General features: G+C 37.9%; 55 protein-coding genes (2 of these 55 only partly in view). 3 read left to right on the forward strand and 52 right to left on the reverse strand.

Annotated elements, in window-relative coordinates; all coding sequences use genetic code 11:
• The 7 genes from BR73_RS0116185 to spoIVA all read right to left on the reverse strand — a co-directional run.
• Positions 1 to 833, reverse strand: the 5' portion of a protein-coding gene (locus BR73_RS0116185; protein WP_033166382.1) for a nitrogenase component 1. 706 nt of this gene lie to the left of the window's left edge; the window shows 833 of its 1,539 coding nt (coding positions 1-833); the start codon lies at positions 831 to 833; its stop codon lies off the left edge, out of view.
• A 155-nt stretch (positions 834 to 988) separates the two neighbouring features.
• The gene (locus BR73_RS0116190) at positions 989 to 2,323 is read right to left on the reverse strand and encodes a nitrogenase component 1 (protein ID WP_033166383.1); all 1,335 of its coding nucleotides are present in this window, start codon (positions 2,321 to 2,323) and stop codon (positions 989 to 991) included.
• A 140-nt stretch (positions 2,324 to 2,463) separates the two neighbouring features.
• A complete protein-coding gene (locus BR73_RS0116195) occupies positions 2,464 to 2,904 on the reverse strand; it encodes a pyridoxamine 5'-phosphate oxidase family protein (RefSeq protein WP_033166384.1) in 441 nt (146 codons plus the stop codon).
• Between the two features lie 173 nt (positions 2,905 to 3,077).
• Positions 3,078 to 3,242 carry a YezD family protein gene (locus tag BR73_RS28385; protein WP_081848689.1) on the reverse strand — a complete coding sequence of 55 codons (165 nt, stop codon included), beginning with the start codon at positions 3,240 to 3,242 and terminating at the stop codon, positions 3,078 to 3,080.
• Positions 3,243 to 3,546: 304 nt separating this feature from the next.
• Entirely contained in the window at positions 3,547 to 5,217 is a 1,671-nt protein-coding gene (locus tag BR73_RS0116205) for a hypothetical protein (RefSeq protein WP_033166386.1), read from the reverse strand.
• 120 nt (positions 5,218 to 5,337) lie between these two features.
• A complete protein-coding gene (locus tag BR73_RS0116210) occupies positions 5,338 to 6,390 on the reverse strand; it encodes a C40 family peptidase (RefSeq protein ID WP_051685251.1) in 1,053 nt (350 codons plus the stop codon).
• A gap of 438 nt (positions 6,391 to 6,828) precedes the next feature.
• On the reverse strand, positions 6,829 to 8,340 hold the full coding sequence (spoIVA, locus tag BR73_RS0116215; protein ID WP_051685252.1) for a stage IV sporulation protein A: 1,512 nt from the start codon (positions 8,338 to 8,340) through the stop codon (positions 6,829 to 6,831).
• Positions 8,341 to 8,657: 317 nt separating this feature from the next.
• Here spoIVA and BR73_RS0116220 point away from each other — a divergent pair, with 317 nt between their 5' ends.
• Positions 8,658 to 9,539, forward strand: coding sequence for a DegV family protein (locus BR73_RS0116220; RefSeq protein WP_033166387.1), 882 nt, complete (start codon positions 8,658 to 8,660; stop codon positions 9,537 to 9,539).
• 84 nt (positions 9,540 to 9,623) lie between these two features.
• Here BR73_RS0116220 and BR73_RS0116225 read toward each other — a convergent pair whose 3' ends face one another.
• From BR73_RS0116225 to der, 3 genes are read right to left on the reverse strand one after another with little or no spacing between them, the layout of a single operon-like run.
• Complete coding sequence (locus BR73_RS0116225) at positions 9,624 to 10,637, reverse strand: NAD(P)H-dependent glycerol-3-phosphate dehydrogenase (protein ID WP_033166388.1); 1,014 nt, start codon at positions 10,635 to 10,637, stop codon at positions 9,624 to 9,626.
• Between the two features lie 12 nt (positions 10,638 to 10,649).
• Complete coding sequence (gene plsY, locus BR73_RS0116230; protein ID WP_033166389.1) at positions 10,650 to 11,276, reverse strand: glycerol-3-phosphate 1-O-acyltransferase PlsY; 627 nt, start codon at positions 11,274 to 11,276, stop codon at positions 10,650 to 10,652.
• 1 nt (position 11,277) lies between these two features.
• The gene (gene der, locus BR73_RS0116235; protein WP_033166390.1) at positions 11,278 to 12,603 is read right to left on the reverse strand and encodes a ribosome biogenesis GTPase Der; all 1,326 of its coding nucleotides are present in this window, start codon (positions 12,601 to 12,603) and stop codon (positions 11,278 to 11,280) included.
• An 811-nt stretch (positions 12,604 to 13,414) separates the two neighbouring features.
• Here der and BR73_RS0116240 point away from each other — a divergent pair.
• Together BR73_RS0116240 and BR73_RS0116245 are read left to right on the forward strand one after the other, a co-directional pair.
• Positions 13,415 to 13,834, forward strand: coding sequence for a GNAT family N-acetyltransferase (locus BR73_RS0116240; RefSeq protein WP_033166391.1), 420 nt, complete (start codon positions 13,415 to 13,417; stop codon positions 13,832 to 13,834).
• A 313-nt stretch (positions 13,835 to 14,147) separates the two neighbouring features.
• Positions 14,148 to 15,326 carry a ribose-phosphate pyrophosphokinase gene (locus BR73_RS0116245; protein ID WP_033166392.1) on the forward strand — a complete coding sequence of 393 codons (1,179 nt, stop codon included), beginning with the start codon at positions 14,148 to 14,150 and terminating at the stop codon, positions 15,324 to 15,326.
• Between the two features lies 1 nt (position 15,327).
• Here BR73_RS0116245 and pgeF read toward each other — a convergent pair whose 3' ends face one another.
• The 42 genes from pgeF to rimO form a co-directional block, all read right to left on the reverse strand.
• The gene (pgeF, locus tag BR73_RS0116250; RefSeq protein WP_197032674.1) at positions 15,328 to 16,170 is read right to left on the reverse strand and encodes a peptidoglycan editing factor PgeF; all 843 of its coding nucleotides are present in this window, start codon (positions 16,168 to 16,170) and stop codon (positions 15,328 to 15,330) included.
• A gap of 64 nt (positions 16,171 to 16,234) precedes the next feature.
• The gene (locus BR73_RS0116255; RefSeq protein ID WP_347463470.1) at positions 16,235 to 16,594 is read right to left on the reverse strand and encodes a YraN family protein; all 360 of its coding nucleotides are present in this window, start codon (positions 16,592 to 16,594) and stop codon (positions 16,235 to 16,237) included.
• Between the two features lie 61 nt (positions 16,595 to 16,655).
• Positions 16,656 to 17,009 carry an EscU/YscU/HrcU family type III secretion system export apparatus switch protein gene (locus BR73_RS0116260; RefSeq protein WP_347463449.1) on the reverse strand — a complete coding sequence of 118 codons (354 nt, stop codon included), beginning with the start codon at positions 17,007 to 17,009 and terminating at the stop codon, positions 16,656 to 16,658.
• A gap of 35 nt (positions 17,010 to 17,044) precedes the next feature.
• Complete coding sequence (locus BR73_RS0116265) at positions 17,045 to 17,803, reverse strand: ribonuclease HII (RefSeq protein ID WP_033166395.1); 759 nt, start codon at positions 17,801 to 17,803, stop codon at positions 17,045 to 17,047.
• Positions 17,804 to 18,131: 328 nt separating this feature from the next.
• Positions 18,132 to 19,025 (reverse strand): ribosome biogenesis GTPase YlqF, encoded by an 894-nt coding sequence (gene ylqF / locus BR73_RS0116270; protein WP_033166396.1) that lies wholly within the window; start codon positions 19,023 to 19,025, stop codon positions 18,132 to 18,134.
• A complete protein-coding gene (lepB, locus tag BR73_RS0116275; protein WP_051685253.1) occupies positions 19,025 to 19,615 on the reverse strand; it encodes a signal peptidase I in 591 nt (196 codons plus the stop codon). The genes ylqF and lepB overlap by 1 nt, the downstream gene beginning before the upstream one ends.
• A gap of 116 nt (positions 19,616 to 19,731) precedes the next feature.
• On the reverse strand, positions 19,732 to 20,079 hold the full coding sequence (rplS, locus tag BR73_RS0116280; protein ID WP_033166397.1) for a 50S ribosomal protein L19: 348 nt from the start codon (positions 20,077 to 20,079) through the stop codon (positions 19,732 to 19,734).
• 426 nt (positions 20,080 to 20,505) lie between these two features.
• Positions 20,506 to 21,267 (reverse strand): tRNA (guanosine(37)-N1)-methyltransferase TrmD, encoded by a 762-nt coding sequence (gene trmD / locus BR73_RS0116285; protein WP_033166398.1) that lies wholly within the window; start codon positions 21,265 to 21,267, stop codon positions 20,506 to 20,508.
• 66 nt (positions 21,268 to 21,333) lie between these two features.
• Positions 21,334 to 21,840: a ribosome maturation factor RimM gene (gene rimM, locus BR73_RS0116290; RefSeq protein WP_033166399.1), complete on the reverse strand. Its 507-nt coding sequence runs from the start codon at positions 21,838 to 21,840 to the stop codon at positions 21,334 to 21,336.
• A gap of 251 nt (positions 21,841 to 22,091) precedes the next feature.
• Positions 22,092 to 22,322 (reverse strand): KH domain-containing protein, encoded by a 231-nt coding sequence (locus BR73_RS0116295; protein WP_033166400.1) that lies wholly within the window; start codon positions 22,320 to 22,322, stop codon positions 22,092 to 22,094.
• A gap of 95 nt (positions 22,323 to 22,417) precedes the next feature.
• Positions 22,418 to 22,663 (reverse strand): 30S ribosomal protein S16, encoded by a 246-nt coding sequence (rpsP, locus tag BR73_RS0116300; RefSeq protein ID WP_033166401.1) that lies wholly within the window; start codon positions 22,661 to 22,663, stop codon positions 22,418 to 22,420.
• 67 nt (positions 22,664 to 22,730) lie between these two features.
• Entirely contained in the window at positions 22,731 to 24,080 is a 1,350-nt protein-coding gene (gene ffh / locus BR73_RS0116305) for a signal recognition particle protein (protein ID WP_033166402.1), read from the reverse strand.
• A 66-nt stretch (positions 24,081 to 24,146) separates the two neighbouring features.
• Entirely contained in the window at positions 24,147 to 24,518 is a 372-nt protein-coding gene (ylxM, locus tag BR73_RS0116310; RefSeq protein WP_033166403.1) for a YlxM family DNA-binding protein, read from the reverse strand.
• Positions 24,519 to 24,582: 64 nt separating this feature from the next.
• Positions 24,583 to 25,296, reverse strand: coding sequence for an alpha/beta hydrolase (locus BR73_RS0116315; RefSeq protein ID WP_033166404.1), 714 nt, complete (start codon positions 25,294 to 25,296; stop codon positions 24,583 to 24,585).
• Positions 25,297 to 25,509: 213 nt separating this feature from the next.
• Positions 25,510 to 26,109: a GNAT family N-acetyltransferase gene (locus BR73_RS0116320; protein WP_033166405.1), complete on the reverse strand. Its 600-nt coding sequence runs from the start codon at positions 26,107 to 26,109 to the stop codon at positions 25,510 to 25,512.
• Between the two features lie 86 nt (positions 26,110 to 26,195).
• On the reverse strand, positions 26,196 to 26,909 hold the full coding sequence (locus BR73_RS0116325; RefSeq protein WP_033166406.1) for a TrmH family RNA methyltransferase: 714 nt from the start codon (positions 26,907 to 26,909) through the stop codon (positions 26,196 to 26,198).
• Between the two features lie 427 nt (positions 26,910 to 27,336).
• Positions 27,337 to 28,767 (reverse strand): oxaloacetate decarboxylase subunit alpha, encoded by a 1,431-nt coding sequence (locus BR73_RS0116330; RefSeq protein ID WP_033166407.1) that lies wholly within the window; start codon positions 28,765 to 28,767, stop codon positions 27,337 to 27,339.
• A 27-nt stretch (positions 28,768 to 28,794) separates the two neighbouring features.
• A complete protein-coding gene (locus BR73_RS0116335; RefSeq protein ID WP_033166408.1) occupies positions 28,795 to 29,220 on the reverse strand; it encodes an acetyl-CoA carboxylase biotin carboxyl carrier protein subunit in 426 nt (141 codons plus the stop codon).
• Positions 29,221 to 29,253: 33 nt separating this feature from the next.
• Positions 29,254 to 29,643, reverse strand: a complete 390-nt coding sequence (locus tag BR73_RS0116340) for an OadG family protein (RefSeq protein WP_033166409.1) — start codon at positions 29,641 to 29,643, stop codon at positions 29,254 to 29,256.
• Positions 29,644 to 29,784: 141 nt separating this feature from the next.
• A complete protein-coding gene (locus tag BR73_RS0116345; protein ID WP_033166410.1) occupies positions 29,785 to 31,218 on the reverse strand; it encodes a carboxyl transferase domain-containing protein in 1,434 nt (477 codons plus the stop codon).
• A 217-nt stretch (positions 31,219 to 31,435) separates the two neighbouring features.
• Complete coding sequence (locus tag BR73_RS26815; protein WP_242860689.1) at positions 31,436 to 32,377, reverse strand: HD domain-containing phosphohydrolase; 942 nt, start codon at positions 32,375 to 32,377, stop codon at positions 31,436 to 31,438.
• Between the two features lie 31 nt (positions 32,378 to 32,408).
• The gene (locus tag BR73_RS27530; RefSeq protein WP_051685255.1) at positions 32,409 to 33,155 is read right to left on the reverse strand and encodes a PAS domain S-box protein; all 747 of its coding nucleotides are present in this window, start codon (positions 33,153 to 33,155) and stop codon (positions 32,409 to 32,411) included.
• Positions 33,156 to 33,207: 52 nt separating this feature from the next.
• Entirely contained in the window at positions 33,208 to 34,164 is a 957-nt protein-coding gene (locus BR73_RS0116355) for an aminoglycoside phosphotransferase family protein (RefSeq protein ID WP_033167536.1), read from the reverse strand.
• Between the two features lie 61 nt (positions 34,165 to 34,225).
• Entirely contained in the window at positions 34,226 to 35,554 is a 1,329-nt protein-coding gene (locus tag BR73_RS0116360) for an MFS transporter (protein ID WP_033166411.1), read from the reverse strand.
• Between the two features lie 922 nt (positions 35,555 to 36,476).
• Positions 36,477 to 37,445 (reverse strand): glycosyl hydrolase family 53, encoded by a 969-nt coding sequence (locus tag BR73_RS0116365; RefSeq protein WP_197032675.1) that lies wholly within the window; start codon positions 37,443 to 37,445, stop codon positions 36,477 to 36,479.
• Positions 37,446 to 37,906: 461 nt separating this feature from the next.
• Positions 37,907 to 38,500: a regulatory protein RecX gene (locus tag BR73_RS0116370; RefSeq protein WP_033166413.1), complete on the reverse strand. Its 594-nt coding sequence runs from the start codon at positions 38,498 to 38,500 to the stop codon at positions 37,907 to 37,909.
• A 2-nt stretch (positions 38,501 to 38,502) separates the two neighbouring features.
• Positions 38,503 to 39,552, reverse strand: coding sequence for a recombinase RecA (gene recA, locus BR73_RS0116375; RefSeq protein WP_051685257.1), 1,050 nt, complete (start codon positions 39,550 to 39,552; stop codon positions 38,503 to 38,505).
• Positions 39,553 to 40,429: 877 nt separating this feature from the next.
• Complete coding sequence (ilvA, locus tag BR73_RS0116380) at positions 40,430 to 41,650, reverse strand: threonine ammonia-lyase (RefSeq protein WP_033166414.1); 1,221 nt, start codon at positions 41,648 to 41,650, stop codon at positions 40,430 to 40,432.
• A gap of 14 nt (positions 41,651 to 41,664) precedes the next feature.
• Positions 41,665 to 42,585, reverse strand: a complete 921-nt coding sequence (gene ftsY, locus BR73_RS0116385) for a signal recognition particle-docking protein FtsY (protein ID WP_033166415.1) — start codon at positions 42,583 to 42,585, stop codon at positions 41,665 to 41,667.
• Between the two features lie 90 nt (positions 42,586 to 42,675).
• Positions 42,676 to 46,242, reverse strand: coding sequence for a chromosome segregation protein SMC (gene smc, locus BR73_RS0116390; protein WP_033166416.1), 3,567 nt, complete (start codon positions 46,240 to 46,242; stop codon positions 42,676 to 42,678).
• A 15-nt stretch (positions 46,243 to 46,257) separates the two neighbouring features.
• Positions 46,258 to 46,995: a ribonuclease III gene (gene rnc, locus BR73_RS0116395; RefSeq protein ID WP_242860690.1), complete on the reverse strand. Its 738-nt coding sequence runs from the start codon at positions 46,993 to 46,995 to the stop codon at positions 46,258 to 46,260.
• 349 nt (positions 46,996 to 47,344) lie between these two features.
• A complete protein-coding gene (gene acpP, locus BR73_RS0116400; protein WP_033166417.1) occupies positions 47,345 to 47,578 on the reverse strand; it encodes an acyl carrier protein in 234 nt (77 codons plus the stop codon).
• Positions 47,579 to 47,596: 18 nt separating this feature from the next.
• Positions 47,597 to 48,604 (reverse strand): phosphate acyltransferase PlsX, encoded by a 1,008-nt coding sequence (gene plsX, locus BR73_RS0116405; protein WP_033166418.1) that lies wholly within the window; start codon positions 48,602 to 48,604, stop codon positions 47,597 to 47,599.
• Between the two features lie 286 nt (positions 48,605 to 48,890).
• Positions 48,891 to 49,670, reverse strand: coding sequence for a protein-glutamate O-methyltransferase CheR (locus BR73_RS0116410; protein ID WP_033166419.1), 780 nt, complete (start codon positions 49,668 to 49,670; stop codon positions 48,891 to 48,893).
• Positions 49,671 to 49,718: 48 nt separating this feature from the next.
• A complete protein-coding gene (gene rpsA, locus BR73_RS0116415) occupies positions 49,719 to 50,816 on the reverse strand; it encodes a 30S ribosomal protein S1 (RefSeq protein ID WP_033166420.1) in 1,098 nt (365 codons plus the stop codon).
• Positions 50,804 to 51,649 (reverse strand): 4-hydroxy-3-methylbut-2-enyl diphosphate reductase, encoded by an 846-nt coding sequence (ispH, locus tag BR73_RS0116420; RefSeq protein ID WP_033166421.1) that lies wholly within the window; start codon positions 51,647 to 51,649, stop codon positions 50,804 to 50,806. The genes rpsA and ispH overlap by 13 nt, the downstream gene beginning before the upstream one ends.
• 26 nt (positions 51,650 to 51,675) lie before the next feature.
• Positions 51,676 to 52,362 (reverse strand): (d)CMP kinase, encoded by a 687-nt coding sequence (cmk, locus tag BR73_RS0116425; protein WP_033166422.1) that lies wholly within the window; start codon positions 52,360 to 52,362, stop codon positions 51,676 to 51,678.
• Between the two features lie 66 nt (positions 52,363 to 52,428).
• Entirely contained in the window at positions 52,429 to 53,673 is a 1,245-nt protein-coding gene (locus BR73_RS0116430) for an NAD(P)/FAD-dependent oxidoreductase (protein ID WP_033166423.1), read from the reverse strand.
• Between the two features lie 207 nt (positions 53,674 to 53,880).
• Positions 53,881 to 54,450: a GerMN domain-containing protein gene (locus tag BR73_RS0116440; protein WP_033166425.1), complete on the reverse strand. Its 570-nt coding sequence runs from the start codon at positions 54,448 to 54,450 to the stop codon at positions 53,881 to 53,883.
• A 187-nt stretch (positions 54,451 to 54,637) separates the two neighbouring features.
• The gene (locus BR73_RS0116445) at positions 54,638 to 55,900 is read right to left on the reverse strand and encodes a competence/damage-inducible protein A (protein ID WP_033166426.1); all 1,263 of its coding nucleotides are present in this window, start codon (positions 55,898 to 55,900) and stop codon (positions 54,638 to 54,640) included.
• 119 nt (positions 55,901 to 56,019) lie between these two features.
• Positions 56,020 to 56,559: a CDP-diacylglycerol--glycerol-3-phosphate 3-phosphatidyltransferase gene (gene pgsA / locus BR73_RS0116450; protein ID WP_033166427.1), complete on the reverse strand. Its 540-nt coding sequence runs from the start codon at positions 56,557 to 56,559 to the stop codon at positions 56,020 to 56,022.
• Positions 56,560 to 56,755: 196 nt separating this feature from the next.
• Positions 56,756 to 57,671: the 3' portion of a 30S ribosomal protein S12 methylthiotransferase RimO gene (gene rimO / locus BR73_RS0116455; RefSeq protein ID WP_033166428.1), read on the reverse strand. The gene runs 446 nt beyond the window's last position; 916 of the gene's 1,362 nt are visible here — the last part of the coding sequence; its start codon lies beyond the right edge, outside the window — the gene reads right to left on this strand; it ends in the stop codon at positions 56,756 to 56,758.

Here is a 57,671-nt window from a genome sequence, read left to right on the forward strand (position 1 = left end):
TCACCAATATGTGCAAGATCATCTATGGATGCGTGAAGAGGCAGAACCTTGGGTATCAGCCCGATTGCACTTAATAATCTTGACAATTCAACCTCATCCCCATTGGAATTGGAGCCAACATTAAAGATATTGACGGTTCGGCTGATACGGTATTTGTCCTTAATATCTCTTATTTCATCTGCTCCTGGGATTGCACTGTTTTCTTTGGCAGGAGGATCTATCAGATGTTTTAGGACTCCGTGATAAGCGGAATCATAACCGGAAGCTACATATTTACTCTTAAAGCCCTCACAATGAACTGGAACAATTTTAGCTGCTACACGGTCCTTTAGTTCTGTTACGAGAGAATCGATATTGTCGCCGATAATTCCAGGTACACATCCGTTGGCTATAACAATCGCATCGGGATGATATTCACTTTCTGCATAAAGCACTGCTTTTCTTAATTTATCGATACCGCCCTGGACAACATCCAACTCATCCATATTGGTATGGAGCCATATAAAATCTTCATTTGGTTTACCCTTAGAAGCTCTCATGGTTTTCCTAAGTCCGCCGCTGCCAACAAAACCGGAGCAGCATCCCAGAGGAGAATGAACTATCATAACTACATTGGTGAAGCTGCTGACAATTCCAACGGCAAGGGTTAATTGACATCCTCCGCTCTGAGAGAATTTTCTGTTCTGCAGCTGTGCACAGCCAGATTTTATACCTCCGGATAATTGTCCGCAGGAACCACAGAAAGCATGACAGGCACCAATTCGTTCTTCTCTGGTCGGTGGAGCATCGGCTCCTAGATAATTATAGGTTAAACTGTCCGCATAATTTCCCATCGATATTCTTCCTTTCTCATAATCCATTTATATAATTTAAAGATAACTTATTTATCAGTTTCATATTAAGGTATAAATAAACCTGCTCAAAATAGTCGGACAATGCCGCTCTCATATAGATACTTGATATATTTGCCGACTGTAACAGATGTTGATTATCTGGCAGCTACCAGTTCACTGATCAGATCTTCAACCAGAGTCAACCCGCCTTTAAAACCTGTATATCCTTTACTTAATACGACTCTGTTACTGACGGGAAATGCCACAGCTAAGAAACCCGCACCAAGTTTTTCTGCTAATCCTCTTTCGATTCCGCTTCCTACTACAAAAGCTGGACCAAAAGCGTCATAATATTTCTGATTGTGGTTATAGGGCCAGCTGTTACGAACTTCCTTTATCAATTCACCGGCATTTCGTTCAAAGACTACTTTCGGTCTGGTTTCAGAAGTCAGATTATCAAACTTTTTCTCATATTCTTTCTGTACCTCTTCTTCATTTATATCATTAATGGAGGTTATAAAAGGAATCCAGCCCAAATCATTGGCTAAAAATCTGCTTAAAGGATAAGCATAATAGCTGTCTGCTGCTATGACTACATACCGTTGGAAATCAATATCAGAATATATATCAACAATTCTCTCTAAAAAGGAATAATAATGCTTCTTTTCTGTTTCAATTACAGCTTCTATATGTTCCTTCTCAACTCCCAGTGCCTCACCTATCTGATAAAGGAAAGTTTCCGTACCGGAAGGACCAACAGGTAAATCTGCTTTTATATAAGGGGTTCCATGGAGTTCTTCAAACAACCCGGCAGACTCTTCACCTGCCTGGCCGGTAAATAATATATTAAGGCTTGCTTTGCCATAAGTTCTGATATCTGCAATGGTATCCCCGGTTCCAAAGAAGGTATTTGCCTTTATTCCAAGCAACCCTAAGAGCCGTTTAATTTCATCCAGGTTTCCACGGTAAAATACATCATGGCCAGGAACCGTGCCCAGCAGATTAACAGTTGCCGCTTCTTTAATTACAGAGGGTTCAATAATATCCTTAATCAGGGTCTTAACAACAGCATCATAACCTTTGAAGGTATTCCCTAAAAATCCTGGTGTGCTTGCACCTATAACGTTTCTCTCTTTAAAACGTTTCGCCACACTTACAGCATCATCCCCTATTATTTCCACCTGACATCCCGTTACTACTATAAAAAGATCCGCATCGAGAATTTCCAGTGAGTTCTCTATCTGTTCCTCCAACCGGTCTTCTCCGCCAAAGACAATATTATTCTCAGAGATATTGGTAGTAGGTATCATAGTGCCGCCGCAATATCCGGTTCCCCTATAACCTGACGCCAGATTATAAGTTCCTGATAGTGCTGCCGCACATCCTCCTGCCGCATGGACTATAGGAATTACCCTGTTAAGACCTGCAATTGTTGTTAATGCTCCTCCCAGAGCACACGAAAATTTTGCGCGTTCAATAAAATCTGCCAAAATGCATCCTTCCTTTCTATGTCTGTTCAATTTAATTTTTGTATAAAAAAAGAGACACATGAACAGTATTATACTGATACATGGTCTCCGGTTTTCCGGTCAACCTGCGTAAGAATTATTATTCTTAACAAATCACTGAATTATAGCTGTATAACGGTAATTCTATCCTGAATATCTGATTCACCAAAGTCTAAAACCTTTAGCTTTTTAGGAACTATTTTATAAATATTATGAGTATCCTCTGTTATTTTGATATTCGGATTTTTATTCAGAATCACTTCTCTTCCCTTCTCAAATTCTGTGTTGCTGTCTAATAGCTGTGCATCACCATAAATTGTTACATTAAAATATTTTGAAATGAACTGGTTATCATGTTGAAACAGAGCCGCAATATTGTTATTACTGTCAATCTGTGTATTCTTATTACTGGACTTAGAAGTTGAAAAATATATGGTATAACCAGATACTCCATAGCCCCCCAATATACGAACATCGGGACTCCCCTCTTTATCAACAGTTGCCAGTACAATTCTTTGGTTAGCTTTTAGATACTCTTTTATTTTTTCCTCTGATGCGGACATTCTTTTCTCCTTCCTTTTTGTACGGTAATCAATATTAATTGACCCTGACCTCCTTTCACTTCATATTCTCTGGAAAAACTTCAGAACAGGTCATGCTGCCTTAAATCAAAAATGGGCCTAAGAAAACATATACCTGTTTTCTTAAGCCTCCGGCTGTCCGGTCAACTTAACCCTTATTTCATTCTTACTTTCTCATTTTTCTCAATCTGTACAATTTTCCCATCCTGAATTACAACCGTAATAGATCCGTATTGTATGGATTCTATAAATTCTACAATTCTTTGAATGTCGTTTTCTCCTACGCAATTTCTCTTAGCAGGTTTCTTTCCACTATCCACTGTTTCACCCCTCAGATTGAGTATTCCTACTTATCATATATGAATTATATGTAATGTTTTTGTAAGTATAACTTTTCTGGCTAACTTTGTCAATAGTTTTTTTGAATTTATTTTAGTGATCTTTTTTAAGATTTAAAAGACAGAAATAAGCTCCGGTAATTTTCGGCATTGAAAGAAATCAAAAGATTGTTTTCTTTCTTTTATCTGCCAGAAGCTACTGGAGCTGATTTATTAGAATTCAAATTATTATGTTTTCTATGCTATTCTGTATAATACCAAATATGATAGATTATTCCACTGCTAATTATGAAACACTTGTCCATTTGCCTTCTTTCAGAAAATATGCTGCACTTCTTGTTGCTTTTTCAGTAACCTCTTCTGGATATCCCATTACTTCCAGAAGTTTAATTGCATTTTTTGAAACTGCTCTTCCTCTGATTAATTTATAATCAAACAGTACATTTCTATCTGCAATTTGTTCTTTAAAATGATAATTGGCAAAACTGCTCTCTAATATATGAGTCAGCTCAATATCATGAGTGGCGGCAAAACAGATGGTGTTGGTCTTGCTTAAATGATACAGTATCTGTGATGATGCAGCAATACGCTCAAGAGTATTGGTTCCTCTTAACACTTCATCTACAAAACATAGTACCGGTATCTTATCATTGGTCTTATCCATAATCCGTTTTAAAGACTTAATTTCAACAATGTAATAACTTTCATTTCCCTGCAGATTATCCTGCAGAGCCATAGAAGACATAGTCAGGAAAAAGCTAGCTTTATAGGAGCTGCTTAAGGAGGTATTAATTGTCTGCGCCAAGATAGCGTTAATTGCCAGGGTTTTTATGAAGGTGGATTTACCGGAAGCATTGGAGCCGGTTATTAGAACAGAGCCATTTGCATGAATGGAATTAAGGACAGGCTTCTCGATCATAGGATGATATACCTCCTCTGCTTCGATAAAAGGCTTCTTTTTCTGTTCCAGTTCAGGGATGGAATAAAAAGGCATCATCTTACGGAAAGAAGCTGCTGCAATACAGCTGTCTAAGAGTCCTACTGTTTCATATATTTCATTTAATGCCTTTCTATTTTCTTTAAAACAATCAATCATTGAATAAAATTTTATAAGATCCATGTGAAAAATTATCTTAAGGTAGTCAAGAATAAGATCACTTAAATTGCCGCTGGCACTTTTAAGCCCTACTAGAAATGAACCGCTGCGAAACTGCTTAAATGCTGCTTTCGAGCTGTTAAGTTTTGCAGTATATTCTTTGAGCTCCGGATTATCAAACTCTGCCATATCATTTATTCCATCCAGAAGACGGATGATATAAGCGCAAATTGTAAAATATACCTCGATTTTACCTTTTGTGCGGTAATACTGGTAAACATTGTGTAAAAATAAGATTACAGATAAGGTTCCTCCAACAGCTGGATTAACAGCTATAAGTCCCAGTGAAATTAAAAAGCTGGAAACCATAAATATATGGGGCCATTTGCCGGAAGACTCCACTGCTTCAAGCCGGTTGATATACTCATATACAGATATGCTGCTGATTTTACCCATTTTCCATAAAGAAAACTGCATCGACACACGGGTCTCTTGATTTTCTTCAAAGAAATTCATTAACTTCTCCCGTTCCATAAGTTTACTGTTATCGAATTGCAGCTGATGCAGCATTGCAAATAAATACTCTTCTCCGATAGCGCTTTCCGTATGATTTAAGAGCATAAATATCTCATCCATACTATTGTCATTCCAGGTAATGTGATCTACATCCTCCGGTTTCTTTAAAGTATTGTAATAAGCAGCCAGGGATCTGAACTTTTCCGAGGTATATTCCTCTTTGGGTACCTTCCCCCACTCGTTTTTAAGCTCCAGTTTGATATTTTTATACCATTTTCTCTTATCATGAACACCCTTTATAACAAATACCAATGTTATAAGGAGAATCGTAATCATAATCTCCATCCTTGCCTCCACCTATCCTGTATGTGATTGATAATAATTAACTTATCTTGCTAATTTTTCCAAGAGATCTTCTTAAAAAAAGGGCTGCAGTATGCAGCCCTTATATTATTATTGCATATTTTAATCATTTATAATTCTTACCATTCTAATTGGTGAACGATAATACATATTCGAAATCTTGATGCCAGTTCTTGGATTACTTGCATGAATAACCTGCCCGTTTCCTATATACATGGCAACATGATTAATATAACTTCCACTTCCGTAGAATACCAGATCACCCGGTTTTAAATTAGATGAGTTTACACTGGTACCTGAATATGCCTGACTTCTGGAAACTCTGGGCAAATAATAGCCGTATTTTGCATATATTCCCATGGTAAATCCTGAACAGTCAGTACCGTTTGTAAGGCTTGTGCCGCCCCATACATAAGGGTTACCTAAGAACTGCTTCGCATAAGCTACCATCTGTGCTCTTATACCTGAAACACCTGCTGCCAATTCATCTACTGATACTGCCTTCTCCAGCTGATAGGATAAATCTATATATTGTCTTGCAACATAACCTTCATCTGCATCAATCTTTACTTTTACCCAGTCAGTGGTTACAGAAGTAACTTCTAATTCCTCATCAATGGGAACGCTGGTTACTACACCGGCTAACAAGCTGGCTTCAGATCTTACATTTAAGGTTGGTGTGTTTACTGTTGCAACCAGACTTCCTACTTTCTTAGCAAGGGCAGCCGCTTTATCTCCTGTAATTAAGAATTCCTTCTTAACATATCCAGTAACTTTGCCGGATTTGATCTTAACCCATCCGTCTTTATCTTCATTAATTATAGTACAGCCTGCATTTTTAGGTAATTTAGCAATAATTTTCTGATCTTCTCCAGCATCTTTACGGATATTAAGATGATTCTCTACATCCGCTATCCCCAAATTGCTATAGTCGTATGCAGCAACACTTGATTCCCATGTAGCAATGGTAATTTCAGAGGATGCTGCCATATTGCCGGAATTATAATAATTATCCAAGGTTACCGAGATACCTGCTAATGGTTGTTCACCATAGACAGTTTCCGCACTGGTATACTTGGCATTTAAGGCAAATAAAAAAGTACCGGCGATACAAACGCATGAAATCTTTATGAATTTGGTAGTGCGATGGTTCATTTGGTTCCTCCTGTTTGCTATCCCTCTCATTTAATATGTATTTGCCATTCAACTAAAGTTGTTACAAATATATTAAATTTATTACTGAGTTATTATAGCAATAGTTCAAACTTTTGTCAACACTTTGCCTTACTTTTGTTATAAATATATAATTTAATTGTAAGTATTTCCATTATTGGGTATTAATATTCGTATAATATTCGGTATTAACAGAAAGTTCGTTCTCTATTTGTAGAATTATGACGAACTTTGAAATATAAAATTTTAGTAACATATTAACTGTGAAACATAAGAAATAAATCAAAAATGCACCTGCAAATGTTAGCTGACTAATACTAACATTTGAGATGCACCTTATGCTCCTACAATATAGCTATCAATTTATACATGATTTAGCTGCAAATATCACTTCCTGGATTACGATCTTTAAATCGGTTATCAGATAATGATACAGATGATACCGCCATTGCTTTCGTTAATAATCTTCTGCATGGTCTCCTGGAGTTTAATCTGACTGTCATCGGTCATCTTGCTGATTTTTGAATTAATACCTTCCTCCACCAGCTGTTGAATGGATTTTCCGTATATATTAGTCTCCCATATTCCGTCCGGATTCTCCGAGGAATTCTTACGTATGTAATTGATTAAGTCATTTGCCTGTTCTTCACTGCCTACAATGGGTGCAATTTCCGTCTCTATGTTTGCCTTGATCATGTGAATAGACGGCGCCGTAGCCTTTATCTTCACTCCGTATTTATTACCATGCTTCATGATTTCAGGCTCTTCAATAAGAATTTCTTCTTTCACAGGATTGACTACTCCGTATCCTTTATGTCGTACTTCTTCACAGGCTCCGGATACTTTCGCGTACTCTTTCTTGACACTTGCCAGCTCTCTGATTGTACTGATAAGCTGATATTCATCACCAATGGGTACTCCGATAAGATCGCTTAAGATATTGTAGTAATAAACATCATCAAACTCTACAAATACCTTAACAGCACCATTCTCCATCTCAACCTTGTCAATCTTGAAGCGGTTAACAAACTTACTGTCTGTAAGCATATTCTCGCTTCTTACATCTCTGATTAAGGTCAGGCGTTTCAGCAATTGTTTAACGGATTCAATTAAATCCTGTTTCAGCCAGTGGTCATCCGGTAACATCTCTGCCCACTTTGGTGTATGGAAATTAATTTCCGATACTGGAAATACCGAGAGGATATTTGTCATGATATGGTTAATGTCTTCTTTTCTCAGCTGCTCACAGTTAACAGCCATACAGGTAACATTATACTTCTGGGCAATATCATCCGCCAGATTCTGACTGGTTTCCGAATAGGGTCTGTTGGTATTAAGAAGCACTATAAAAGGTTTCTTTAATTTCTTTAATTCTCCGATAGTCTTCTCTTCTGCCGAAATGTAATTATCTCTTGCAAGATCACCAAAACTGCCGTCTGTAGTTACAACAATTCCAATAGTAGAATGGTCGTTTATTACCTTTTGGGTTCCGATTTCTGCAGCCTGGGTAAATGGTATCTCGTAGTCATACCAAGGGGTCTTGACCAGACGTTCCTGTTCGTTTTCTATGTGTCCGGCAGCTCCATCTACCATAAACCCTACACAGTCAATTAAACGGATGTTAACTTTCGTATCATCTCCCAGTTGAATCTGGGCTGCTTCCTTGGGAATAAATTTAGGCTCGGTGGTCATTATGGTCTTACCGGCAGCACTCTGCGGCAACTCATCAATTGCCCTTTCTCTGTTATGCACGTCAATGATGCTTGGTATTACCAGAAGGTCCATAAATCTTTTAATAAAAGTCGATTTCCCCGTTCTTACCGGCCCCACCACACCTATGTATATGTCACCGCCTGTCCTAGCCTTAATATCATTATAAACATCATATATCTGGCTTGATGTAAATTCCGGTGACGAATATTGCTCCAACATACACATCCTCCTTTCGGTTATAATTAAACATATGCAGGTGTCTTACATTTAATGATTTGTGTTGTATATTTCTACCATTAAATTTTCCAGGAATTATTCAGGTATTTAATATTCATATTTCAATAAAATGCAACTCCTGTATTCCAGCGTTATACACATATTGAATGATAATTTTATATTAACTATCTACAACCTTCAAATATTTTAGATTTTTTTAAGAATATTTCCCTTTTATTTTCGATATATTATGGTAAAATATCATGGTAGTTTTAAAAACTACATAATAAAAAAATACATATGATTGGAAGTAGAATGAAATGCTATATCAAATTATAAGTGATAGTTCCTGCGATTTACCTATGGATTATACAAAAGAAAACAACCTTGAGATTATACCTTTCTACGTGTCTTTTGACGGAGAAAACTATTATAAAGAGGGTATAGAAGTAGACCATGAAGAATTCTATAACCGTATGATTACTGATCATGCCTATCCTAAAAGCTCTCTACCTTCTATAGATGATTATTTACAGGTATTTAAAAAATACGCAGCAGAAAATATTCCAGTCATCTGTATCTGTATAACCACCAAATTCAGCGGTTCCTATCAATCAGCAATAACTGCAAAAGAGATATTATCAGAAACCTACCCCGATGCCAGGATAACTGTTATTGATTCAAATATAAATACTGTACTGCAAGGTATCTATGTAAGAGAAGCTGTACGAATGTTACAGGACGGTATCAGCTACGAAGCTGCAATAGAACATCTGGAACGGATTAAAAGCACTGGAAGAATTATCTTTACCATAGGCTCTATGGATTATCTTAAGAAGGGCGGCAGAATCGGCAAGCTGCTAACCTTAGCCGGTGATACACTGGGTATTAAACCACTTATTATCTTAAAAGAAGGTGAAATCTATCCTGCCGGTATTACAAGAAGCAGAAAGAAAGCCAAACTTAAATTATTGGAACTGGCAAAAGAACATTTTATAAAATTGAAAGAAGACTCAAATAATTATGAAATAGTAGTAGGAACAGGGATTGATATGGAGGAGGCAGAAGAATTTAAAAGAGATCTGGAAAAAGCCCTGGGAAGAGAAATTACATTACCGGTTGCCAGAATCGGAGTTACCATCGGAACCCATACCGGTCCCCACCCCATAGGTTTAGGATTAATCAGGAAATATGATATTTAATAGATACTATAAGAAATGGTATGACCGGAATCTCAGAGGTTATCTGCAAAATTCCTGCCATACCATATTATTCTATGAACTGTGTTATTTCTTCCACTCCAACTCAGAGTATTCTCTTCTCTTATCACGTAATAAAAGATCGGAAACTGCTTCTATAGCAGGCTTATTCTCAAATAGCACCAGGTTAACCTGCTCTACGATAGGCATCTCCACATTGTACTTCTTAGCCAGCGCCAGAGCAGCCTTTGCAGAATACACACCTTCTACTATCTGTTTTACTTCCTTCATTGCTTCTTCCATGGTATAACCCTGTCCGATCAGGTAACCTGCATTACGGTTTCTGCTGTGCTTGCTGGTACAGGTAACAATTAAATCACCTACTCCGGAAAGTCCTGCAAAGGTTTCCATCTTTCCGCCCATGGCGATACCTAAACGGCTGATTTCTGCTATTCCTCTTGTCATTAACGCAGCTTTTGTATTATCACCGAAACCAAGTCCGTCAGCAATTCCTGCGGCAAGTGCGATCACATTCTTAATCGAACCACCCAGCTCAATTCCTATGACATCAGGACTGGTATAAACCCGAAAACGTTCACTCATAAATACATCCTGGATGAAATGAGCAGTATCCTTAGAATCAGCTCCCACTACACAGGTAGTAGGGATAGTCCGGCTTACCTCCTCCGCATGACTGGGGCCAGAAAGCACAGCCACATCTGCCTGGGGGATCTCTTCTTTAATAATATCTGTTAAAGTCTCAAGGGTATTCTCTTCAATACCTTTACCAACATTAACAATAATCTGATCCTTCACGATATAGTTTTTTGCATTGTTTGCTGTTGCTCTGACAAAGGGAGAAGCAACTGCGAAAACAATTAACTCTTTTCCTTCACAGGAAGCCTTTAAATCACCGCTTATGAGTACATTATCCGGTAATTTGATACCGGGAAGTTTATCTTTTAGTTCCCGGTCATTTGTGAGCTGTTCAACCTCATTTTTAAGCGCTGACCATAAAACCACTTCATGTCCGTTATTACCCAGCAATATTGCGATTGCAGTACCCCATGCACCCGCACCTAATATGCCTATCTTTGCCATGATACTTCTCCCTTACTTATCTTCTATTTTTATCTTTTGTCCTAATTTATTTTCAGTTCCTTTCATAAGCCTCTGGATGTTTGCTCTGTGTTTTACAAATGCTAATATCGTAAACAAAAAGCTGATCACAAGCATATGTATATTTCCCGGATAAAATATAAGAACTCCAACGGGAAACAGGAGAGAAATCAATAAGGACCCAACGGAGACATACCTTGTAACAGCTACAGATAATGAAAATACGATAAATGCCACCAAACCTAAACGCCAGTCGAAAGCCAGCATAACTCCGCTGGTCGCTGCAATTCCCTTCCCGCCTTTGAAATTCAGCCAGAAAGGGAAATTATGACCTAATACAACTCCAAAGCCAGTATACAGTGCTAATAAGCTTACATCTGCCCTATTCTGAAATACCAGAAAGCTGACAATAAGGATAGGAATGATAGCCTTTAAGGCATCTCCCAAAAAGGTTAATACACCTGCTTTCATTCCTAAGGTCCTTAAAGCATTTGTTGTTCCGGCATTACCGCTTCCATATTTTCTGATGTCAATATTGTTTGCTTTTCCGATAAAATAGCTGGTAGAAAAGCAGCCGCACAAATATCCTACAATCAAGCATATTATAATTCTTTGCAGCATATCATTCTTTTTCCTTTCGCTCCCTGATGAAAAATTTAAGTGATGTTCCGGAAAAACCAAAGGCTTCCCTGATCTTATTCTCAATATATCTGGTATAGGAAAAATGCATCAATTCTTTATCATTAACAAAAATAACAAAAGTAGGCGGTTTTACGGATACCTGTGTTATATAATACAGCTTAAGGCGTTTACCCTTATCTGAAGGGGGCTGCTGAAGAGCAACTGCTTCCGCCATAATTTCATTCAGGACACCGGTTGCAATTCTTAAGTTCTGATTCTGAATAACCTGCTCTATGAGATCAAAAAGTTTGTTCAGACGCTGTCCGGTAAGTGCAGATACGAATATCATCTCCGCATAGGGCATATAGGAAAGAACCCCTTTTATCTCATTTGTATGCTTATAGATGGTCTTATCATCTTTCTCGATTGCATCCCACTTGTTAACGGCAATAATGATACCTTTGCCGCGTTCGTGTGCAATTCCTGCAATTTTGGCATCCTGCTCTGTTACACCTTCTTTGGCATCGATTACCAGAACAACCACATCTGCACGTTCTACGGCAGATACCGTTCTTACAATACTAAAGCGCTCTAATTCTTCTTTAATCTTGCTCTTTCTTCGAAGGCCTGCTGTATCAATAAATATAAATTCTTTTCCGTGGTATTTTACCGGAGTATCGATAGCATCGCGAGTGGTTCCTGCTATATCTGATACGATTACACGGTTCTCACCAATCAGCTTATTAATAATAGAAGATTTACCTACATTAGGTTTACCTACAATAGCAATACGGGGGCGTTCATCTTCTACTTCCCTTAAATCCGCCGGATTAAAATGACTGATTACTTCATCCAGCATATCTCCAAGCCCAAGCTTGGATGATGCGGATACCGGATGGGGGTCACCAATACCAAGGTTATAGAATTCATATACATCAGGCATTAATTTATCAAAGTTGTCCACCTTATTAACTACCAGAATGACCGGTTTGGTAGAACGTCTTAACATATCTGCTACTTTAAAGTCATCATCTACAAGCCCCTGCCTTACATCCACCAGGAACATAATGACATCGGCTGTCTGAATCGCAATTTCAGCCTGCTGCCTCATATAGGATAGCAGTACATCATTGCTCTGAGGCTCAATACCGCCTGTATCAATCATAGTGAACTGTTTGTCAAGCCAGGTAACATCCGCATAGATTCTATCCCTTGTAACTCCTGGGAAGTCCTGTACGATAGCTATTCTTTCACCAGCTAGTGCATTAAACAACGTCGATTTACCAACATTAGGCCTTCCGACAATTGCAACGATCGGTTTACTCATTTTATAAAAATTCCTCTCTTTTATTTGTCATAATCCTTGAACCAAACTACTCTTCTGCCTTTTAACAGTTACTTGGGTATACGGTACTGTATCTTATGAAGGTACTATAGGTTCAATTCCTATATAAGCTTAGTCATTTATCTGGTATCCTTATAAGTTCTATAAAATTTATGAACTATTGCAGAAATAAAATGCCAGATATTCAAGTCATTTTACCTGGAATAGGCAAAACTGATAGAAACTTATATATAGAGATTTTCCGTCTGATTTTACAATACAAATCTCCGTTTGTAAAGCATTTTCAGCAGGTTCTTTCAATATACCAGCAAAGAGAATCCCTTACCGCTCAGGCAAGTCACAATTATTCTCTTAAATTTACTCCTTAAATAGTATATCAGTAAGAGGAATATTTATCAAATAATTTTTCATTATTAAGTATATTGACATTCTCAAAAGTACAGGTACATAATAAGATAAATGCATAAAGAAAGGAGTCAGTCTGCAAAACTTAAGAAATTCAACAAAAAAATCTGCAAAATTAAATTAAAAATGTTTGCATAAAGCAATTTCATAAATGCCTGCATAAGTTAATTTCAAATAATGCCTGCATAGATCAACTTCAAAATTGCCGGCATTAATCAAAACAAAAAAGCATATATTAATAGCTTTTTTAAATACCGGCATTATCACATTCAAAGTATGTGCATAATCATATTTTAATTCATGTATTATTAATTACAAAATGTATGCATAATCACATTCAAAAATGCATCCATAAACAAATTTCTTAAGAAAGCAGCGTGATTTATAAATGGACATCAAGTTAAAACACAGCCTTACTGTGAGAGAATATAATGATTTAAGAGAGAGTGTAAATTGGAAGCCTCTTCCTGAAGCACAGGCACAACGAGGTCTTAACAATACCTATTATCTGACTGCAGCGGTTTATGACGGAGAAACTGTTGGTATGGCACGGTTAATCAGTGACGGAGGATATGTTGCATATCTGGCAGATGTTATTGTAAATGAGAATTACCAGGGACATGGTATAGGCCGAATAATTCTTGATGATATGCTGGATTATATAAAAAACACCTTATCCCAGGGAGATATGGTCATGGTTGTTCTGGTCGCTGCTAAGGGCAAGGAAGAATTTTATGAAAAATTCGGATTTATTAACAGACCTAATGATATTTATGGTGCGGGTATGACTTTATTTATGAATGCATAAAATCTGGAAGTTTAATATAAAGGTACATCTCATATACACTTCACCCAACCTGGAACATTTAACTTTTTTATTCATAAAACACCATATAATCAAGCGCTGTAATTCCATAAAATGAAATAATTCAAAATGTAACTTATATAGTCAGCCTCCTAAAAACGGTTGACTTACCATTTTTACCATGCTATAACTATATAGGTTGAAGTTTTTCATGCTCTTAAAAGGCGTGATTTTATATAGTAATAATTTACATCCGTTCAATATAACATTATAAACACAATAATCCTGTATCAGACATAATTTAGGAGGACAAGCAATGCCTGAGAATACCACGAAGAGCCCTATCGCCCCTTTAAAGATTATATCCCTGGAAGGTTTTAAGCCTCTGGCTGAGAAAATCGATAAACATATCTCTATTTCTCGCAGAAACAAAGAGGAAAAAAATAATTACAATCTCTCTTTTCCCGGCTATTATAAGGACAGCTATCTGGTTAATGCCCAAGTACCTCGTTTTAGTTCCGGTGAAGCCAAGGGTGTCATAAAAGAGACCATCCACGGAATGGACCTTTTTATACTGGCTGATATCAGCAACCATAGTCTTACTTATAATCTCTATGGTGAAGAAAACGGAATGTCTCCGGACGATCATTTTCAGGACTTAAAACGCCTTATAGATGCCTGCAATGGAAAAGCCAGAAGAATCAATGTGATACTTCCCTTCCTATATGAAGGCCGTCAGGATAGAAGAAGCAATCTGGAATCCTTAGACTGTGCCACAGCTCTTCAGGAATTGGTAGAAATGGGGGTTCAGAATATCATCACCTTTGATGCCCATGAGGCCAGAGTACAAAACGCAATTCCTTTAGAAGGCTTTGATAATTTCTATACCTCTTATCAGTTCCTTCAAGCCTTTCTTAATACCGAAAATGGAATATCCATTGAAAAAGAAGACCTGATGGTAATAAGTCCTGATGTAGGTGGTATGTCAAGAGCTGTATTCTACTCAAATATCTTAGGTGTGGATATGGGTATGTTCTATAAGAGAAGGGATTATTCCATAGTCAGCAATGGTAAGAATCCCATTATTGCTCATGAATTCTTAGGCGGTGATGTCGCAGGAAAATCCGTTTTTATCGTTGATGACATGATTGCTTCCGGTGAAAGCGTATTAGAAGTTGCCGCAGAATTAAAGGCAAGAAAAGCAGAAAGAATTTATATAGCTGCGACCTTCGGTCTCTTTACCAGCGGTTTTGATAACTTTGATAAAGCTTATGAGAAAGGTATAATAAACAGAGTTTATACCTCCAATCTCATTCATACTTCAGAAGAAGTACTTAATAAGCCTTATTATACCAACGTGGATATCAGTAAGTATCTCTCCCTGATCATCGATACCCTCAACCATGACTGCTCTGTTGACGGTATCATGAACTCCAGTGCACTGATAAGACAGCGTTTAAACGATTACAGGGAGAACTACCGGAATAATCATTGATTTACTTATCCAGCATCAAAAAGGCAGCCAAGGTTCCCCTCTTTCCTTTTGATGCCCTATGTGAAAATAAAAGTTCTGAATTACAGCAGGTACAAAGATTGCTGATATGAATATTACCGCTATCAACTCCTGCAGAGGTTAAAACAATACGGTTTACTTCCCATAAATCCAGCTGGTATTTACCGGCTGGGTTTTTCTTAAGAATTCTCTCGAAATTCCCATTCAGTTCCGGCTCAAATTCTCTTATAAATTCCTCAGCTACTTCTATGCTGATTTCATAACAATCTTTGCAGATGGAGGGACCAATAAGGGCCGTTACCTCAGAAGGGTCGGTATCAAATTCCTCCTTCATAGCTTCCAGAGTTTTCTGTCCCATACGTCCTACTGTTCCCCTCCAGCCGGAGTGGCTAAGTCCTATGGCTTTGTTTTTCTTATCTACAAAATATAGAGGAACGCAATCAGCATAAAAGGTTGCAAGGGGGATTCCTGGTACATTTGTTATAAGACCATCAATATCCTCATAATCTCTGGGATAAAACAAACCTTTTCCTCTGTCAGCTTCCTTAACCACTTTGACATTTGTTTTATGTACCTGATGAGTGGCAACCACATCTTCAAGGTTTATTTTCAGACTTTCACATATTCTTCGGTAGTTTTCATCTACTTTTTCCTTCGCATCTCCCACTGAATAGGAAAGGTTTAAGGATTCAAAGCAGCCTTCACTGACTCCGCCAAGCCTGGTGGTAAATCCATGCCTGATAAATGGTATCTCAGACAAAACATTAAAAGTCAGAAAAGGTGTTTGTTTATCTGTATGTAATTTGATATTCCGATTATTTTCCAACAACACTTCCTCCTATCTGTGTGTCCTGACACACGTTAATAAACAAAGGGCATTAAAGACAATATTACATAACAGCATCAAAAGCATTCTGAATCAGAGTTATCTCGTCTCCTACTATCCCTACTACATCAAACCGGCAAGGGGTGTCTTCAGAAATCTGATGCTTATACATATAGTATCTTGCTGCTTTCGTTATATTCCTGGTTTTTCTTAAATCCACAGCTTCAAAAGGCGAACCGCTTATTAAATCTCTGCGAAACTTTACTTCGACAAACACAAGTACTTCCTTATCCAAGGCAATCAGATCGATTTCTCCATGTCTGCTAAAGAAATTTGAAGCCAGTATGACATATCCGGCGGCTTTCAGATACTCGGCAGCAATTTGTTCTTTCTCATTTCCGACAGTTCTTTTGTTATAAATGATACCCCTTCTTCCCCGGGCTTATTTGAAAACTCCTCAAGCCGTTTCCAAATACGCACTAATGCTATTTCATTACTTTAGATTTTATCCGATCCATATCATCTACAAAAATCATAATCTCAGAGACCACTTCATATAACTCAGGCGGGATATAATCCCCAAGATCCAGCTTTGATAAACTTGCTGCCAGTCTGCTATCCTCATGTACCGGTATTTGATTTTGCCTGGCACCTTTTAAAATCTTGTCTGCCAGAAATCCCTTACCGGTAGCAATAATCCTGGGAGCCGCATCTTCTTCATTGTAGCCCAGCGCTATTGCAGTTTTATTCATAAATTCAGAATCACTGCTCTCCTTTGATTCCTGGTGCTTTAGGCTGTCAGATTTATTAAGTTTGTCGGGATTCTTCTTATTATCCATTAAAATCACTCCTCCCATTATATTCCTTAAGGGTGTCAGATGAAGTTCTTTATAAAACTCATTCTATGTAAAGGTGTCGGACCAAATTTTTTCAATGCCTCAATATGATCCCCTGAGCCATATCCTTTATTGGAAGCAAAGCCATAAGCGGGGAATATCTGATCATAAGCTGTCATGATACGGTCTCTTGCTACCTTTGCTATTATGCTGGCTGCCGCTATGGATACACTCTTTGCATCACCTTTTATAATAGGAACCTGTTTTATTGGTACCTGTGGTATGGTAACGGCATCATTTAAAAGAATATCCGGAGTTACCTTCAAATTACCGATAGCCTGACGCATTGCTTCATAGGTTGCCTGCAAAATATTAATTTCATCAATTTTAGCCGGCGGAACAGAACCCACTCCGATTGCAATAGCTTTCTCCATGATTTCATCATAGAGCTTCTCTCTCATTTTCTCAGTCAATTGCTTGGAATCATTTATATATAAGATGTCGCAGTTCTTTGGAAGAATGACCGCTGCCGCCATAACCGGTCCTGCTAAAGGGCCTCTTCCTACTTCATCAATACCACAGACATAAGTATATTCATTATATTTCCTCTCATAGGAATTCATCTCGTATATTCTGTTTTTCTCTTCTTCCAATGCAGCAAGTCTCTTTCTGTGCTTATCAAGAAGACTTTTTACACCTGTTCTTGTATCCTCCTGATATTTAATAATCATATCGGCGATTTCCTCTTCTTTGGCCAGAAGAAATTCTTCTTTAACAGCCTGTATACTCATTCCCATAAATAAATAACCTCATTCCTTTACTTACTTTCTTATGTAATATTTTATTTAATATTCTTGTAATACAGCTTAATTCCAATTCCAGGAAAGGAAATAACTAAGAATCCTGAATTCTTTAAACACCAATCTTTTAAACAGCTTTTACCTTATTACATTAAGGTAAATTAAGGCCAGTCATTTATTTTCAGATGCTATACTCCCAGTTTTATAAAACAAAAGAGAAAGATTGAACATCTTTCTCTTTTGTTTCAATCTCTTGTAATCGGCAATTAAGTGATATGGCTATTATATCAGATTTCCGTGTAATCCAAAAGATTATTTCATTATATTATTCGCTTATGGAATTATCATTCTCTTCCCCCTGGGTTTCACTTTCGATTTCCGGCGGAAATTCAAGCGTTACCTTTCCAAGCTTCGCATTACGGAAATCATCCACCAGGAAACCTGAGGCTTTTTCAAGATCCAATTCCCCGCCCTTTAATAAACAGGCTCTTTTCTTTGCGATAGCTGTAAGGTTCTCTACTGCATCTTCGCTTTCAGTTATACCATATCGCTCTGTTAAGGCACCCTTATAATACGTAGTCAGAAAAGATATAAGATCAAGGCTCATGGAATAGCTGTTTAAGATATCATCTCTTATTGACCCAATTAAAGCAAGATGAAGACCTACTCTCTGATCCTCAAATTTCGGCCATAAAATACCGGGCGTATCTAAAAGTTCAATGGATTTATTTAATTTAATCCATTGCTTGCCTTTTGTTACACCGGGTTTATTTCCCGTTTTTGCAGATGCTTTACCTGAGATGCTGTTAATAAAGGTAGATTTTCCCACATTTGGAATACCAACAACCATTGCACGCAATGGTCTGTTCAGGATTCCTCTTTTTCTGTCTCGTTCGATTTTAGCTTTACAGGCTGTTATAACGGCATCATTCACCTTTCTGATTCCGTCTCCCTTTTTGGAATTAACAAGTGCTGCTATATATCCCTGGCTCTCAAAATATTCCTTCCATTTCTGGTTCTGAACATCGTCTGACAAATCATATTTATTTAACAGAATAACCCTTGATTTATTACCGGCAATCTGATTAATATCTGGATTTTTACTGCTCAGCGGAATACGTGCATCAACCAGTTCGATGACTACGTCAATTAGCTTCATATCTTCCTGCATCACACGTTTTGCTTTCGACATGTGACCGGGATACCATTGAAAATGCATTATTCCTCCTCCTTTACGGTATTTAATTTATTTATAAAGGCAAAACCATTTTCTCTAATCCAGGCTTTCCCTATAATGTCTCCAGTTACAATGTTTCCTATATTGGCAAAACGGCTGTCTTCACTGTTATTTCGGTTATCTCCAAGGACAAAGAATTCATTCTCATCCAGCTTGATTTCTTCCTCCGCCAATCCTGCATTGGTAATAGCCTCCGTTTTAACAGGTTCCTTAAGTACTGAACCGTCTATATATACTTTTCCGTCAATGATGCGGACGGTTTCACCGGGAAGGCCAATAACCCTTTTGATATTTAAATAGCTATGTTCTTTATCCGACTGTTTAAATACAATTACGTCAAATCTTTTAGGTTCACTAAATACATAAGCAAATTTATTGATTAATATATTATCCTGATCTTTCAGGGTACTTTCCATAGACTGACCAGACATTAAGGTCTTTTCCAACGCATAATGGGTAATATAATAAGCCAGTGCTACAACTGCGGCTATCTCAATGAACCATATGAGCAGAGATATTATTACTTTTTTTATTATCGGGCCCTTGTCCTCTTTTTCAAAATCATATTTCATAGGAACCTCTCTTTTAATATCCGATGTTTAACAATTGGAAGTTTAATGAAACAGGATAATAAAAGGGACAATACTATAAGTAGTTGTCCCTTCCCGTTTTTTTGGGTTACGTGTTATTATTTTACGATTTCTTTAACTTTAGCTTTCTTACCTACTCTGCCACGTAAATAATTTAACTTAGCTCTTCTAACCTTACCGTGTCTGATAACTTCGATCTTCTCAACACTAGGGGAATGCAGGGGCCAAGTCTTCTCAACGCCGATACCGTTAGATGCTTTTCTTACAGTAAATGTCTCTCTGGCTCCACCGTTCTGTCTCTTTAAAACAGTACCTTCGAAAACCTGTGTTCTTTCACGATTACCTTCTTTAACTTTTGCATATACTTTAACAGTATCGCCTACGTTGAAGTCTGCGATTTCGCTTTTAAGCTGAGCAGCTTCGATTTCTTTAATAATGTTATTCATTTATGTGACCTCCTTAAATTCGATGTTCTTAATACCTTGCCTCGGTTAAACAGCTTGTACCTCCTGTTAATGGGCGTTGTATCAGAGGACCATCCCATCTCACAACAACTTACTATAACATGCTCCACCAGAAAATGCAAGTAAATTCTCTTTATTTAAAAGAAGTTTTCTCATTTACTAAATGCAGCTGTTTATTCCTGATTCAAACAAATAAAATAACCATATATTATTATGATCTTATGATACTTGTCCAAATATAAACTTGTCCAAGAATAAAAAACAGACACACAGGCAAAGTACAACTTATATGTTTGAATGTACTCCCCTCTACTGCCTGTGTATCTATTATGATAATACACTCGACTACCTTGGTAGTCAATAGACACTTATGTCTATTTTATGTTTTTATTATATAAATTATAAGCCTTATTGATTTATTTTTTTAAGATAAGTTCTATCCTTCTCCGACAAAATAGCCTTTTCCATTAAATCCGGACGATTATTAATGGTTCGAAGGAGAGATTGCTGTCTTCTCCACTCTTCAACCTTGCCATGATGACCGGATAACAGCACTTCAGGTACTTTCCTGCCTTCAAATTCTTCCGGCCTGGTATATTGGGGGTACTCTAACAGGTTATCCTGAAAAGTCTCAAACTCAGCAGAAGTTTCGTTATTTAAAACTCCCGGCACCAGTCTGCTGATTGCATCAATCATGACCATAGACGGCAGTTCCCCTCCGGTTAATACATAATCTCCGATGGAAACATTATCTGTAACGATCATTTCCAGGGCACGTTCATCAATTCCCTCATAATGACCGCAAAGAAAAATTAAATTCTCTTCTTTTGCAAAATCTTCCGCCATAGACTGGTTAAATACCTTTCCCTGAGGCGTAAGGTATACCACTCTGGGTGTCTTTTCATTTCCGGCAGTCTCATCATTTCCTGCTGCAGCTATCTCTTCCTTCACCGTTCGATAAGCCCTTACCACCGGACCGGCTGCCATGACCATTCCTGCACCGCCTCCATAAGGATAATCATCTACTCTGTTATGTTTATTTTCCGAAAAATCTCTGATATCTACCGTATTTAACTTAAGAATACCTTTTTCCACAGCCCGTCCAATTATACTGGCAGACAGACCCTGTCTGATCATCTCCGGAAAAAGGGTCAATACATAAAAATTCATGTGATAAACCTTCCTGCTTCTATTTTCCAACCTGTTTTCTTATTGTCTTTCCATCACAAAATTATTTTATATTAATCCAGGCATTAAATGTACCAATATCTTTTTATTTTCTACATCGACATCAATAATACATTCTTTAATGGATGGCAGAAGAATCTCTTTCTTTTCTTTGGTGGTAACTACATAGACATCATTTGCACCGGTAGACAGCACATCTGTTAAAACACCAAGTTCTTCACCTTCTTCGGTAACAACAACCGAATCCAGAATATCACAGATAAAGAATTCATTCTCCTGTAATTTCACTGCATTTTCCCTTGTAACCAATAAATCGCAGCCTTTGTATTTCTCTATATCATTTATATTATCAATTCCCTTAAACTTCAGGATAGCCCACTGTTTAAAAAATTTGACCCCTGCAATTTCAAGTTCCTTATATTCCTTTTTAGTATCCAAAAACACCTGTTTTAATTGCTTAAAACGCTCCATATCATCCGTAGTAGGAAATACTTTCACTTCACCTTTAATTCCATGGGTAGATGATATTACCCCAACTCTTAAATAATCTTCCATTGATACTCCTTATCAATTATACTGCAACCATTATTTATGTATATTCTATACTAAAATCCTGCTGTTATCCCAGACAAGCCAGCTTCTTTGCAATAACAGTTCATATTTTCTTTGTAATAATAACATTTTTTAATAAAATAAGAACCCTTGCAAGTAAGGGATAAGGAAAGAATTCTCCGGAAAAATTTATTTTCCAGAGCTTTTCTTTCTACCACCTAATCCAGACAGGGTCCTTTAAGGCATAAATATTATTATTGAAGAATTTCAACAACTACCTTTTTATCATCCTTTGCAGCTGCTGCTTTTACAACGGTACGAATGGATTTTGCTATTCGGCCTTGTTTGCCGATGACCTTCCCCATGTCCTCAGGTGCAACCTTTAACTCCACAATAATGGACTGGTCGGTTTCCTTTTCTGTTACAACAACTTCTTCAGGGTGATCAACGAGTGATGTAGCAATTACTTTAACTAATTCTTTCATTACCCTACACCTCCAATGGAATGTGACAACTATTATACCATAAATCGGAATTTACGGCAATATGCCATCATCCCCAAAAAATGTTAAACAGAAAATTATTTTGTAATTCCTGCTTTTCTAAATAAATCACCAACTGTTTCAGTAGGCTGAGCACCATTCTGTAACCACTTCTTAGCTGCTTCTTCGTTTACTTTGAAAGCGTTGGGTTCTTTAGTAGGATCATAAGTACCGATTTCCTCGATAAATCTTCCATCTCTAGGTGATCTGGAATCTGAAACAACGATTCTATAGAAAGGAGCCTTTTTCTGTCCCATTCTTCTTAATCTGATTTTTACTGCCATGTAATTTCACCTCCTTGAAATTTTAAATATATATTATTGAAAAGTTATAAGTTTATAACCTGACAATCTAGAATCCGAAAGGCAGTTTGAACTTGCCTTTTTTCATGCCCTTAGAGCCCATCATTCCTGACATTTGCTTCATCATCTTTTTGGACTGTTCAAAGCCTTTCACCAACCTGTTTACTTCACTGATGTCAACACCGGCTCCCATTGCAATCCTTTTCTTTCTGGAAGGATTTAAAATATCCGGATTGGCTCTCTCTGCCTTTGTCATGGAATAGATAATTGCTTCCACACCACTTAAAGCATTTTCGTCAAAATCCAGATCTTTCATCTGGCTGCCACCCATACCGGGCATCATTTTAAGGATATCTCCGATACCGCCCATTTTCTTAATCTGCTGCATCTGTTCCAGATAATCATTAAAATCGAACTCAGCCTTCTTGATCTTCTTCTCAAGCTGCTTAGCCTTTTCTTCATCAAAATCTGCCTGCGCTTTGTCTATAAGGGTCAGTATATCACCCATACCAAGTATACGGGAAGCCATTCGGTCAGGGTAAAACTGCTCTAAATCTGATAATTTCTCACCCATACCTGCATACAGGATAGGACGGCCGGTTACTGCTCTGATGGATAGAGCCGCACCACCTCTGGTATCACCATCAAGCTTTGTTAAAATAACACCGTCAATTCCAATCTTACTCTGGAAATGCTCCGCAACATTTACGGCATCCTGTCCAGTCATGGAATCTACAACCAGGATAGTCTGGTGAACCTGTATGTTCTCTTTAATTTCAATTAGCTCATTCATCATGTCTTCATCTATATGAAGACGTCCTGCGGTATCTAATATCACCACATTCATGCTGTTGTCTTTGGCATGTTCAATAGCAGCTTTGGCTATATTAACGGGTTTATGCTTATTTCCCATGGAGAATACAGGCACTCCCTGTTTATCCCCGTTAATCTGCAGCTGTTCAATAGCAGCCGGACGGTATATATCACAGGCAACCAGTAAAGGCCGCTTGCCCTTTGCCTTGAATTTACCGGCAAGTTTTGCTGTAGTAGTTGTTTTACCGGCACCCTGTAAACCGCACATAAGGATAATGGTCATTTCATTTCCGGGCCTAAAGGCTATTTCTGTAGTCTCTGAACCCATGAGATTTACCATCTCTTCATTAACAATCTTTATTACCATCTGGCCAGGAGTAAGGCTTGTCATAACATCCTGTCCAACGGCCCGTTCCTGCACATTCTTAATAAAATTCTTAACTACCTTGAAGTTAACATCTGCCTCTAAAAGAGCCATCTTAACTTCCTTCAGTGCTGTGGCTACATCCGCTTCTGTCAGGCGGCCTTTGCCTCTTAAGTTCTTAAATACATTTTGCAGTTTTTCAGAAAGGCTGTCAAATGCCATCGGATACCTCCTGCCCATTATTATCTATCTTTTATCTAAATTTGTCTGTTAATTTACGTATATTAGTTATAATTCATTAACCATCTTCCGTGACAGGCTTATAATGTTATCCAAATCTTCGTCTTTGTACTCATCCTTTAACCGGCACGCAAGCAAATGGATTTCTTCTGCTATCTGCCTGGTGGACTCGAACTTACGGGCGAGACCCAGTTTCTTCTCACAATCGTTTAATTGCTTTGAACCTCTCTTAACAATATCATATACGCCTTGTCTGCTGATTCCCTGCAAAGCGGCAATCTCTCCTAATGAAAGATCATTGAGTATATAATCTTCAAAAATCTGTTTGTTATGGTCCTTTAAAAGTTCTCCATAAAAGTCAAACAGGAGAGATAAATATACCTTTTCCTGAAGTTTTTGATTGATTTCAGCGCTTTCCATAAAAACACCACCTGTAAAGTAATTTTCTTTACAGGTGGTAGTATATATGATTACAGAGGGTTTGTCAAGGTTTTTTTGCTAAAAAATCAACTATTGCTTGTACAGTCTCTATCTGCTGTTCTTCATCGCTGATAGAAGCTGTTCCATCTCCTTTTTGAAAACCATAATTTCCAAATTGAGCATGGTTTCCGCCCTGAATTTCAACTAACCCTGTTAGTCCTTTCAGTTTATCCCTGTTAAGAACCTTATCTTCGCTTCCATAGATTATAACAGCCGGAATATCAGACTTATTCACAGGATAGGCTGCTAACAGTATGAGACCGGCTACCTCTTCTGAATGTTCTACAGCATAACTGCTTGCCATTGCCCCCCCCAGGGAATGACCACCCATATACCAGCTGGTGATCTCCGGAAATTGTTCTATTATTCCGTCAGCAGCATTTACATCAAATACCGCCAGATGAAAAGGCATCTTTATCAATACACAGGTGATGCCTTCGCCGGAAAGTCTGTTCAAAATCGGGGCATAAGCAGTTTCCTCCACTTTCCCGCCGGGATAGAAAATCAATCCTTTGTTCTTATTCTTGTCAGGCTCAGGGTAAAAGACTGTGTAGTCTTTTCCAACTTCAATGCTTTCAGAATAAGTACTGTAAATATCCTCTGCTGTTGCATCAGCCTTATAATATTGCAGGACATAGATTAAAAAGGTACCTGCAAGTATTAATAAAATAGCAGCAAGAATAATTAAAACTCTAGTGATAATTTTCTTTTTCTTCATAAAGTTTCCTTATTTATTTTGATGTTTCATTTTGGTATTTCATTTTGATGTTCATCCTGATATTTCATTTTATTGTTCGTTTTGAGGTTTTATTTGATGTTTTATTTGATGTTCGTTTTGATGTTTCGTTTGATGTTTCGTTTTTGATGTTCGTTTGATGTTTAATTTTTGATGTTTTTTTCAATGTTTTATTCATATGCTTTATAATATGCATTAAATATTAATAACATCAACACTGATATTTTGTAAAACCCTATTAACCTCTTCCTTTGGCAGATCATATGGCTTTATGACAGCTTCCGGTTCTCCTTCTGCTTCTCTTAAATGCTTCTCCATTACCAGTAGGTCTCTCCAGGCACCGAATTTATATGCTGTTTTTTCATAGATACCGATTTCTTTAAAGCCGAATTTTTTATGAAGTGCTACACTTCCGGTATTTGGGACACAAATTACAGAATAGACCGTATAAAGTCCCTGTGCTTTTGCAAGTTGAAAAAGTGCATTGTAAAGTGCCGTTCCAATACCCTTTTTATGATAGGTATCCTTAATATATACGGAGCATTCACAGTCCCAGTTGTAAGCGGCCCTTTCTCTGTAAAGGGAACAGTAAGCATAGCCTGCTATTTCACCATCCACCGTATATACTAACCACGGATAGGTACTTGTTATTTTTCTGATTCTTTCTTTAAAATTGTCTAAGGGAACTGTTGTATATTCGAAGGAAACTACTGTATTTAGGATATAAGGTTCATAAATAGCGTATATTTCTTCGGCATCATCCAGGGTAGCCATGCGTATTTCTGTCTTGCTCATAATGTTCGACCTTTCTGCTTCTGTTAATTTGCAATATCATTAATATTAATTGAGCTGGTAAAGAGGTTGAATAAACTTTATTAGTCTTATACATGTGTAAATAAAAAGGTACCGATTCCTACTGCTATGGTTATGTTTAAGGAGTCCACCTCCGGCGACTGGGGAATACAAACGCTTGTCCCTGCTGTCAGATAGGAATCATCCAGCCCTGTTGCTTCATTACCAAAGACCAGTGAAAACAATTCAGCTTTCGGGCAGTTCTGTATCTCCAGGGTATTTTCACCATTTAACATAAAGGTGAACACCTCTTGTTTCTTGTTAAGCTTCCGATACTCTTCGAAAGAGGAAAACAACTGGACTCTCATTTTGAATAAGGCACCCATAGAAGCCCGAATAACCTTTGGATTAAATATATCCGCGCAGGGAGTTATAATCGCCATGTCCTTTATTCCAAGTCCTAAGGCTGTTCTTAAAATAGTACCCAGATTTCCCATATTACTTGGGTTGACAAGCACTATATGGGAAGCATCACTGTTCAGGGTATCCTCATACTTATTAAATACACCTATGACGTAACAATTTTCTTTGTCACTAACCTTTGAAAAAAGCTTATCGTCTTTTAACACCGGTATATTATTCTCTTTACAGGTATTCCTGATCTTCTCCTCATCAGTATACTGAGAATGGATATATACACCTGTAATGTTTTCTTTTTTTCCTGCTATTAGCTCATAGGTAGGAAAAGCACCCAGAGCATAGGAATAAGCAGCTCCTTTTTTATATGGCTTTATCGCTTCCATACATCACTTCCTTCTTATTTTCAATCACTAAAATTCTCTCAATCACTAAAATTCTCACTCACAATATTATATCCAAATGGGAAAAACGTCAACTTAAATCCTAAAGCTTTCATCAGCTATTACTTAACAAAATAAAGTCCACATAATTTTTCATGCAAACCTGTCTAAGCCTTACAAATCAAAATCTAAATTGCTGAATATATTTACTATCCCGTTTTAAATTTAATTTAATTTTTCCTTGTATCTACTTTTTTACTTGATGTTATTTTCCTTCAAGCTTATTTCAGCTCAGCTTCATCTAATATTATAGAATCTCTTCATCAAAATAGACTGCTGCAATTTCAGGAAAATTGCTCAGCAGTCTATCTGTTGAGATTGAAGATTTGTTTATTTAATATTACTCTTTACAGCCGGAATACCTAATAATTTATACCGGGTATGCCTTATTCTGATAATCAGCAAAAAGTGGATCTACACCTGTTTCCTGCGCTTTACGATACTTAAAGAATTCCATGGCCACCTGAGGAAATAGTGCATAGGATAGGACGTCTTCCTCCTGCTGCTTCCATTCCTTAACCGCTTCTTCCATCGCTGGCAGTTCCGGTTTCAGAAGATCTGCGGGACGGCACTCAATCGGTTTAGCATCACCTATAACCTTTTTTCTGACTTCTTCATCAAAAGGTCTTACGGTTTTTCCGTATTCACCGGCAAGGATAGCTTTGGTTTCTTTGGTTACCATTTTATAACGTTCACCTGCTATAACATTTAATACAGCCTGTGTACCGACAATCTGGCTGGAGGGGGTTACCAATGGCGGTTCACCAAGATCTTTTCTTACTCTTGGTATCTCTTCCAGCACCTGATAGTATTTATCTTCTGCTTTCTGTTCCTTTAACTGGGACATCAGATTGGATAACATTCCTCCCGGTACCTGATAGAGTAAAGTTTTTATCTCCACACCCATTACCTTGGGATTTAAGATTCCTTCCTCCATGGCATTATCCCTTAGCGGACGGAAATAATCCGCAATTTCAGCTAATAACTGCTGGTCAAGACCGGTATCATAAGGAGTTCCCTTGAAGGTCTCAACTAATACTTCTGTCGCCGGCTGGCTGGTTCCCATAGCAAAAGGAGACATTGCAGTATCTATAATATCTGCACCAGCTTCTACTGCTTTCATATAGGTCATTGCAGCCACACCGCTGGTATAATGGGTATGAATATCGATAGGTATATTTACGGCTTCCTTTAAAGCACCGATTAACTCGGAAGCTTCATAAGGTACAAGAAGCCCTGCCATATCCTTTACGCATAAAGAGTCCGCCCCCATCTCTTCGAGCTTCTTAGCCAGTTCCGTGTAATACCCTGTAGTATAAGCTTCTCCCAGTGTAAATGCGATTGCAATCTGAGCATGGCCTTTTTCTTTTTTTGTTGCTTTCACTGCTGTTTCCAGGTTTCTGATATCATTAAACGCATCAAAGATACGTATATTGTCGATTCCGTTTGCAATGGATTTCTGAATAAAGTACTCTACTACATCATCTGCATAGTGGCGGTAACCTAACAGGTTCTGTCCGCGAAGCAACATTTGAAGTTTTGTATTTTTGAAACCTTCTCTTAATTTTCTAAGCCTAACCCAGGGATCTTCCTTTAAAAAACGTAAGGATGCATCAAAGGTAGCACCTCCCCAGCATTCTACCGCATGGTATCCCACTTTGTCCATTTTTTCAAGAATTGGCAGCATCTGCTCAGTAGTCATTCTTGTTGCTATGAGTGACTGATGAGCATCACGCAGGATGGTTTCGGTTATTTTAACAGGCCTTTTAATCTGTCCCGAATCGTTATGCAATTCGTTCATCGGTATGCCTCCTTTACACAAGTTCTATTAGTTTAAAGTTGCAAGTAAGGTTCCGGATTCTACCGTTTCACCAACGCCAATATTAATACTTGCTACAGTTCCGGCTTCCGGTGCAACAATTTCATTTTCCATTTTCATAGCTTCCAGAATCAGTAATACATCACCTCTGTTAACAGACTGTCCAATGGACGCTTTAACAGCTAAAATTTTTCCGGGCATTGGTGAAGTAACGGGAATCTTACCATTGGAACCACCGGTAACCGCTGCGGGAGCTGCTTCCTGTTCAGGTTCCGCTGCTGCAGGGGCTGTTGTCTGAGCTGCCGGAGCAGGGGTTGCTGCCACCGGAGCCGGAGCTGCATAAACGGGAGCCGCTGCTCTTGCCGGACGGCCTGTTGTCTCTTCCACTGTAACATCATATGCAATACCATTAACTGTAACTGTATAAGTTTTCATTATTTATTTCCTCCTTATAATAAGCTCTGGATATTATCTTCTACGTATCGAACGGATTACAAGTCCGTCAGCAGGTACCTCTTCCAAAGAAGCCATTAATGCGGCTGTTATAACCGCCACCAGCTGAGGATCATTTGCAGGATTAATCTGCACGGGATTACTATTATTTATGGCTGCTGCACCTGAAGCCGAATCAACTGCTCTGTTCGACCCACTGTTATCGCTGCCTTTATACATAGCTTTTGTCAAAGCGATGAAAAGTCTTATGATACCAAGGATACCAACAACCAGAATTAAGCCTGTAAAGACTAAACCGAGTATTACAACCGTATCTAAATATTCACCGGGAATCTGATCCTTAACTCCAAAGCCATTAACCGCTGTAAGTATAAGGCTGTTCCCATAGAATCCTGATAAACTCATGTCTGCTCCTATCTGCACGGTCCAAGTCACTTCCGTACCTAGTTATTGCTTTCATATTATTTCTTTAAAGGATATCAAATCTCTCGTTTAATATTTCTGGATCCATAGTTGAACTGTTTATATTTTCAACTTACCGAGCTTTTAAACCGTTCCATGCTTTTTGGAAGAAGCATGTACACTCTTTGTAAAGAGCATTTCAAAAGCATAGATTAAATGCTTACGTGAAGTTGCTCTATCTATAATGGAATCCACATAACCACGTCTTGCCGCTGAAACAGCATTGGACTGAAGTTCCTTATATTCCTTTGCTTTCTCTTTCAGATCAACCTCTTCGCCTTCATAAATTATGCTTACTGCCTGGTTCTCATCCATCATACCGATAGAAGCACTGCTCAGTGCAAATACCATATCAGCACCGATATGCCTGGAATTCATTGTAACATAAGCACTGCCGAAAGCTTTCCCTATAATAAGATTTACTTTCGCGACTGTAGCCGAAGCAAAGGCATAAGTTAATTTAGCAGCTGCGGCTGCAATAATGGTTTCCTGATTAAGCTCTGCTTTATATCCTTCAACATCAGTCAGTGATAGTAACGGAATTCCGAAAGAGTCACAGAAACGAATAAATCTCTCTGCTTTTAAACATCCTTCTGCAGTAAGTGTTCCATCATGCTCAGCTGAAAGAACACCGGAATCCTCTGCCCAGGCCCGTCGATTCGCGACAGCTCCTATGGTTACACCATTTAATCTTATAAATCCGGTAACCATCTCTTTGGCATGCTCTTTCTTAATCTCTACAAAGTAATTGTCATCGGAAATCTCAGTCAGTATGTGCGATGTATCTTTGTTATCAAATACAGCTTCCGGAATTAAACGATTTAAGTCATCCAGACATTCATCATAGGATGCGTCATCTTCGTTATTAGCCGGCAGTAAAACAATCAGATTTCTGATACTTTCCAGCAAAGCCGCTTCATCCTTTACAACAAAGTCAATGTTTCCTGCCTGCGCTTGAAATCTTGCTGCTGCCGTATCACATTTCGCTGTAAAGTTCTGTTTCAAAGCGTTAGGTGAATTTACAAAAAGCTGCCCATTATTTTCTGTCATAAACGAAAAATCACTTAAGGCGCTTAATACAGCAAGCCCTCCACCGCATGGACCTAAAATAGCGGTTATTTGAGGTATTACACCTGACGCCATTGTCTGTTTCTGGTAGATCTCTCCTAAACCATTCAATGCATCAGTGGCTTCCTGAAGTCTTAAGCCGGCACTGTCGATTATTCCGATAACCGGTGCCCCCACCTTAAGTGCTAAATCATATACTGCTGTGATTTTTTTTGCATGCATTTCACCAATGGTACCGCTTCCAGCAGTGCTATCCTGGCTGTATACATATACTGGATTTCCGTCAATTACTCCATATCCGGTAATTACACCATCGGAAGAAATTTCCTTTTGACTGAGATTAAAATCCGTATTTCTTTTCGTGACCAAAGCACCAATTTCTACAAAACTGTTATCATCAAGAAGAGCGGTAATTCGTTCCCTTGCTGACAATTGTTTAGCCGTGTTCATCTTCTGCCCTCCATTTACTTCCATTTATAAAAATAAATTCAAATTTTCTGCCTATTATATTATAGGATAAATTTCTGGTAATTTCAAGGATTATTAAAATAAATATCCGTATATGTTAGTAATTATATACATTGAATTTCATCCAATCAAAGGCTGACAGGTATAAAAATGCCATAAATCAAGGCCTTTTTATACCTGTCAGAGTAAAAAACAGAAATTAAATTGTTAGTATCTTAAAAGAAGCTTCCACAACTTCCGGGTCAAATTGAGTACCGGCATTCGCCCTTAACTCTTGTATAATCTGTTCCATGGTAAGCGCTTTTCGATAAGGCTTATCAGACAGCATGGCTTCAATGGCATCTGCAACTGCCAATATTCGTGCCAATTTCGGAATTTCCTCTCTCTTCAGGCCTCTAGGATAACCGGTTCCATCATATCTTTCATGATGAGACAGAACTTCTTCCGCCAGATACATCAGTTCGGGCGATGCTTTTATTATTTGATAACCTTTTTCTGAATGCCTGGTAACAATCTCGTATTCAGCTTCTGTTAATTTATCCGGTTTATTTAATATCCCATCTTCTATGGTTATCTTGCCTACATCATGTATCTGTCCCAAGACCCTCAAATCTATAATATCACTATTACCAAGACCAAGAATAACCCCCAGCTTGTCCGCCAGGCGGCTGACTCCCATAGAATGTTCTCTTTCCGATGGATTCTTTACATATAATGACTGCAAGATGATATTTACCGTCCTGTTCTTAACACTTCTGCTGATAGACAGTTTTTCCTTATACATCATATCATCAGCCTGCTTCATGACAATACTCATATCATATCCATTATTATATTTCACGGCGTAACCGAAAGAGATTGATAAATTAATACTGTCTACAAAAGTCTTTTTATTATCGTGATTAATATCATGGATAATGCTGTTTGCTTCTTCCATGTCCGTATTAGGAAGCAGCATGATAAATTCATCACCGCCCCATCTCGCAAGAACATCCTTATCCTTTAGAACCCGGCGAAGGGATTCGGCAGCCGCAGCTAAGAGTCTGTCTCCGGCAAGATGTCCAAAAGCATCGTTGGTAAGCTTTAATCCGTTAACATCACCTATTATAATCGCAATAGGGTAATTTGACGGTTCATCCATTTGAATTACTGCCTGTTCAAAATACCTTCGGTTATAAAGACCGGTCAAGTTTATCGTGATAAGTAAGAAACCGGATTTCCTTTTCATCCTTTTTCTTTTCTGTTATGTCTCGTATAATAATTGTATTACCTGTCTGCATCCCATCTGCCTGAAGAACCGGCATTATATGTATCTCAACTTCTTTTTTACTTCCGTTATTTGCTATTATATAACCACTTTGAGAAAAGGGGATTGTGCAAGTATTATTCTGGCAATCAGGTGTTTGCAGTATTACTTTTTCATTGATTTCACTATATACATTAAGTACTTCAGTAATAGGTTTATTTATTGCGTTGATACCTGATACAGTACATATTGCCTCCGCTTTCGGATTTATAATTTCTATATTACCGTAAACATCTGTAACGATTACCCCATCACGTATTGACTGCAAAATAGTATGCAGCCTTTCCATATTTTTAAACAGGATCTTCTCATTTTTCAGATTTCTTGTATTTAGGATGTAAACCATTAATGAGATACTAAGGAAAATAGCAGATCGTACAACTGCTGCTAATATCAATTCTCCATCCTGATCATATGGAAGAACTGACACTATATAAGTACAAGAGGTAAATAGGGTCAGTAAAATACCTGTTCTTTTATACCAGAATACACCAAGTAAAATAGGGATATAGTATAAATGCTGCGGGATATTATAGATACCCATATTTAAACAGAGCAGATTCACTGCCAAGGAAATCAAGAAAGAAGCTGTAAAAATTATATGTTTCACCATAAAATAATTCACCTCCATTTACTATGTCATATCGCTCGGCTTACTGCTATATTTAAACTGCTCTTAATGCTGCAAGGGTTTTCTCCAACTGCTCTTTTGCCCAGTAGAACATACCTCTATCCGGATATTTTCTGAAATCACTCTCCAGTGAGGCTATTGCAAACAGATAGAAATCGTACCATAAAATACGAACTTTTTCTGCTTCTGTAAATCCCTTTTTGCCATAACCTTCAAGAAAAGCCGGATTCTGATTATGAGAACGGAAACCAACTTCCAAAAGCTCGTCTCCCCATATACAGCGTTCAAAATCAATAAAACCTGTTATTTTATCATTCTCAACAAAAACATTACCTGCCCAAAGATCCCAATGAACTAATCTGGGTGTCGTTACCTCAAAAAAACTATTCCTATGCATTAATAGCATCCTGCTTATGCTTTCAAAATCTATTCCAATATCCAGACTGATTTTCTCTGCATCCTGAAAGATTTTCTCCAGAAAACCTTTAAATACATCAAACCAGTCAGAATCCGCTACACTACTGTTATAATAGCCGAATCCGTTACCGGTTATCTGATTGATAGCAGCATTGTATTTTCCTGTTTGCCGCTCAATGAAATCCTTTTCCTCTTTTGTCATAGCTTCCTGAATGCTGCTAAAGCTCTTTCCGTTAAGCTTGGACATAAAGAAATAATCGCTTGGACAAATTGAGTGAGAAAAATCATGGAATAGCACTTTCGGCATGGGTATATCAGGATGCTTTGAAAGCAGTTCCATACAGCCAACTTCTGCCCTCATTATATCCTTTTCATTTGTCATGACAAGAACACCTTCCGGCGGAGCTATCTTTAAGATAACCTCTCTTTCATCATTTAGAGTAATTAGATATGCGGCATTAAAATATCCTTCTGTTAATTCTTTCGCATCTACCAGTTCTGCTTGCGGAAATGCCAGGTTCACCATTGCTTTTAATGTTTGTTCCGTAATATTACTTTTTGTTATGCTATTCATAATTATACAGGATTTAATCCTTCTCCTTTCATTTGTTAACATCAGCTCATACTTGGGCAATTTAATTATTTAATTCCTGATTACTGATTTCCCTTTTATAACTTTTATAGCTTAAATACCATTGGAGCGAAGATAGGATTCTTAAAATCAGTAATATTGCAAATACCCTTCGGAAAGCGGACAGGTTATTGCCAATAAACTGATAGAATTTAACACCTGCTAATGGCATAATAGCATTACTTAAGGTGATAAATACAGTATATATAGAGATGCTTAAAGTCTTATTATTTTCCGGTATCACTGACAACAGGTATTGAGGCATATTTAAGGGAACTGTGGCAAATGCCAGATTTGCGATAGTATTCAATATAAGAAAAACTACCGGACCGATACCAAGGGGAACAGTGGTTGAAATAATCATACACAAAGGGCATAAGGCAAGTCCCAGATTTCCGAAGATCACACCAAATCTCGGTCCCTTTCTTTCATTCAGCCTGCTCCAGAAACCAATAGTCAGAAACTGTGCAAGTGCTGCTCCAATAGCAGCGTAACTTAACCAGGCTTCATTCATCTTAAGATAATTTACCTGTCCAAGAAAATATAAGGTCCAATCAGCTTGCCAGAATAAGTAAAAGAATAATGCTCCTCCCAGAAATTTCACAAAGGGTTTATGGTGTAATAATTCCTTAAAGGCCCTTCCAAGGTCTGCAAAAGACATCGACTCTTTCTTCTCAATATATCCCCCTTTTATCTTCCTTACCGTTACTACCTGTATAATGAGGATCGCGGCTACAAACCAGTAGAAGATCTGGTGCATCCTGATTTTGCTTCCCGTACCAACAGCTGAAGCCAGCAAGGCACCTGTGATAAGGGGCAAGGCTATGTTAAAGAAGAACATTCCTCCAGTTCTGGCTGTAAGTATACGGTTTCTATTTTCAAAAGGTACTACATCGGAAAAATAAGCTTGCCAGGAGGCATTATAACCAGTTAATGGGCCTACGGAAAGACATAGAAATAATATAAATACAGGAAATGCGAAACTGCCAAGAAAAGGTACAAAACCGATAAAAAGATAGAACAAAGCCAGAGCCATAAGAGATAATGAAACCATCATTCTCTTATTTTTCATACGATCCGTAAGAATACCAAGCGGTAATAAGACAATCACCCCAACAAATTGCGGTATAGATGCAACAAGACTGATTTCAGCATCCGAAGCCCCCAGACGCAAGGCAAAAAGGTTATTATTATTGTTCATGATATTCGTAGCAATAGCAAAAAGCATTCCTTCTACGGCAAACATCAGTAATGCATTATTTTCAGGCCGAAAGAAAGAGGAAATATTTCGTTTGAAGGAAGCTGTAGTAAAATTCTGCAGGCTTTTTTTCATGTATTCCTCCTTGAACTTTTGCATGATTTTTGTATAGAATTAATAATCTCTCACCTTAACGGATACCTCTGAGGATATAATGACCGCTTAAACTTCCTTTTCTTTCATATATAGTAGCATAATTTATACTTTTTACAAGTACTTCTTTCATTATAATTTCATTTTTTTAGAGCAGGTCTGAAAAATGCTTATACCGGGCAATGCTTATCCTGACACCCCTGATGTTTACCTCTAAATTTGTATGGATTATTAATGAAAATATATGCCTTTTTGAGCATAAGAATTAATAAGGATATTTGTGAATGTTCAAGGTTAATTTTATACTGAATATTCAGCTAAGAAATGTAAATCAATTCATATAGATTAAACACGAGATACTGCCTGATCGAACTCTTCCCGGGATGATATCTCGTACCTGTAGTAAAACTTTCTTGGAAAGACTCTTCTAATATAATTTAAATTCAGAAGGAGCAGTCAAACTTCTATAAAGACACTGGCTGAAAATCATGTCAAAGTTTATATGTTCCAACAAGAATTGTATCTTCCATGTACCAAACATTAATAAACTATTGGCGATAAATCTTAGCCTTGTGTAATAGAAATCTGCTGCTCCTTAAATTAATTATTAAAAACAACTTTATTTATATTTCTTAAGATAATCTCTTTATAATTCTTACTATTCCTTTACTTATATCTCTCTATAATTCTTTCTCAATAATTCTTTCTTAATAATTCTTCCTCAATAGTTCTTGACATAGGACCATTGCTTATAATTCTTTTCTTATAATTTTGAATAATTCTATTTAATAATTCTTTATTTAAATTTCTCGACTATAAGATAATGTGATAAACGCTCGACATAAGTTATCAGTTCAACTATCTAAAAATTATATAATAACCAGTCTGTTGGCAGACTGACTGATTACAGTTTCTGATACCACTCTTTTAAGGAAGCCTCCGCTTTTTTCAAGTGAATGTTAAATCCTATATCCTTATCAGCTTCTTCCTGGGTATCATAAATTGCAGTACTCCAATCCCACCAGAATACACCGCTAAACCAATCTTCCTTGGAGAATACCTCCAGGCAGGAATCATAGAAAGCTGCCTGCTCTTCTTCACTTCTTTCGAACTCTGTATGAGTAAAATCCCAAGGCATCATAGCGCACCCACTTGCACTTCGTATACCAATCTCCATAAATATAACAGGTTTCTGTAAGGATGCACTCACTTCCCTTAAACGATCAGCTACCTTCAGCCATTCCTGTTTCATATTTTCCTTGGATTCTCCAGGTTTCTTACCAACTTTATAGTAAGCACTGGTGCCAATGTAATCAAGGCTGTCAAACCAGCTTACTTCCTTTTCTCTGCCATGGTTTGCATTATATACCAGAGGTCCTTTATAAATCTTCTTAACTTCTGCTATTGCATTTCTCCAATGTTTTTCTTTTCTTTCCGTACCACTCATTTCACAGCCGACACAAAACATCTCACAGCCGGTGTCTGCTGCTATCTCAGCATAATGGCACAAAAAAGCAGTATAGTATTCAAACCAGGTATCCCAGTAATGATCCTTCCCCCACATATCACCATCCGGAAAATTAATTAATGCTCTCCATACTCCATCTGCACTGTTAATAACTGGCTTTAAGCAAACCTTAACACCTCTTTCATGTGCTCTGTTTATGGTGTGGATAATTTCTCTATCAGATAAGGTATTTCGATAGTCAAAATATATTTCTGTAGAAGAAAAAGTTTTCTGGTGAACATGAAATGCCAGGCACATCCAGTTAACTCCAATATCAAATAACAGATCCTGTGACTTTTCTGCCTCTTTTGTGAGATAATCTCCTCTTCTGCCATCCCATCCATAGGTAAATCCTTTTATGTCCATATTATCTCCTTTGCGTTTAATATTGTGCATATTGGTGCATATTGTATTTTTTTGTTATGCATATATAATGCTTTAATTGCATCATAACATATCTTGTTTGTAAATGCAATAATATACATATAAATTGATAAATTTAATCCTAATCTCTTGATTTTTCAAAGTATTTACAATATTGTATGGATAGGATATATTATTTTTATCTTGGATTATTGAATATTCATAATACATTTCCGTTTTCGCACTATTAATTTGCATACTTCATTTTAAAATAATGCATTTTAAGCGCATATATAATGCATTTATTACACTTAAAGTATGAAATAATTATACATATCTAACTCGAATCATCATTATACAAAATACAAAAACGAGCATGTGGTTAAAACCACTTGCTCGTTTTTTTACTTTATTTGATAATTTTAAATCCAAATGTCAACTTAATAGCACTTATATAATCAAGGTTATTCCAGACTCATGTAATGCCTGATCAAGTCCATTCCATAACCTTTTCGATAGAGTTTGGCAGCTATCTTCTGCCGTTCTTCTCTGGACAGGCTTTTAACATCTGAAAACTTTTTATTAATTTCTCGTTGAATTGCTTCCTCTTCACTATCATACTCACTGGAAAGCGCTTCCTGTATATCAATTCCTGATATCCCTTTTTGTTGTAGCTCACCTATTATCTGTCGTTTACTTTTACTGCTCTTTCTCAACCTTACATAACTGGAAGCATAACGTAAATCATCAATATAGTGATAACTGGTAACATAACCAATGGCTTCTTGTATAATATCTCCGCTGAATCCGGCCATTTCCAGCTTTCTTTTTAATTCTGCCTCTGTCCGGTCCATATGCTTAAGCAGTGCCATAGCTTTTTGTTTGGCTCTCTTTATGGCAGTGTTATATAGTTCATTCAGAAGTGTCTCGGCCATATTACCTTCTTCTATCAGACCATACTTCTTGATTTCTCTGTCATAAAGAGTAAAACGATACCTATCATCCAGATATACCTTTACTTTATTTTTACCTGTGTTTTCCAGTCGGGTTATAATCATTTTTACTCATCTGCTTCCTTAGCTGTTTCCTTAGTATTTGCATTTGCTGCTGATACAACAGACAGATTATATTTATCTCTGACTTTTAACTCGATCTCAGCAAATATCTCAGGATTTTCTTTTAAAAATAATTTGGCATTCTCACGCCCCTGTCCAATCTTTGCCTCATTATAGGCATACCATGCACCACTCTTAATGACAATGTTCTCATTGGAAGCAAGGTCTAAAACATCCCCTTCCCTGGAAATGCCCTGTCCGAACATGATATCAAATTCTGCTTCTTTAAAAGGAGGTGCAACCTTATTCTTAACTACTTTTATACGTGTTCTGCTTCCAACAATATCTCCGCCCTGCTTCAATGCTTCAATTTTACGAACATCCAATCGAATGGAAGAATAAAACTTAAGAGCACGTCCACCAGTTGTTGTCTCAGGATTGCCAAACATTACACCAACTTTTTCACGAAGCTGGTTGATAAAGATTACAATACAATTGGATTTGCTGATAGCTGCCGTTAATTTACGAAGGGCCTGGGACATTAATCTGGCTTGTAAGCCCACGTGAGAATCACCCATATCACCATCAATTTCTGCCCTGGGTACCAAGGCGGCTACAGAATCGACAATGATAATATCCACTGCGCCGGAACGAACCATTGTTTCTGTTATTTCTAAGGCCTGTTCACCATTGTCAGGCTGGGATATGTAGAGATTATCAATATCTACTCCGATTCTCTTCGCATAGACAGGATCCAAAGCATGCTCGGCATCGATAAATCCGGCAATTCCACCAATTTTTTGCACTTCTGCAACCATGTGAAGAGCAACGGTAGTCTTACCACTGGATTCCGGTCCATATATTTCAACGATTCTTCCTTTTGGTATTCCTCCTAAGCCAAGGGCAACATCCAAGCTGATAGATCCGGTGGGTATAGTTTCTATGTTCATATGGGCAGCCGTATCACCAAGTTTCATAACGGAGCCTTTTCCGTACTGTTTCTCAATCTGCGCCAATGCGGATTCCAGCGCTCTGCTCTTATCTTCTTTTGACATCTTTTTTCTCCTTTATGCGAACTTATGTTCTTGTTTTAATAATAGCTTATCTTTTAAAGTTTGTCAATCTTAAATTCTTATTTCTTTGCTCTTATTTCTTTGTTCTTATTTTTGCTCTTACTTCTTTGTTCTTATTTTGCTCTTATTTATTTATTCTTATTTTTGCTCTTATTCTTTGTTCTTATTTTGCTCTTACTTCTTTGTTCTTATTTTTACTCTTATTTCTTTGTTCTTATTTTATTACAGCAGTTCTCCTTTCTTTTAGATTACTTTACCAAATTAACCAATAGATAATAGTATGAACCATTTCATTTTGTTGTTATGGAGGTTTCATGATTATTAAAATCGGATAGAACAGAATTTAAGATAAACAAAGCAGATATAATAGAAAGCTCCTGAGTCAGTTCAATGACACAAGCTTTTATATAGCATAACAGAAATATATAAAATTGTAAACCTGTATTTACACATCCTTACATAATTACTACCAAATCTATATTATAAACACTCTGTGTATTACGTTTTATCCTCAAAAAATTTTCCAAGCGTTACTTCACATGGGGTTCCAGCATAATTACAATGTATCTTACTATTACACTCCAATAAAAAATCCATGATTCCCTGCTGTTCACTCCTTACCAGAATGAATTTAAAGGAACCATGGTACAAGTCAATTATAATGTTTAGATCAGTCCAAAGAATTTATACTTCCTGACACATGATTTACATAAATAACAGGAAATCCAGGTTGGCTGAATCTCTGAATGCACCAGGCAAACCCTCCTTGGCAGTAGCAGGTATACTATAGCTACCCCAAGGCAATGCGGCATCTGAGAAATAACCGTTCTGAATTAAGTAAACTATACGCAATCAGTTCTTAGTTATATGTATTCTTAGGCTGTACAATCTGCGGATTGTAACCCTTATCCTTCAATGCCTGAACAATTGCCTCCTTGTGTTCGTGTCCGAAGCTTTCCATGGTAATAGTAAGTTCAACAGCACTGTTTCGATTAATGGATACGAACTGATTATGGTCTAAACGAATGATGTTTCCCTGAGCAGCTGCTATGACATTGGCAACATTTACAAGTTCACCAGGACGATCCGGCAATAAAACAGACACTGTAAAGATTCGGCCCCTTTGTATAAGTCCATGTTGAACTACAGAAGAAACAGTTATTACATCCATATTTCCACCGCTTAAAATGGATACGATTTTCTTGCCGGTACAATTTAATTGCTTAAGGGCTGCTACAGTCAACAGACCGGAATTCTCCACCACCATCTTATGATTCTCAATCATATCCAGAAAACTCACTATGAGCTCACGGTCATCTATTGCTATTATCTCATCGATATTTTTCTGAATATACGGAAATATATTGCTGCCGGGGGTCTTAACCGCTGTTCCGTCAGCTATGGTTTCTATCTGCGGAATGGTAATAACATGACCTGCCTTAATGGACTCCTGCATACAATTAGCTCCTATAGGTTCTACACCGATTACTTTAATGTTGGGATTTAGCAGCTTTGCAAGGGTAGAGACACCGGCTGCAAGACCGCCGCCGCCGATTGGAACAAGAATGATGTCAACGGTAGGAAGCTCCTGAAATATTTCCATTGCTATGGTACCCTGACCGGTAGCCACAACTTCGTCATCAAAAGGATGGATAAAGGTATATCCCTTCTCTTCTGCCAGCTTTAATGCATGCTGACAGGCATCGTCATACACATTTCCATGAAGGATAACTTCTGCTCCGTAACCTTTGGTACGATTAACCTTAATAAGAGGAGTTGTTGTTGGCATAACAATAATTGCCTTTGCTCCGTACATTTTAGCAGCATATGCAACACCTTGGGCATGATTTCCCGCAGATGCCGTAATAAGCCCCTTTTCTCTGTCTTCCTTGCTTAATGTACTGATCTTATAATAAGCTCCTCGAACTTTATAGGCTCCGGTAAACTGCATATTTTCAGGTTTTAAGAATACCTTATTTCCGGTGGTGTCCGAAAAATAATCGCTGTATATTAATTTCGTCCTTAATGTGACCCTTTTGACGGTTTCTGCAGCTTCTTCAAATTTATCCAATGTCATCATTCTGTATTCTCCTTTTAGTTAAACAGTGCGTTTACAAAATCACTTGCGTTAAATTTCTGTAAATCATCAATGTGTTCCCCGATACCGATATATTTAACCGGTATGCCAAGTTCAGCCTGGATAGCAATGGCAATACCTCCTTTGGCTGTTCCGTCTAACTTTGTCAGAATAATACCTGTAATATCAGCAATTTCTTTAAACTGCTTTGCTTGGGCAAGAGCATTCTGGCCAGTTGTACCATCTAAAACAATCAGGGTCTCTCTGTAAGCATCCGGATATTCTCTGGTGATGACCCTGTCAATCTTTTTAAGCTCCTCCATAAGATTCTTCTTATTATGAAGCCTTCCTGCCGTATCACAGATTAATACGTCTGTATTTTTAGCTTTTGCAGAGGTTACAGCATCATATATTACAGCAGCCGGATCAGACCCTTCTTTTTGCGCTATTATTTCGACCTTGGCACGATCAGCCCATTCAGTGAGCTGTTCTATGGCAGCGGCACGGAAGGTATCTGCTGCTGCAACCATAACTTTTTTACCTTTATCTTTTAACTGCCCTGCCAGCTTTCCTACAGAGGTGGTTTTTCCTACACCGTTTACACCGATCAGAAGCACAATGGACCTTTGGTTCTCAAAGTCATAAGCTGCTTCGTTTACCTTCATCTGATCCATGATGCTTTCTTTTAAGAGTTCCTTGCATTCCTGAGGCTCTTTTATCTTTGCTTCTTTTACTTTTTGTTTTAGATCCGCTATAATGGAACCGGTTGTATTGATACCGATATCCGCCATGATAAGTATTTCTTCCAGCTCTTCATAAAACTCATCATCAATACTGGAAAAACCGTTGAAAATAGACTCAATACCGGAAACTATATTATTTCTTGTCTTTGAAAGCCCTTCTACCAATCTGCCAAAAAAGCCTTTTTTTTCTCCCATCCTTACCTCTTTTCTGGCCATCTGTCTTAATGGCCGTAAATCTTATTTGTCGTAAATATTAATTTACATGTGACAATTCCGTCAATTTGTTTATTTCTCTAAATCATTCTCAATCAGATTAACGGATACCAGTGTTGATACACCTTTTTCCTGCATGGTAATACCGTATAGAACATCCGCAGCATTCATGGTTCCTCTTCTGTGAGTTATGATAATAAACTGAGTATCCTTGGTCAGTTTATGAAGATATTTGGCAAAGCGTTTAACATTGGCATCATCTAAAGCCGCTTCAATCTCATCCAGGAGACAGAAAGGCGATGGCTTCAGATTCTGAATTGCAAAGAGCAGCGATATTGCTGTTAAGGCTTTTTCTCCACCTGATAGCTGCATCATATTCTGCAGTTTCTTGCCCGGTGGCTGGCTTGTGATGATAATACCTGCTTCAAGTACATCTTCACCTTCTGTTAATTCAAGTGTTGCCAGACCGCCGCCGAATAGCTCTTTAAATACCTGGTAAAACTGTACCTTTATCTGAGCAAATTTATCATTAAACTGATTGCGCATTTCTTCATCCAGCTCTTCAATAATATGGATGAGGGTATCTTCTGCTTTTTCTATATCTTCTTTTTGGCCCTTCAGGAACAGGTAACGTTCAGAAAGATTCTTATAATCTTCAATAGCATTAATATTTACATCCCCGAGACCTTTCATACTACCTTTAACTTCACCGATTCTCTTTTTCACCAAGGTAGAATCAATGTTTTCTGTTGATATTATATTCAAGGTTTCAAGGGCAGTATGCAGGGTAAGTTCATATTCCTCCCACATATAATCTTTCTTCTCATTGAGCTGCTCTTCCAGTCTTTCCAACTGACCGCTCAAACGGAAAATCTCTTTATCCAGATTGATAATTTCCTTGGAGAGTTCTTCCCTTCGATCAAAGAAGCTTTTATGAGTTAAGGTTACCGTGTCTTTCTTTGCCTGTATTTCCTTGATCTGTTCTTCAAGTTTACTGACTTCTTCACTATAGTTCCTTGTTTTTTCTTCATCCAGGCTTATAGCGTTTAATTTTTCATCGTATGAGGTCAGAGATGCCTCTCTATTACGTTTAATGCCGTTTTCTTCTTCATAGAGTTTTTCGAGCTCACGCTTTATTCTTTTGATATTATCGAGCAAATGCTGGTTTTTCTGGTCAAAAGCTGACATTTCAACCTTTGCCTGGGACACCTTTTCATTTAAGAGTTGTTCCTGCTTCTTCACTTCCTCCAGCTGCCGATTCATCTCTTCAATTCTTTGTTCATTCTCCTTGCTCTTTTCTTCGTTGAGAATAAGGCTGTCTCTTAGAATTGTAATATTTTTATTTAATTCTATACTCTGATTTTCAATTTGATTTATTTCATTTGTAATTTCTTCGTAAAGTGCCTTTAATTCCTGTTTCTTTTTATCTGCCTGTGACAGCTGAAGCTTTAAGGTATTTTCCCTAAGATGAATTTCCTGAAGAGCTTGTTTTTTCTCCTCCACCTCACTTAAAGCTGCCTGTATGTCCTGTAGAATTACTTCCCGGTTATGATTCTGACTTATTACTTCTGTTTTTAATACAGAAATTTTTTCTTCCAGATCTTCTATTTCACGTCTTCTGCTCAGCAGATTACTGGAGTTCTTATAAGCGCCTCCCGACAAAGAACCACCAGGGCTTAAAAGCTCTCCGTCCAGAGTGATGATCCGCAAAGTATAATTATATTTCCTGGCAATAAACAACGCATTGTCAATATTGTCTACCACAAGGCTTTTTCCGAGAAGATACTGCATAAGGCCCTTAAAACGTTCTTCTGTCTTGACCAGCGTATTGGCAAGACCAAGTACACCTTTTTCCTCTAAATACCTTTGCTGACCGTAAGCTTCTTTTGCAGAAATACTGGTTAAAGGAAGAAAGGTAGCACGTCCGTATTTATTCTGCTTCAGATAATCAATCAGTTCTTTTGCCGTAGTTTCCGTATCTGTAACAATATTCTGAATACTTCCGCCTAAGGCTGTTTCTACCGCTGTTTCATATTTGGGTTCTGTCTTAATAATATCTGCAACAACTCCGATTACACCTTTGGTATCTTTCTTCTCCATGATTCTTCGGATACTATTGCCATAACCTTCATATCGTTCCGTAAGGTTTTTTAAGGCTTCCAGCTGGGAACTTCCCGTCTGATACTCACGCTGCTTCTTTTGTATTTCCTCTTCTATTACCTTAAGATTATTTCGAAAATCAGTTACTTTATCCTGCGCTTTGCTGGTTTCCCTTAGGTTTTCCTGCTTTTGCATCTCAAGAGTTTCTATCTGTAATCTGACATTTTGGATTTCCTGATCATTTATCGCATCTTCACTTTTATTACGAAGAATTCTCTGGGTAAGTTCTGTTTTCTTTATATTATTCTGTTCCAGAATAGTTTCATATCTCTGAAGATTCGTTTTAATTCCGGAATTCTCATTAAGATAATCAAATATCTCACCGTGTAGATTTTCAGCCAGGGCAGTATCTTCCTTAATCCGGCTGCGAATCTCTTCTAACTCCAATACATTGACAGACTGACTTTCATCCATCTTGTCTATGAGCAGGTCTAATTCTTTTTTTTGCTTTATGTAACTTTCCTGCTCTTCTGCCCTTGCCTTGATATCCTCTGTTATGGCAGTAAGCCTGGTCTCATAATGAGCATCATTTTGTTTAATGGATAAGAGCTGCTCTTTTAATACCTTTATTTCACCTTCGGTTTTCTCCTGATTCAAACGGGTGTTACTTTGAGACACCTTAAGTTCCTCTAAGGCAGCGTTAAATTCTTCAATTTCTTTTTCTAACAGGGAGAATTCTTCTTTAATATGCTCCGATTTTTCATTGGCAGTATTTAAATTATCAGTAGCAATCGTCAGTTTTTCATTGGTCTGGTTCTTTGTTTCCTGCATTTTCTCATTCTCATACAGGAACAACTGAATATCAAGTTCTTTTAATTCATCCCTTAGCTTAAGATATTCTTTTGCCACTGCTGATTGCTTCTCCAGAGGACCTACCTGTTTCTCAATCTCAGAGAGTATATCCTGGATTCTGCTTAAGTTAAGGCGTTCTTCCTCCAGATTATGCTGTGCGGATAGCTTTCTCTTCTTAAACTTAACAATACCGGCAGCTTCGTCAAAGAGTTCCCTTCTGTCGTCCGGTTTTCCGCTTAGTATCTTTTCGATCTGACCCTGTCCGATAATGGAGTATCCTTCTTTACCAATACCAGTATCGAGAAACAGTTCCTGTACATCTTTTAAACGACAGGTACTTCCATTTAAGAGATATTCACTTTCACCGGAGCGATATACTCTTCTGGCCACTGTTACTTCGTCATATTCAATGGGCAGTTTATGATCTTCATTATTTATTGTCAGGGACACATAAGCAAAGCCCAGGGGTTTTCTGGTTTCCGTTCCGGAGAAAATAACATCCTCCATCCTGGCTCCTCTTAACTGCTTAGCACTTTGTTCGCCTAAGACCCACCTTACAGCATCGGCTACATTACTCTTACCGCTGCCGTTGGGGCCGACAATTCCAGTAATACCATCATGAAACTCAAAGATAATTTTATTGGCAAAGGATTTAAATCCATAGACTTCAATACTTTTAAGATACATAGTTTCTCCCGACCTTTAATTTTTGCTATTCTGGGGAATGAGATTCTTTTTCCGATTAATCTTTAAGATGGATGCGTAGGCGGCTTCCTGTTCAGCAGCCTTCTTCGTCCTGCCCACGCCGGAACCCAGTTCCATATCCTTGACAAGTGCAACTACTGTGAATTGCTTATTATGATCCGGTCCTTCTTCTTTAATTAACTCATAGGATAACTGTTCTTTGTATTCACTTTGGACAATTTCCTGTAAGATAGTCTTGCTATCGAAAAAGAGCTTCTTATTTTCTATATCAGATAAAATGAAGCGTAAAATAAACTCTTTTGCATTAGTAAAACCACCATCAATATAAATTGCACCTATTATTGCCTCCACTGTATCGGATAGAATGGAAAATCTTTCCCTTCCGCCGGTGGCAGCTTCCCCTTTTCCCAAAAGCAGGTAATTTCCTACCTTCATGTCTATGGCACAATTAGCAAGGGTCTGTTCACATACCAGTCTGGCTCTTAACTTTGTAAGTTCTCCCTCTGGCATTTTAGGATTATTCTCATATAGAAATTCACTGGTTATCAATTCCAATACCGCATCACCAAGAAACTCCAGTCTTTCGTTATTTTCTAACTTGCTGACTCTTTTTTCGTTGGCATAGGAGCTATGGGTAAGTGCTCGTTTTAATATCATACGGTCTCTGAAGCGGTAATCTATTGCATCTTCGAATTTTCTCAGTTTTTCTAATATCAATTCTTCCGATCGATTCATTCTTGTCCTCCATTTCCTTATATTTCTTTTTATATATTTTAAAATAGCCCTTTAAAAGGCAAAGCCTCAATAAGGGCATAAGTCCATTGGAAGGACTTATGCTCCTTACATGAGCTTATACTCTTTATAAGAGCTTAAGCCTTCTGCAAGAGTTTATGCCTTCTGCAAGAGTTTATGCCTTCTGCAAGAGCTTATGCCTTCTGCAAGAGCTTAAGCTTTCTGCAAGAGCTTATACCCTCTGCAAGAGTTTACGCACTTTATAAAAGCTTATGGCTTCTATAAGCGCTTATCCCCTTTATAAGAGCTTAAGCCCTTATCCAAGGGCTTAATATGATTGCTATTAAACTATCTATTGATTCAGTGCGTTTTTGATTTGCTCTACCGCATCACTTACAGTTATTATGTTCTCAGCTTCTTCATTGGCAATTTCAATGTCGAATTCCTCTTCTATACCCATGATGATTTGGAAGATATCAAGGGAGTCAGCACCTAAGTCATCTACGAAAGTAGTCTCCATTGTTATTTCATCCTCATCTACATTTAAAACTTCGCTTATTATTTTTTGTAATTTTTCAAATTCCATAATATTCACCTTTCTTTTCTATTCTTCTTCCAGATGCATTCTGATTTTATCATTAATATTCTGCTCTGTAAAAGTAATACATTGAATAATTGAATTCTTAATCTCATTGCTGGTGGAATTGCCGTGAGCTTTCACAACAAGACCATTAAGACCAAGCATGGGTGCACCGCCATAGGCAGATGCATCAAAAGATTTCAACGTCTCTTTTAAAGCAGGCTTACATAACAGAGCACCAATTTTGCTCTTTGTCGTACTCATTAACCCTGCTTTTATTTTACCGATTAAAGTACTGCCCAGTCCTTCATATAATTTAAGAATTACATTCCCAACAAAAGCTTCACATACGATTACGTCTGCTCCGCCTTTTGGAATCTCTCTTGCTTCGATACTGCCGATAAAATTTATGTCATTACAATTCTTAAGCAAAGGGAAGGTTTCCTTTACCAGCATATTTCCTTTTTCTTCCTCTGCGCCTATGTTAACAATGGCCACTCTCGGATTTTTGATTCCGATGACATTTTCCATGTAAACGGAACCCATTTTTGCAAACTGCACCAAATGCGAAGGTCTTGCATCAACATTGGCACCGCAGTCAATCAGAAGAGAAACTCCGCTTTCTGTAGGAATAACCGGTGCTAAAGGTGGTCTGTCTATACCTTTTATTCTTCCAATTATCAATTGCCCGCCAACTAAAACCGCACCTGTACTGCCCGCTGAAACAAATGCATCTGCTTCACCATTCTTCACCAGGTTCATAGCCACTACAATGGAAGAATTCTTCTTACGCCGAATAGCCATAACAGGGGCTTCATCGTTGGTTATCACATCTTCTGCATGGACAACCGTCAGACGCTCCTTATCATAATTGATTCCCTTCAGCTCTGAAAGAATAGCATTTTCCTGCCCTACTAAGATAACCTTAATATCTTTTCTCTCATTTACTGCTTCAAGAGCACCTTTTACAATTTGAGCCGGAGCATAGTCACCGCCCATTGCATCAACTGCAATTCTCACAACTTTTTCCATAGTCAGCTCCCATCTGCGCATAGCATTAAGCTCAAACCATGAGCTTATTATACTGTTTTTCTTGGGTTTTCAATTATTCATTTGTAACTCTCCAGTTGGCCCAAAGGTTTTAAATCGCTTAAACCAAAGGGGCTGAATTGTCTCAAAATTTTACCCAGTCAGTATCTATACACAATATACTAGATATCATTATAAAAATCAACAACAAAATAAGAAAAAAATAAGTGATATTCCAGAGTCATTTTAATTACCTGCAGACTTGAAATATCACTTTATGTGATAAGTACTATATCTTTTTATAGAAAAATGATTTATAAGTGGCAAATTGCAGGTTCTGTGGCTGTATAATCTGTTCAGTGCTACCAACAAACAATATAGCATCTTTCTTCAGAGCTGCATTAAAATTCTTATAAATGCTATCCTTTGCTTCTTCTGTGAAATAAATGAGTACATTTCGGCACACGATTAAATCACACCCGGAAGGATAATCATCCTTTAAAAGATTATGCTGTCTGAACTCAACACATGCTTTAATGCTGTCGGATATCTGATAGGTTGTACTGTTGATTTCTGTAAAATGCTTTTTCAGAAGTTCATCTGGCAGCCCTTTCAGACTCTTAATGTTATACAGACCCATTCTTGCCTTCTCAAGTATCTGTTTATCAATGTCAGTGGCAATAACCTTAATACGGTTAAGCGGCATGAATTTTGATAACAGCATTACAAGAGAATAAGGTTCGTCACCTGTTGAACATGTAGCACTCCATATTTTCAGATTATTTCCGAACTTACCAAAAAGATAAGGCAGTACTTCCTTTTCTAACAAAACCCACTGCTCTGGATTACGGTAAAATTCTGATACATTGATAGTAAGATAATTTACGAATTCCTCGAACATTACAGGATTTTTCTTTATCGTTTCTACATAAGCGTCATAGGAATCTATCTTATGTTTCGCTATTAATGCATCAATTCTTCTTTTCATCTGACGTTCTTTATATAAACTTAGGTTTATTTTAGTCAGTTGATAAATTTGGGTCTTAAAGGATTCATAGTTATCCGTCAAGCAAAGACACTCCTATCTTTTGTTTAGTAAAGTCCGATATCCCTGCAATTATTCAGCAGATGTTTCTTCAGCAGCTTCATTGCTTTCTTCAACTGCTGTATCCAATGCTTTGATACTTAAGCTGATTTTCTTCTCATCGTTATTAAAGTCTACTACTCTTGCAGTAACTTCTTCACCGATCTTTAAGACATCAGAAGGTTTTTCAACGTGCTCTCTGGAAATCTGAGATACATGAAGAAGAGCATCTACACCTGGCTCTAATTCTACGAATGCACCGAAATCAGTCATTCTTGCAACTTTGCCTGTTACAACATTGCCTACGGCATAATTCTCAGAAGCTTTAATCCAGGGATTTTCATCTTCGAATTTCAGACTGAGAGCAATTTTCTCTCCAGAGATATCTTTGATAAGAACCTTGATGTTCTCTCCAACTTTGAATACCTTTTTAGGGTTTTCTACTCTGCCCCAGGACATCTCGGAGATATGAAGAAGGCCGTCAGCACCGCCTAAGTCGATAAATGCACCGAAATCAGTTACATTCTTTATTGTTCCTTCTACAGTCATACCCGGTTTGATTCTTTCAAACAGTTCTTTCTGTAAAGCTTGTTTCTTAGCTACGATTAGCTGCTTACGGTCACCGATGATTCTTCTCTTCTTAGGATTGAACTCAGAGATAACGAACTCGATTTCCTGTCCTGCATATTTCTCAAGATTCTTCTCATATCCATCGGATACAAGGCTGGCAGGGATAAATACTCTTGTTTCATCAACAATTACACTTAATCCGCCTTCTAATACTGCAGTTACTTTTGCTGTAAGTACTTCTTTGTTGTTAAATGCTTCTTCTAAACGTTTGCTTCCTTTTTCGGCTGCCAGTCTCTTATAGGTTAAAAGAACTTGTCCTTCGCCGTCATTTACTTTTAATACTTTAGCCTGTAAAGTATCTCCTTCTTTTACGACAGTTGTAAGGTCAACACCCGGTGTGTTGGTATATTCACTTCTGGTAATGATTCCGTCAGCTTTGTAACCTATATTTAAGACGATCTCGTCTTCTTTTACACGTATTACAGTGCCCTCTACAACCTCTCCGTTTTGTATTGTTTTTAATGATTCCTCCAATAATTGCTCAAAACTCATTTCTGACATGCAGTATGAACCTCCTTGATAATATTGTTTGGGGTTGATGCCCCTGCTGTAATACCTACGCTACGAAAAGATTTGAGTTTCTCCAAATCCAGGTCTTTCAGTGTCTGTATATAGTAAGTATTTTCACATTCAGCTTTAGATATTTCGTACAGTTTCTGAGTGTTAGAACTGTGCATATCTCCAATTACAATCATAGCGTCAGAAGCCTTGGCAAGCTCTTTTGCCTCGGTTTGGCGCTCTTTTGTGGCATTACATATTGTATTTAAAACAATTATATCATAACCCTTTTCGGTTATAATTTCAACTACATCTTGAAAATTATTGTAGTTAATTGTCGTCTGCGCGACAATGCAAACCTTGGAATTGCCAGATAAATCAAAGCTTTCAGCATCTTCCTTGTTTTCTATAACTGTATAATTATTCAAACACCAGCCAATTATCCCTTGTACTTCCGGGTGCTTTTCACTGCCGACAATAATGATATGACGGCCGGCTTCTGTCTGCTCTTTCACTATTTTATGGATTTTAAGAACAAAGGGACAGGTTGCATCAACCATGTTCAGATTGTTCTGCTTTATAATGTCGTAAATTCTTTCGGAAACACCATGGGAGCGTATAATTATTGTACCCTCTGTCAATGCTTTTAATTCCTCATCTGACTTAATCAGCTCTACACCTTTTTCAGCCAGGTCCTTTATAACTTCTTCATTATGTATGACAGGTCCATAGGTATAAACCTTATCACCTTTTTCAATTTCATTATAAACGGCATCTACCGCGCGTTTTACCCCGAAGCAAAAGCCAGCGGTACGAGCCAGAACTACCTTTTCCAAATGAAACCTCTTTCTATACAACCGGTCTAACAGTTCGATTTTTCTCTGAACAGCTTAATAATAGCGTCTGCCACTTCTTCAATGGAAAGGTAAGAACAATCCAGAAGAACAGCATCCTCTGCTTGTCTTAAGGGAGATACCTCTCTGTTCATATCCTGATAATCCCTGGCTATAATATCTTTTTCTATTTCTTCTATATTACAGTAAATTCCCTTCTCCGTCAATTCCTTAAATCTTCTTTCAGCTCTGACTCCTACTTCAGCTGTCAGATAAATTTTTAAATCGGCAAAAGGAAGTACCACAGTACCTATATCTCTTCCATCCATAATAATATGGTCGGAATCTGCAATTTTTTTCTGAATATCAACCATTTTTTCGCGGACTGCCTTGAATTTGGCTACGGCTGAGGCCATTTTTCCGGCTTCTTCTGTTCGGATACTGTCTGTAACATTTTCACCATTCAGATATATTTGCTGTCTGCCCTCCTGATATTTCAGGCTGACTTCTGCTTTTTTACAGGAAACGCCTACCGCTTCTTCATTTTCGGCATCAATGCCTTCCTTTAATGTCAACAATCCCATGGCACGGTACATTGCGCCAGTATCCACGTATATAAACTGCAATTCTTTTGCTACAAGCTTTGCAATTGTACTTTTACCCGCTCCTGCAGGTCCGTCTATTGCTATGCTGTAATGCTTTTGTTTGTTTTGCATGCTGTTTTCTTCCTATTTATATGAATTTTATTCTTTTGATTATTATTACTACTATTAAACAATAATTTATACTGCATTTCCTGCAATATAAGCTGTTGACCAGGCTATTTGAAGATTGAATCCACCGGTTAACGCATCCAGATCCAGTACTTCTCCGATATAGTATACTCCCGAAACAAGCTTTGATTCCATGGTAGAAGGATTAATTTCTTTAATGGAAATTCCACCTTTGGTAATGACAGCTTCATTATAACCTCTGAGACTGTCGATATGAAGCGGCATTGCTTTTAAGACTTCAATAAGTCTCTTTCTTTCTTCTTTCGTAATGAGATTGACTTTCTTTTCCGGATCAATTTTGCTTAATGCTATTATAACTTGAATCAGCTTTCGTGGCAATAGCTGATCAAGTGCATTCTTATATTGTTTATTTTTAAATTCATCAAAATCTCTTAATATTCTTGTATCCAGCTGTTCTTTCGTCAGAGCAGGCTTTAAATCTATGGTAAGAACAAGATCCTTATTGCCCATATGAGGGATGCAATAACTGCTGGCACTTAAAATTACCGGACCACTGACGCCAAAGTGCGTAAAGAGAAGTTCACCGAAATCAGAATAAATTGCTTTTCCCTGACTGGTTACGGTTATCTCAATATTTTTGAGAGCCAGGCCCTGCAGTTCTTTCACCAACTCTATTTCCTGGATATTCATTGGCACCAGAGAAGGATTCAGCTTGGTTACAGCATGTCCCATTGCTTTTGCAAATCGGTAGCCGTCTCCGTTGGATCCCGTTGAAGGATAGGACAGGCCTCCGGTTGCAACAATAATTTTACCGGCGTATAACTTTTCTTTGGTATTCTTTAAAAGGACACCTTTAGCCCTTCCGTCTTCAGCCAATATTTCTTCAACTTCACACTGATATCTTATTTCTACCTGAAGCCGTTTTAATTCTTTTAGAAGTGCACCGATTACATCAGAGGATTTATCTGATTCCGGAAACACCCTGCCGCCTCTTTCAATTTTGGTCTTTAATCCCAGCTGTTCAAAAAAATCAATAACATCGTAGTTCGTATAGCCATAAAAAGCACCATATAGGAATTTAGGATTGCTCATTACATTACTGAACAAATCCTCCATGTCACATGCATTTGTTATATTACACCGGCCTTTACCGGTAATGTAGAGTTTTTTGCCTGCTTTATCGTTTTTCTCCAATAGAAGGACATCATGGCCATTTCTTGCCGCAAATACGGCAGCCATCATACCGGCAGCGCCTGCACCTACCACGATTATCCTGTTACTTCCATTAATCATTTTAATCTCCATTCATGCCTTGGTGTGCTTAAATCATGCCCCAGCTCCCATTGCATGCAGCATCTGCTTATAGATACTGCACTGTCACAAATAAGGATGTGAATTATGCTTCTCAATAATTCACCCAACCTCTTTGCGAATATTAAATCTTTGAAGGGGCTGCTGCAAAAACTCTGATACTTAAATTGCAACAGCCCCTGATAATTATTATTTTGATTTATTTCCGTCCAGGTAAACACCATTAAGATCATATGACAGATTTGCGGATTGATAAGGTTCTCCTGCAACCCGGAATATTACCTTAGGGTATTCCGGCAGGTTGTCTACCAGGCTCTGGGCAATAGAATCCAGTATGGTTGTCTCAACGGATAAATCTACATTACTAACAGGTGGTGTATCTCCTGTAAAACTAACGATAACAGTATCCTTCTCAGTTGTTACACTTTCAACTCCTACATCGATTAAACGTTCAGCCAGGGAGTCAATAACCTGGTCTACTATAAGCTCCGGTGTAATTTCCGTGTCTTCGTTTATAGCAGCTGTTGCAGCCTCCACTTCCTGCGTGCTTTCATTAATCGTATAAATAGGAATTTCTTTTGTTGCAGCCGGTGCAACGCCAATTTTAGTCTCTGGGTCCGTACCTGCTTCGGGAGTTAATATGGTATTGACAGAAGGTTTTATATCCTCCTTTGTATCTTCCCTTTTGGTACACGCTGTTGTTACAACCATCAGAAATAAAACCAGGATTACAGTAAGCTTCCCTGCAGTATTTTTCATTCTAATCACTCCTACTGAATTACCAAACATAGGCATAGCATTTATACTCACTCCATTTATAATATATGGGCCAAGTATGTCATTTTTATGTTAAAACCTTGTTATTTGTTAAGCAATGATCTTTAAAGCAATAGAATTATCTGTTTTTTTGTACTGTTTTCCTTTATTCGCCACTTATTGTAAATTACTATATATTACTATTTTCATATTCTTTTAGTATACTCATCCGCAGGAAATCCAGAGCACTGATAACAGTGTACTCTCTGACCTTTTGGCGATTTCCTCTGAAATGGTACTCTCTGACTTCAGTTTTACCATTAAGATAACATCCAATATACACAAGACCAACAGGTTTAAGTTCAGTTCCCCCATCAGGGCCGGCAATACCAGTCACAGACAATGCTGCAGTACTCTCTGCTGCTCTACCGGCACCTTGCGCCATCTCAGCTGCTGTTTCTTTGCTGACAGCACCAAAAGCTTTCAGGGTCTCTTCAGAAACACCCAGATATTTCATTTTTGCCTTGTTAGAATAAGTGACAAAGCCTTCTTCAAACACTGCAGAAGCACCTGAAACATTCACCAGCTTTCCGGAGAGTAGTCCACCGGAACAGGACTCAGCGGTGGCAAGGGTCAGCTTGTGTTTTATCAGAAGCTTAATTACTGCTTCTTCTAAGGATACTTTCTCTTCTGTTGTATAGATAGTAGCTCCGAAGCGTTTCTTAAGTTCTTCCACCAGAGGTGCCGTTAACATTTTCCCTTCATCTTCTGAAGCTGCAAGTGCTGTTACACGAAGATGAACCTCACCGTTTTTGGCATAGGTGGCAATGGTTGGGTTGGTTTGAACGGTAATTAAATCCTTGACCATAAGTTCTGCTTTGCTCTCACCAATACCGCAGACCTTAACCATTTCAGAATATAGCACATTCCGGGAAAGACTTTTCAGATAAGGAAAGACAGCCTCTTCAAACATTGGAATCAATTCTCCCGGAGGTCCAGGCAGCAACACAACCGACTTCCCTTCTTCTGTTTTTACAATCAGACCAGGTGCAGTACCATTATTATTGTACAAGACAAGGGAGCCTTCTATTATTTCCGCCTGTTTCCAGTTGTTTTCAGGTATGTCCTTCCTGTCCCTGCCTTTAAAATACTCTTCAATTCTTTCCTTCGCCAAAGAATCTACAGAAAGTTCTTTCTCTAACACTTTAGCAGTTACTTCCTTTGTCAGATCATCTTCTGTGGGACCTAAACCACCTGTTAAGATTACCACATCACTTCTATTTAATGCCTGTGACAATACCTGGGTAAGTCTGTCCTCATTGTCTCCGACAGATACTTGGTAATAGTTTGACAAACCCAGCGCAGCACATCTTTCTGCCAGATAGCTTGCATTGGTATTAACAATGTTTCCAAGAAGTATTTCCGTTCCTACACTGATTAGTTCTACTGTCATATTTTATACCCATTGTATACCGCAGCTTTGTCTGCGATACTGCCAACAATGAAAAGCATGAAGGATTCACATCGTGGCAACCTTTCTAATATACTTTCATTCACATCTGCATCATGTTTCTACTTTTGTTCCGTGAGAACTTTTCTATTCTTGTACAGATAATCCAGTAAAGATACCACGGTCAATATAAGAGACAGATAGATAAATACCTGTTCCAGAGCGAGTAAGATGGGATTATCAAAATGGAATATCAGTAAAACCGCCATAATCATTTGAGCTGTTGTCTTAAATTTTGCAATGTTACTTGCAGCAATGACTACACCATTATCAGATGCCACCAGACGGAAACCACTGATAATAAATTCTCTTGAAATAATTACAACTATAATCCAGGCCGGTACAAGCTTAAGCTCAACAAAACAGATAAGCGCAGCACAGACTAAGAGTTTATCTGCAAGAGGGTCTGCGAACTTACCAAAGTTGGTAACCAGGTTATGCTTTCTTGCAAGATAACCATCAAGTGCATCGGATAAGGATGCAATAATAAAAATTACACCTGCAACATTTTTACCGCCAGGTATACCTGGTACTAAAAAGAAAATCAAAAATACAGGAATCATGCATGCCCTTGCTATTGTTATTTTATTCGGCAGATTCATATTAACTCCTTTCGTTATTATTAAATTTTTGATTTTATTATCCTGAATCCGTAGTTGAAAAAAGTCTTTTCTTTTTCCAGCCTAACCTCTTTTCTGAGTATCCCTTTTGACATACGGATCTTCGTATAATTAGTTTATCAGAAATTGTTTTCTGATTTCTGATAAACGTCGGTTCTTTCCGCCTGTGAGGCGCTGACTAGTTAACCAGTTCTCCTATTAAATCATATCCTTTCGCATCGGTAACTACAGCTTCAATGATTTCACCCGACATGATTTCTGCTCTTGTAGGTACAAAAATATATCCATCCACATTAGGAGCATCCATATAGGTTCTTCCAATATAGACGTTCCCGGCTTCCATTCCATATTCCTCAATGGCTTCCTCCGGGAGTTTACCTTCAATAAGCACTTTTAATCTGTTACCTACTTTTTCCTCTGCTTTCTCAAAAGCAATTTTCTGCTGTAAAGCCATAATTTCTTTCTGGCGTTTTACTTTTACTGCTTTTTTTATCTGGGAGGGCATTTTAGCAGCAGGCGTATCCTCTTCTTTTGAATAAGTAAATACCCCCAGTCTGTCAAAGCCCATTTCCTCCACAAAGCTTTTCAGCTCTTCATGGTCTTCTTCCGTCTCTCCCGGAAAACCTGTTATCAAGGTAGTTCTAAGGGCAATATCGGGAATTTCTTTTCTAAGTTCCGCTACCTTCTGAATCAGTTCTGCTTTACTGGTTTTTCTACCCATTTTCTTTAACACATTATCACTGGCATGCTGAATAGGCATATCAAGGTAATGACAGATTTTCTTTTCGGTCTTGATTACTTCTATCAGTTCTTTGGTGATTTCTTCAGGATAGCAGTAAAGGATTCGAATCCATTCAATTCCTTCAATCTTACATAGTTCTCTTAAAAGCTCCGGAAGTTTCTTTTCACCGAAAAGGTCTTTTCCGTAAAGTGTTGTTTCCTGGGCAACCAGAATCAATTCTTTAACCCCGTTATCCGCCAGGTCCTTTGCTTCTTCAAGTACTTCTTCCATTGGCCTGCTCTGATAATTGCCTCTGATTTTTGGAATGATACAATAGGTACAGTATTTATTGCAGCCCTCTGCGATCTTTAAA

This window comes from Clostridium sp. KNHs205, from assembly GCF_000702945.1.
GTDB lineage: Bacteria > Bacillota > Clostridia > Lachnospirales > Lachnospiraceae > Anaerocolumna.

Bases quoted from the DNA above. Each gene is read 5' to 3' on its own strand.
- BR73_RS27530 (WP_051685255.1), bottom strand. From the start codon at position 33,155: ATGGTGAAACATATAATTTTTACAGCTTCTTTCTTGATTTCCTTGGCA.
- BR73_RS0116295 (WP_033166400.1), bottom strand. From the start codon at position 22,322: ATGAAAGAATTAGTTAAAGTAATTGCTACATCACTCGTTGATCACCCT.
- ffh (WP_033166402.1), bottom strand. From the start codon at position 24,080: ATGGCATTTGACAGCCTTTCTGAAAAACTGCAAAATGTATTTAAGAAC.
- ylqF (WP_033166396.1), bottom strand. From the start codon at position 19,025: ATGCATTTTCAATGGTATCCCGGTCACATGTCGAAAGCAAAACGTGTG.
- acpP (WP_033166417.1), bottom strand. From the start codon at position 47,578: ATGGAATTTGAAAAATTACAAAAAATAATAAGCGAAGTTTTAAATGTA.
- ftsY (WP_033166415.1), bottom strand. From the start codon at position 42,585: ATGGGAGAAAAAAAAGGCTTTTTTGGCAGATTGGTAGAAGGGCTTTCA.
- BR73_RS0116260 (WP_347463449.1), bottom strand. From the start codon at position 17,009: ATGGATAATAAGAAGAATCCCGACAAACTTAATAAATCTGACAGCCTA.
- smc (WP_033166416.1), bottom strand. From the start codon at position 46,242: ATGTATCTTAAAAGTATTGAAGTCTATGGATTTAAATCCTTTGCCAAT.
- BR73_RS0116440 (WP_033166425.1), bottom strand. From the start codon at position 54,450: ATGAAAAATACTGCAGGGAAGCTTACTGTAATCCTGGTTTTATTTCTG.
- BR73_RS0116315 (WP_033166404.1), bottom strand. From the start codon at position 25,296: ATGAAGAAAAAGAAAATTATCACTAGAGTTTTAATTATTCTTGCTGCT.
- BR73_RS0116205 (WP_033166386.1), bottom strand. From the start codon at position 5,217: ATGGAGATTATGATTACGATTCTCCTTATAACATTGGTATTTGTTATA.
- BR73_RS0116245 (WP_033166392.1), top strand. From the start codon at position 14,148: ATGCCTGAGAATACCACGAAGAGCCCTATCGCCCCTTTAAAGATTATA.
- BR73_RS0116335 (WP_033166408.1), bottom strand. From the start codon at position 29,220: ATGAAAACTTATACAGTTACAGTTAATGGTATTGCATATGATGTTACA.
- rnc (WP_242860690.1), bottom strand. From the start codon at position 46,995: ATGAATCGATCGGAAGAATTGATATTAGAAAAACTGAGAAAATTCGAA.
- BR73_RS0116345 (WP_033166410.1), bottom strand. From the start codon at position 31,218: ATGAACACGGCTAAACAATTGTCAGCAAGGGAACGAATTACCGCTCTT.
- BR73_RS0116225 (WP_033166388.1), bottom strand. From the start codon at position 10,637: ATGGCAAAGATAGGCATATTAGGTGCGGGTGCATGGGGTACTGCAATC.
- der (WP_033166390.1), bottom strand. From the start codon at position 12,603: ATGAGTAAACCGATCGTTGCAATTGTCGGAAGGCCTAATGTTGGTAAA.
- BR73_RS0116370 (WP_033166413.1), bottom strand. From the start codon at position 38,500: ATGATTATAACCCGACTGGAAAACACAGGTAAAAATAAAGTAAAGGTA.
- trmD (WP_033166398.1), bottom strand. From the start codon at position 21,267: ATGAATTTTTATGTATTGACCCTTTTTCCGGAGATGATCAGACAGGGT.
- rplS (WP_033166397.1), bottom strand. From the start codon at position 20,079: ATGAATAACATTATTAAAGAAATCGAAGCTGCTCAGCTTAAAAGCGAA.
- BR73_RS0116365 (WP_197032675.1), bottom strand. From the start codon at position 37,445: ATGGACATAAAAGGATTTACCTATGGATGGGATGGCAGAAGAGGAGAT.
- ilvA (WP_033166414.1), bottom strand. From the start codon at position 41,650: ATGATGACATTGGATAAATTTGAAGAAGCTGCAGAAACCGTCAAAAGG.
- BR73_RS0116210 (WP_051685251.1), bottom strand. From the start codon at position 6,390: ATGAACCATCGCACTACCAAATTCATAAAGATTTCATGCGTTTGTATC.
- BR73_RS0116220 (WP_033166387.1), top strand. From the start codon at position 8,658: ATGCTATATCAAATTATAAGTGATAGTTCCTGCGATTTACCTATGGAT.
- BR73_RS0116445 (WP_033166426.1), bottom strand. From the start codon at position 55,900: ATGACAGTAGAACTAATCAGTGTAGGAACGGAAATACTTCTTGGAAAC.
- rimM (WP_033166399.1), bottom strand. From the start codon at position 21,840: ATGGAAGATTATTTAAGAGTTGGGGTAATATCATCTACCCATGGAATT.
- BR73_RS0116355 (WP_033167536.1), bottom strand. From the start codon at position 34,164: ATGAATAGCATAACAAAAAGTAATATTACGGAACAAACATTAAAAGCA.
- pgsA (WP_033166427.1), bottom strand. From the start codon at position 56,559: ATGAATCTGCCGAATAAAATAACAATAGCAAGGGCATGCATGATTCCT.
- recA (WP_051685257.1), bottom strand. From the start codon at position 39,552: ATGTCAAAAGAAGATAAGAGCAGAGCGCTGGAATCCGCATTGGCGCAG.
- BR73_RS0116195 (WP_033166384.1), bottom strand. From the start codon at position 2,904: ATGTCCGCATCAGAGGAAAAAATAAAAGAGTATCTAAAAGCTAACCAA.
- BR73_RS0116240 (WP_033166391.1), top strand. From the start codon at position 13,415: ATGGACATCAAGTTAAAACACAGCCTTACTGTGAGAGAATATAATGAT.
- rpsP (WP_033166401.1), bottom strand. From the start codon at position 22,663: ATGGCAGTAAAAATCAGATTAAGAAGAATGGGACAGAAAAAGGCTCCT.
- plsX (WP_033166418.1), bottom strand. From the start codon at position 48,604: ATGGAAAAAGTTGTGAGAATTGCAGTTGATGCAATGGGCGGTGACTAT.
- BR73_RS0116265 (WP_033166395.1), bottom strand. From the start codon at position 17,803: ATGGGAATGAGTATACAGGCTGTTAAAGAAGAATTTCTTCTGGCCAAA.
- BR73_RS26815 (WP_242860689.1), bottom strand. From the start codon at position 32,377: ATGGATGAACCGTCAAATTACCCTATTGCGATTATAATAGGTGATGTT.
- BR73_RS0116325 (WP_033166406.1), bottom strand. From the start codon at position 26,909: ATGGAAGCGATAAAGCCATATAAAAAAGGAGCTGCTTATTCCTATGCT.
- BR73_RS0116340 (WP_033166409.1), bottom strand. From the start codon at position 29,643: ATGAGTTTATCAGGATTCTATGGGAACAGCCTTATACTTACAGCGGTT.
- lepB (WP_051685253.1), bottom strand. From the start codon at position 19,615: ATGAAATATGATTTTGAAAAAGAGGACAAGGGCCCGATAATAAAAAAA.
- ylxM (WP_033166403.1), bottom strand. From the start codon at position 24,518: ATGGAAAGCGCTGAAATCAATCAAAAACTTCAGGAAAAGGTATATTTA.
- plsY (WP_033166389.1), bottom strand. From the start codon at position 11,276: ATGCTGCAAAGAATTATAATATGCTTGATTGTAGGATATTTGTGCGGC.
- rpsA (WP_033166420.1), bottom strand. From the start codon at position 50,816: ATGTCAGAAATGAGTTTTGAGCAATTATTGGAGGAATCATTAAAAACA.
- spoIVA (WP_051685252.1), bottom strand. From the start codon at position 8,340: ATGTTGGAGCAATATTCGTCACCGGAATTTACATCAAGCCAGATATAT.
- cmk (WP_033166422.1), bottom strand. From the start codon at position 52,362: ATGCAAAACAAACAAAAGCATTACAGCATAGCAATAGACGGACCTGCA.
- BR73_RS0116430 (WP_033166423.1), bottom strand. From the start codon at position 53,673: ATGATTAATGGAAGTAACAGGATAATCGTGGTAGGTGCAGGCGCTGCC.
- BR73_RS0116330 (WP_033166407.1), bottom strand. From the start codon at position 28,767: ATGAACGAATTGCATAACGATTCGGGACAGATTAAAAGGCCTGTTAAA.
- BR73_RS0116360 (WP_033166411.1), bottom strand. From the start codon at position 35,554: ATGAAAAAAAGCCTGCAGAATTTTACTACAGCTTCCTTCAAACGAAAT.
- BR73_RS0116320 (WP_033166405.1), bottom strand. From the start codon at position 26,109: ATGAGCAAGACAGAAATACGCATGGCTACCCTGGATGATGCCGAAGAA.